Annotated in this window: 43 protein-coding genes and 3 pseudogenes (1 of these 46 cut by a window edge); 22 read left to right on the top strand and 24 right to left on the bottom strand. The window is 70.8% G+C overall.

Going from position 1 to position 43,445, the window contains the following annotated elements:
* From ACFYSC_RS14250 to ACFYSC_RS14270, 5 genes are all read right to left on the bottom strand, one after another.
* Positions 1-869, bottom strand: partial view of an asparaginase gene (locus ACFYSC_RS14250; protein ID WP_389961134.1) — the 5' portion only. 112 nt of this gene lie to the left of the window's left edge; 869 of the gene's 981 nt are visible here — the first part of the coding sequence; its start codon is at positions 867-869; the stop codon falls past the left edge of the window.
* A 67-nt stretch (positions 870-936) separates the two neighbouring features.
* Entirely contained in the window at positions 937-1,761 is an 825-nt protein-coding gene (locus tag ACFYSC_RS14255) for an amino acid ABC transporter permease (RefSeq protein WP_389961038.1), read from the bottom strand.
* The gene (locus ACFYSC_RS14260; protein ID WP_389961040.1) at positions 1,758-2,402 is read right to left on the bottom strand and encodes an amino acid ABC transporter permease; all 645 of its coding nucleotides are present in this window, start codon (positions 2,400-2,402) and stop codon (positions 1,758-1,760) included. Before ACFYSC_RS14260 ends, ACFYSC_RS14255 begins: the two co-directional genes overlap by 4 nt.
* Positions 2,402-3,319, bottom strand: coding sequence for a glutamate ABC transporter substrate-binding protein (locus ACFYSC_RS14265; protein ID WP_389961042.1), 918 nt, complete (start codon positions 3,317-3,319; stop codon positions 2,402-2,404). Before ACFYSC_RS14265 ends, ACFYSC_RS14260 begins: the two co-directional genes overlap by 1 nt.
* 21 nt (positions 3,320-3,340) lie before the next feature.
* Positions 3,341-4,069 carry an amino acid ABC transporter ATP-binding protein gene (locus ACFYSC_RS14270; protein ID WP_362936105.1) on the bottom strand — a complete coding sequence of 243 codons (729 nt, stop codon included), beginning with the start codon at positions 4,067-4,069 and terminating at the stop codon, positions 3,341-3,343.
* Positions 4,070-4,173: 104 nt separating this feature from the next.
* Between ACFYSC_RS14270 and ACFYSC_RS14275 the strand changes: the two genes are divergently transcribed.
* A complete protein-coding gene (locus ACFYSC_RS14275; protein ID WP_389961044.1) occupies positions 4,174-5,316 on the top strand; it encodes an ROK family protein in 1,143 nt (380 codons plus the stop codon).
* Between the two features lie 297 nt (positions 5,317-5,613).
* Positions 5,614-6,153 carry a hypothetical protein gene (locus ACFYSC_RS14280; protein WP_389961046.1) on the top strand — a complete coding sequence of 180 codons (540 nt, stop codon included), beginning with the start codon at positions 5,614-5,616 and terminating at the stop codon, positions 6,151-6,153.
* 93 nt (positions 6,154-6,246) lie between these two features.
* Here ACFYSC_RS14280 and ACFYSC_RS14285 read toward each other — a convergent pair whose 3' ends face one another.
* The gene (locus tag ACFYSC_RS14285; protein WP_389961048.1) at positions 6,247-7,245 is read right to left on the bottom strand and encodes an aldo/keto reductase; all 999 of its coding nucleotides are present in this window, start codon (positions 7,243-7,245) and stop codon (positions 6,247-6,249) included.
* A gap of 193 nt (positions 7,246-7,438) precedes the next feature.
* Positions 7,439-8,038: a hypothetical protein gene (locus ACFYSC_RS14290; protein WP_389961050.1), complete on the bottom strand. Its 600-nt coding sequence runs from the start codon at positions 8,036-8,038 to the stop codon at positions 7,439-7,441.
* A gap of 189 nt (positions 8,039-8,227) precedes the next feature.
* Between ACFYSC_RS14290 and ACFYSC_RS14295 the strand changes: the two genes are divergently transcribed.
* The 4 genes from ACFYSC_RS14295 to ACFYSC_RS14310 all read left to right on the top strand — a co-directional run bounded on the left by ACFYSC_RS14295 (position 8,228) and on the right by ACFYSC_RS14310 (position 11,086).
* Complete coding sequence (locus tag ACFYSC_RS14295; protein ID WP_389961052.1) at positions 8,228-8,746, top strand: flavoprotein; 519 nt, start codon at positions 8,228-8,230, stop codon at positions 8,744-8,746.
* Positions 8,747-8,750: 4 nt separating this feature from the next.
* Complete coding sequence (locus tag ACFYSC_RS14300) at positions 8,751-9,965, top strand: helix-turn-helix domain-containing protein (protein WP_389961054.1); 1,215 nt, start codon at positions 8,751-8,753, stop codon at positions 9,963-9,965.
* Between the two features lie 315 nt (positions 9,966-10,280).
* Positions 10,281-10,628: a hypothetical protein gene (locus tag ACFYSC_RS14305; protein WP_389961056.1), complete on the top strand. Its 348-nt coding sequence runs from the start codon at positions 10,281-10,283 to the stop codon at positions 10,626-10,628.
* On the top strand, positions 10,625-11,086 hold the full coding sequence (locus ACFYSC_RS14310; protein ID WP_389961058.1) for an ATP-binding protein: 462 nt from the start codon (positions 10,625-10,627) through the stop codon (positions 11,084-11,086). Before ACFYSC_RS14305 ends, ACFYSC_RS14310 begins: the two co-directional genes overlap by 4 nt.
* 164 nt (positions 11,087-11,250) lie before the next feature.
* Here ACFYSC_RS14310 and ACFYSC_RS14315 read toward each other — a convergent pair.
* A pseudogene (locus ACFYSC_RS14315) lies at positions 11,251-11,787 on the bottom strand (transposase family protein); the annotation flags it as partial.
* Between the two features lie 308 nt (positions 11,788-12,095).
* Here ACFYSC_RS14315 and ACFYSC_RS14320 point away from each other — a divergent pair.
* Positions 12,096-15,230, top strand: a complete 3,135-nt coding sequence (locus tag ACFYSC_RS14320; RefSeq protein WP_389961060.1) for a tetratricopeptide repeat protein — start codon at positions 12,096-12,098, stop codon at positions 15,228-15,230.
* 705 nt (positions 15,231-15,935) lie between these two features.
* Here the strand turns inward: ACFYSC_RS14320 and ACFYSC_RS14325 are convergent.
* Positions 15,936-16,340: pseudogene (locus ACFYSC_RS14325) on the bottom strand (aldo/keto reductase); the annotation flags it as partial.
* A 161-nt stretch (positions 16,341-16,501) separates the two neighbouring features.
* Between ACFYSC_RS14325 and ACFYSC_RS14330 the strand changes: the two are divergent.
* Both ACFYSC_RS14330 and ACFYSC_RS14335 read left to right on the top strand, forming a co-directional pair.
* Positions 16,502-16,960, top strand: a complete 459-nt coding sequence (locus ACFYSC_RS14330; protein ID WP_389961063.1) for a MarR family winged helix-turn-helix transcriptional regulator — start codon at positions 16,502-16,504, stop codon at positions 16,958-16,960.
* The gene (locus tag ACFYSC_RS14335; protein WP_389961065.1) at positions 16,957-18,390 is read left to right on the top strand and encodes an MFS transporter; all 1,434 of its coding nucleotides are present in this window, start codon (positions 16,957-16,959) and stop codon (positions 18,388-18,390) included. The genes ACFYSC_RS14330 and ACFYSC_RS14335 overlap by 4 nt, the downstream gene beginning before the upstream one ends.
* 1 nt (position 18,391) lies before the next feature.
* Here ACFYSC_RS14335 and ACFYSC_RS14340 read toward each other — a convergent pair whose 3' ends face one another.
* Positions 18,392-18,658 carry a transposase gene (locus ACFYSC_RS14340; protein ID WP_389961067.1) on the bottom strand — a complete coding sequence of 89 codons (267 nt, stop codon included), beginning with the start codon at positions 18,656-18,658 and terminating at the stop codon, positions 18,392-18,394.
* Positions 18,659-18,855: 197 nt separating this feature from the next.
* Here ACFYSC_RS14340 and ACFYSC_RS14345 point away from each other — a divergent pair, with 197 nt between their 5' ends.
* Positions 18,856-20,319: an RICIN domain-containing protein gene (locus ACFYSC_RS14345; RefSeq protein WP_389961069.1), complete on the top strand. Its 1,464-nt coding sequence runs from the start codon at positions 18,856-18,858 to the stop codon at positions 20,317-20,319.
* 144 nt (positions 20,320-20,463) lie between these two features.
* On the opposite strand, the gene ACFYSC_RS14350 is transcribed toward ACFYSC_RS14345, so the two are convergent.
* The 3 genes from ACFYSC_RS14350 to ACFYSC_RS14360 form a co-directional block, all read right to left on the bottom strand.
* Complete coding sequence (locus ACFYSC_RS14350; protein WP_389961071.1) at positions 20,464-20,973, bottom strand: GNAT family N-acetyltransferase; 510 nt, start codon at positions 20,971-20,973, stop codon at positions 20,464-20,466.
* A 73-nt stretch (positions 20,974-21,046) separates the two neighbouring features.
* Positions 21,047-21,748: a methyltransferase domain-containing protein gene (locus ACFYSC_RS14355; RefSeq protein ID WP_389961073.1), complete on the bottom strand. Its 702-nt coding sequence runs from the start codon at positions 21,746-21,748 to the stop codon at positions 21,047-21,049.
* Entirely contained in the window at positions 21,745-22,764 is a 1,020-nt protein-coding gene (locus tag ACFYSC_RS14360) for a Glu/Leu/Phe/Val dehydrogenase dimerization domain-containing protein (protein ID WP_389961075.1), read from the bottom strand. Before ACFYSC_RS14360 ends, ACFYSC_RS14355 begins: the two co-directional genes overlap by 4 nt.
* A 111-nt stretch (positions 22,765-22,875) precedes the next feature.
* Here ACFYSC_RS14360 and ACFYSC_RS14365 point away from each other — a divergent pair, with 111 nt between their 5' ends.
* The 4 genes from ACFYSC_RS14365 to ACFYSC_RS14380 all read left to right on the top strand — a co-directional run bounded on the left by ACFYSC_RS14365 (position 22,876) and on the right by ACFYSC_RS14380 (position 24,852).
* Positions 22,876-23,340 carry an Lrp/AsnC family transcriptional regulator gene (locus tag ACFYSC_RS14365; RefSeq protein ID WP_389961077.1) on the top strand — a complete coding sequence of 155 codons (465 nt, stop codon included), beginning with the start codon at positions 22,876-22,878 and terminating at the stop codon, positions 23,338-23,340.
* Positions 23,341-23,417: 77 nt separating this feature from the next.
* Positions 23,418-23,756, top strand: coding sequence for an ArsR/SmtB family transcription factor (locus tag ACFYSC_RS14370; RefSeq protein WP_389961079.1), 339 nt, complete (start codon positions 23,418-23,420; stop codon positions 23,754-23,756).
* Complete coding sequence (locus ACFYSC_RS14375) at positions 23,753-24,229, top strand: SRPBCC domain-containing protein (protein WP_389961081.1); 477 nt, start codon at positions 23,753-23,755, stop codon at positions 24,227-24,229. The genes ACFYSC_RS14370 and ACFYSC_RS14375 overlap by 4 nt, the downstream gene beginning before the upstream one ends.
* Positions 24,226-24,852, top strand: a complete 627-nt coding sequence (locus ACFYSC_RS14380) for a dihydrofolate reductase family protein (protein WP_389961083.1) — start codon at positions 24,226-24,228, stop codon at positions 24,850-24,852. The genes ACFYSC_RS14375 and ACFYSC_RS14380 overlap by 4 nt, the downstream gene beginning before the upstream one ends.
* Positions 24,853-24,956: 104 nt before the next feature.
* Here ACFYSC_RS14380 and ACFYSC_RS14385 read toward each other — a convergent pair whose 3' ends face one another.
* The 3 genes from ACFYSC_RS14385 to ACFYSC_RS14395 form a co-directional block, all read right to left on the bottom strand.
* Positions 24,957-26,165, bottom strand: a complete 1,209-nt coding sequence (locus tag ACFYSC_RS14385) for a VWA-like domain-containing protein (RefSeq protein WP_389961085.1) — start codon at positions 26,163-26,165, stop codon at positions 24,957-24,959.
* On the bottom strand, positions 26,165-27,373 hold the full coding sequence (locus ACFYSC_RS14390; RefSeq protein WP_389961087.1) for an AAA family ATPase: 1,209 nt from the start codon (positions 27,371-27,373) through the stop codon (positions 26,165-26,167). The genes ACFYSC_RS14385 and ACFYSC_RS14390 overlap by 1 nt, the downstream gene beginning before the upstream one ends.
* A 153-nt stretch (positions 27,374-27,526) precedes the next feature.
* Entirely contained in the window at positions 27,527-28,813 is a 1,287-nt protein-coding gene (locus tag ACFYSC_RS14395) for a hypothetical protein (RefSeq protein ID WP_389961089.1), read from the bottom strand.
* 159 nt (positions 28,814-28,972) lie between these two features.
* Between ACFYSC_RS14395 and cutA the strand changes: the two genes are divergently transcribed.
* The gene (gene cutA, locus ACFYSC_RS14400; protein ID WP_389961091.1) at positions 28,973-29,308 is read left to right on the top strand and encodes a divalent-cation tolerance protein CutA; all 336 of its coding nucleotides are present in this window, start codon (positions 28,973-28,975) and stop codon (positions 29,306-29,308) included.
* Positions 29,309-29,515: 207 nt separating this feature from the next.
* Here the strand turns inward: cutA and ACFYSC_RS14405 are convergent, their stop codons facing one another.
* On the bottom strand, positions 29,516-30,523 hold the full coding sequence (locus ACFYSC_RS14405) for an NAD(P)/FAD-dependent oxidoreductase (protein WP_389961093.1): 1,008 nt from the start codon (positions 30,521-30,523) through the stop codon (positions 29,516-29,518).
* A 103-nt stretch (positions 30,524-30,626) separates the two neighbouring features.
* Between ACFYSC_RS14405 and ACFYSC_RS14410 the strand changes: the two genes are divergently transcribed.
* Together ACFYSC_RS14410 and ACFYSC_RS14415 are read left to right on the top strand one after the other, a co-directional pair.
* Positions 30,627-31,217 (top strand): helix-turn-helix domain-containing protein, encoded by a 591-nt coding sequence (locus ACFYSC_RS14410; protein WP_389961095.1) that lies wholly within the window; start codon positions 30,627-30,629, stop codon positions 31,215-31,217.
* A gap of 128 nt (positions 31,218-31,345) precedes the next feature.
* Entirely contained in the window at positions 31,346-32,212 is an 867-nt protein-coding gene (locus ACFYSC_RS14415) for a class I SAM-dependent methyltransferase (RefSeq protein WP_389961097.1), read from the top strand.
* A gap of 63 nt (positions 32,213-32,275) precedes the next feature.
* Here ACFYSC_RS14415 and helR read toward each other — a convergent pair whose 3' ends face one another.
* A complete protein-coding gene (gene helR, locus ACFYSC_RS14420) occupies positions 32,276-34,423 on the bottom strand; it encodes an RNA polymerase recycling motor ATPase HelR (RefSeq protein ID WP_389961099.1) in 2,148 nt (715 codons plus the stop codon).
* A 441-nt stretch (positions 34,424-34,864) separates the two neighbouring features.
* Between helR and macS the strand changes: the two genes are divergently transcribed.
* Both macS and ACFYSC_RS14430 read left to right on the top strand, forming a co-directional pair.
* On the top strand, positions 34,865-35,986 hold the full coding sequence (gene macS / locus ACFYSC_RS14425; protein WP_389961101.1) for a MacS family sensor histidine kinase: 1,122 nt from the start codon (positions 34,865-34,867) through the stop codon (positions 35,984-35,986).
* 102 nt (positions 35,987-36,088) lie between these two features.
* Positions 36,089-36,739 carry a response regulator gene (locus ACFYSC_RS14430; protein ID WP_389961103.1) on the top strand — a complete coding sequence of 217 codons (651 nt, stop codon included), beginning with the start codon at positions 36,089-36,091 and terminating at the stop codon, positions 36,737-36,739.
* A gap of 102 nt (positions 36,740-36,841) precedes the next feature.
* Here the strand turns inward: ACFYSC_RS14430 and ACFYSC_RS14435 are convergent, their stop codons facing one another.
* From ACFYSC_RS14435 to ACFYSC_RS14445, 3 genes are all read right to left on the bottom strand, one after another.
* A complete protein-coding gene (locus ACFYSC_RS14435) occupies positions 36,842-37,132 on the bottom strand; it encodes a YiaA/YiaB family inner membrane protein (protein ID WP_362936232.1) in 291 nt (96 codons plus the stop codon).
* A 92-nt stretch (positions 37,133-37,224) separates the two neighbouring features.
* Positions 37,225-37,983 (bottom strand): MerR family transcriptional regulator, encoded by a 759-nt coding sequence (locus ACFYSC_RS14440; RefSeq protein WP_389961105.1) that lies wholly within the window; start codon positions 37,981-37,983, stop codon positions 37,225-37,227.
* A gap of 50 nt (positions 37,984-38,033) precedes the next feature.
* Positions 38,034-38,918 carry a DUF2268 domain-containing protein gene (locus tag ACFYSC_RS14445; RefSeq protein ID WP_389961107.1) on the bottom strand — a complete coding sequence of 295 codons (885 nt, stop codon included), beginning with the start codon at positions 38,916-38,918 and terminating at the stop codon, positions 38,034-38,036.
* Between the two features lie 257 nt (positions 38,919-39,175).
* Between ACFYSC_RS14445 and ACFYSC_RS14450 the strand changes: the two genes are divergently transcribed.
* Complete coding sequence (locus ACFYSC_RS14450) at positions 39,176-40,435, top strand: MFS transporter (RefSeq protein WP_389961109.1); 1,260 nt, start codon at positions 39,176-39,178, stop codon at positions 40,433-40,435.
* Here ACFYSC_RS14450 and ACFYSC_RS14455 read toward each other — a convergent pair.
* Both ACFYSC_RS14455 and ACFYSC_RS14460 read right to left on the bottom strand, forming a co-directional pair.
* Positions 40,404-40,994 carry a dihydrofolate reductase family protein gene (locus tag ACFYSC_RS14455; RefSeq protein WP_389961111.1) on the bottom strand — a complete coding sequence of 197 codons (591 nt, stop codon included), beginning with the start codon at positions 40,992-40,994 and terminating at the stop codon, positions 40,404-40,406. The two genes, ACFYSC_RS14450 and ACFYSC_RS14455, sit on opposite strands and share 32 nt — an antisense overlap.
* Positions 40,995-41,171: 177 nt before the next feature.
* Positions 41,172-41,720, bottom strand: a complete 549-nt coding sequence (locus ACFYSC_RS14460; protein WP_389961113.1) for a GNAT family N-acetyltransferase — start codon at positions 41,718-41,720, stop codon at positions 41,172-41,174.
* 174 nt (positions 41,721-41,894) lie between these two features.
* Here ACFYSC_RS14460 and ACFYSC_RS14465 point away from each other — a divergent pair, with 174 nt between their 5' ends.
* Together ACFYSC_RS14465 and ACFYSC_RS14470 are read left to right on the top strand one after the other, a co-directional pair.
* On the top strand, positions 41,895-42,335 hold the full coding sequence (locus tag ACFYSC_RS14465) for a hypothetical protein (protein WP_389961115.1): 441 nt from the start codon (positions 41,895-41,897) through the stop codon (positions 42,333-42,335).
* A pseudogene (locus ACFYSC_RS14470) lies at positions 42,325-42,549 on the top strand (DUF6247 family protein); the annotation flags it as partial. The gene ACFYSC_RS14465 and the pseudogene ACFYSC_RS14470, both read left to right, overlap by 11 nt.
* Before the next feature lie 38 nt (positions 42,550-42,587).
* Here the strand turns inward: ACFYSC_RS14470 and ACFYSC_RS14475 are convergent.
* Positions 42,588-43,445: sugar phosphate isomerase/epimerase family protein (locus ACFYSC_RS14475; protein WP_389961117.1), on the bottom strand; the 858-nt coding region annotated here is incomplete at its 5' end.

Raw genomic sequence — 43,445 nt, forward strand, 5'->3', positions numbered from 1 at the left:
GCCAGCGCGATCGCCGTGGTGGCCCGCGGGCTGCCGTCGATGACCTTGACCGCCGCCGCGTGCCCGTCGCCGAGCGCGGCCACCAGCACCCCCTCGGCCCCGCCCTTGACCATCGCGCCCGGCAGCGCCCGCATCAGCGTCGTGTTGACGTGGCCTGTGCCGCCGACGTACTCGGGGTGCTCGCGCATCGCGTCGGCGACCGCGCGCGGGGCCGTGCCCTCCGGAGCGGTCACCATGGCCCGCGCGGCGCGGGCCAGCCCGGTCAGCGACAGCCCGAACAGCGGGGCGCCGCACCCGTCCACGGCGACGTGGGCGGTCTCCTCGCCCGACAGCTCCTCGGCCGCCTCGCGGACCCGCCGCTGCAGCGGATGGCCCGCGTCGAGGTAGGAGGCGGTGTCCCAGCCGGAGGCCACCGCCGCCATGAGCATCGCGGCGTGCTTGCCCGAGCAGTTCATCCGCTCGCGGGAGGGCCCCTGCCCGGCCTTGATCATCGCGTGCCGGGCGGCCTCGTCCTCCGGCCAGTCGGCAGGGCAGCCCAGGGCGTCGAACCCGAGCCCGGCCCCGCCGAGCATCTCGGCGACCAACCGCACGTGCGCGTCCTGTCCGGTGTGGCTGCCGGCGGCGATGGCCAGGCTCGGACCGGCGAGCGCGGCGCCCGACAGCAGGCAGCCCAGCGCCTGGAACGGCTTGGCCGACGAGCGCGGCAGCACCGGCGCGTCCGGCCGGCCCAGGGAGACGGCGATCTCGCCGCCGGGCCCCAGGGCCACCGCGCTGCCGTAGTGGACGCTCTCCACGAACCCCGAGCGCACCACCTCGGCGAGCGCGGCGAAACCGGACCGCCCGACCGGGAGCGGGTCCCCGGCGGACACGGCGGGGGCGGCGGCGCGTGGGTCCCCGGCGGGCGCGGACCCGGTCCGGGACGGGTCTGCGGCGACTTCACACACGGGCGAATCTCCTTCGGGGCGGGCGGACGCCCGGCCGGCGGGCCTCCAGGACGCGGGCGAGTTTGGACAGCGACGCGTTGACCACGAGATAGATCAGCGCGACGACGATGTAGGTCTGGATCAGCAGGCCGTTGTAGGTCGCCAGGACCTTGCCGCTGTAGAGCAGCTCGGCGTAGCTGACGACGAAGCCGAGCGAGGTGTCCTTCAGCAGGCCGACCGACTGGCTGACGATCGACGGCAGCACGCGCCGGGCCGCCTGCGGCAGCACGATCATCCGCATGGTCTGGCCCGGGGTCAGCCCGACCGCCAGGCCCGCCTCACCCTGACCACGCTCGACCGACAGGATCCCGGCCCGGAAGATCTCGGCGAACGCCGCCGCGTTCGACACCGCCAGCGGCACCGTGAGCTTCCAGAACAGCGGCAGGTCCAGCCCGTAGCGGGGCAGCGCGAACAGCACGACGTAGACCAGCAGCAGCGCCGGGATCGTCCGTACCGCCTCCACGTACGCGGCGGCGGGCAGGCGGACCCAGCGGCGCCGCGACAGCCGGCCCAGCGCCAGCGCCAGCCCGGCGGCCATCGCCAGCGCCGCCGAGACGACCGCCGCCAGCGCCGTGGACCACAGTCCCGTCAGCAGGTAGCGCCACATCGGCCAGGTCGCGTACGGCTGCCAGCGCGCCGCGTCGAGTTGCCCGTTGGCCGCGAACTGCCGTACGGCCAGCGCCAGCAGGGTGAGCACCGCGACGGCCCCCGCCACGGTCGCGATCCGGATCCGGCGGCGCGCGCGGGGACCGGGCTCGTCGAACAGCAGGTTGCTCATCGGACCATCCCCAGCCGCCGTTCGAGCCGTCCGGTGACGAACCCGGCGCAGGCGGCGATCAGCGCGTAGGCCAGGCCCGCCCCGACGAAGATCGGGATGGGCTGGGCCTCCGCGAGGTTCACCCGGTTGGCGGCGGCGGTCAGGTCCACCACGCCGACCGCCGCGGCGAGCGAGGTGTTCATCGTCAGCGCGATGAAGACGTTGCCGATCGGCTGGATCACGGTGCGCAGCGCCTGCGGCAGCACCACGTGGCGCAGCGACTGGCCGAAGGTCAGCCCCAGCGCGCGGGCCGCCTCGCCCTGCCCGCCGGCGACCGCGTTGACCCCCGAGCGCAGCGCCTCGGCGATGTAGGCGGCCTCGTACAGGGCGATCACCACGACCGCGGTCGTCAGCAGGCCGGCCTTGATCCCGATCTCCGGGAGCCCGAAGACGGCGAGCACCAGCAGGACCAACAGGGGCAGGTTCTGGAAGGTCTCCACGTACGCCGTGCCGATCGCGCGCAGCACCCCGACCGGGCTGACCCGCATCGCGGTGATCACGAGCCCGACCACCGCGGCGCCGGCGAACGACGCCGCGGTGAGCTGGAGGGTGACCAGCAGTCCCGCCCAGAACTCGGGCAGGTGGTCGAGGACGGCCGACATCAGGAGCCCGGCACCGAGCCGATCTGCGGGGGAGCCGGAGCCTCGCCCTGCACGACCGTGCCGAGGGAGTTCTTCCAGATCCGCTGCCACAGCCCGGAACCCTGGGTCTTGGTCAGCCAGTCGTTGACGAACTTCTTGAACCGGTCGTCGCCGTGCTTGAGGCCGATGCCGTACGGGTCGCTGGTGAACGGCTTGCCGACGACCTGGATGGACGGGTCCTTCTGCGCGTCGGCCACCAGCAGCGTCTCGTCCTGGACGTAGGCGACGCCGCGGTCCTGCTTGAGCGCCTGCACGCACTCGGGGTCGCTGCCGAACGTGACGATCTTCGCCTGCGGCGCGGCCTTCTTGATCGCGGGGATGGCGGGGGTGTTGGCGCCGGCGATGACGGTCTTGCCGTTGAGGTCCTCCGGCTTGGCGATGCCGGCCGTACCCTTCTTCACCGCGATGCTCAGACCCGAGGAGTAGTACGGCCCGGCGAAGGCGACCTGCTCGGCCCGCTCCGGCGTGATCGTGTAGGTCTGGAAGACCACGTCGACGGTGCCGTTGGCCAGCAGCGCCTCCCGGGTCTCCGACGCCGAGTTGACGATCTTCACCTTGGGCTCGCCGATGATGTACTTGGCCAGCGCCTTGCCCATGTCGGCGTCGAAGCCCTCGACCTCGCCGCTCACCGGGTTCTGCTGCGACAGCAGCGGCGCGTCCAGCGACCCGCCGACGATCAGCTCACCCCGCTTCTTGATCTTCTCCATCGTGGAGCCGGGGAGGATGTCGGCCGCCGCCGCGACCGGCGCGTCGGCGAGCAGGCCGGGAGCCTTGGGCTCGCCCGGCACCGCCGGGGCGGCCGAGTCGGTGCCCGAACAGGCCGAAAGACCGATCATCGACACGGCGGCGACAGCGGCCACCCGCTTGAGGGAGACCATCGGGCCCACCATCCTTTGCGATCAGTGCGTGAGTACCTTGGCCAGGAAGTCCCTGGCCCGGTCCGTCTTGGGGGCTTCGAAGAAGGCGTTCGGCTCACCGGTCTCGACGATCCGGCCGCCGTCCATGAACACCACCCGGTCGGCCGCCCGGCGGGCGAAGCCCATCTCGTGGGTGACGACGACCATGGTCATGCCGTCGGCGGCGAGGCCGACCATCACGTCCAGGACCTCGCCGACCATCTCCGGGTCGAGCGCCGAGGTGGGCTCGTCGAAGAGCATCACCTTGGGGCGCATGGCCAGCGCCCGCGCGATCGCCGCGCGCTGCTGCTGGCCGCCCGACAGCTGCGCGGGCAGCTTGCCGGCCTGCTCGGCGATGCCGACGCGCGCCAGCAGCTCCCGGCCGGTCCGCTCGGCCTCGGCGCGGGCGGCGCCGCGCACCTTCATCGGCGCGAGCATCACGTTCTCCAGCACGGTCTTGTGCTGGAAGAGGTTGAAGGACTGGAAGACCATGCCCACGTCGGCCCGGAGCCTGGCCAGCTCGCGGCCCTCGACCGGGGCGGGGACGCCCTCGATGAGGATCTCGCCCGAGCCCGCGCTCTCCAGCCGGTTGAGGCAGCGGCACAGCGTGGACTTGCCGGACCCCGAGGGTCCGATCACCACGACGACCTCGCCCCGAGCCACCTCAAGGTCGACGTCGTGCAGCACATGGTGGTCGCCGAACCATTTGTTCAGCCCTTTGACCTGGATCATCGCCAACTTCCTTCGAAATCGAAGACAAGGCGGAACGTAATGGATGATTCTGGTGGAAGTCAACACGTTGCCGTAGTAAGTCAGGCCGTGGTATTCCTTCTGCCATGACAGGCAAAGAGAGGTTGCCCGTGCGGGGCGCCCAGGGCGACCTCCTGCGCCTCGTCGCCACAGGCCAGGCCGAGTCGCGCGCCGAACTGGCCCGCCTCTCCGGGCTCGCGCCCTCCAGCGTCTCCCTGCGCGTCGAGGAGCTGCTCGACGCCGCCCTCCTCGTCGAGGAGGGCGCGGGCACCTCACGCGGCGGGCGGCGGCCCCGGCGGCTGCGCGTCAGCCCCACCGCCGGCCTGCTCGCCGTCGCCGACCTCGGCACCCACCACGCCCGCCTGGCCCTGCTCGACCTCAGCGGCGTCCCCCTCGTCGTCGAGGAACGCCCCTGCGACATCGCCCTGGGCCCGGAGGCCACCCTCGACTGGATGGCCGCCGCCTTCGACGACCTGCTGCGCTCCCACGCCCCGCCCGGCGTCCCGCTGCGCGGGGTCGGCACCGGCATCCCCGGCCCCGTCGACCCGGCCACCGGCCGCGTCGTCTCCCCCTCCCGCATGCCCGGCTGGAACGCCTTCCCCGTCGCCGACCACCTCGCCGCCCGCTACGACCTGCCCGTCCTCGTCGAGAACGACGCCAACCTCATGGCCGTCGGCGAGGCCCGCGCCTGGCCCGGCTGCGACAACCTCATGGTCCTCAAGGCCGGCAGCGGCATAGGGTGCGGCCTGATCGTCGAGGGCCGCCTGCACCGGGGCAGGGGAGCGGCCGGCGACATCAGCCACGTCCGGGTCCGCGCCGACTCCTCGGCCATGTGCTCCTGCGGCCACCCCGACTGCCTGGAGGCCTACGCCAGCGGCGCCGCGCTGATGGGCGCCCTCGCCGACCAGGGCTTCGCCGTACACCGGCCCGCCGACGTCGCGGACCTCGTCGCCGACGGCGTACCCGAGGCCACCGCCCTGGTCAGGAACGCCGGCCGCCTCATCGGCGAGGTGCTCACCGTCCTGGTCAACTTCATCAACCCCGACGCCATCGTGGTCGGCGGCAGCCTGTCCGGCGCCGAGCCGCTCATCTCGGCGGTCCGCGCCGCCGTCTACGAACGGTGCCTGCCGCTGGCCACCCGCGACCTGGAGATCGCCGTCACCCGCACCGGCCCCGACGCCGCGCTGCTCGGCGCGGGCTCACTGCTCCTGGACGCCGTCCTCGCCTGACCCCGCTCCCCACCGTCCGGCGCGCCGTTCCTCGTCCGTGGCCGCGAAGCGGCGGTCGCGGTGCCACCCGCCAGGGTCCGCGACGGTGATGCGCCGTTCCTCGTGCGGAGCCGCGAAGTCGCGGTCGCGGTGCCACCACCGGGTTCCGCGACGGTGAGATGGGTCACGCCGGCGGGCGCGGCCGATCTTCCGTTGTTACGCTGACCGCAGCGGATACGGCCTTTCCCGCTTCTCCTGCGGAAGACGTGAGACGCCGGGCGATCCGCCTCCGCCGCTGCCCGAGGAGGTGTCCGGCCGATGGCCCTGCCCACCCACTGGGGCGTCCGCCCGGAGGAGACCGCGCGCTCCTACCCCTGCGACGACCGCGTCCCCGCCCCCGGCGGCACGTGGTTCCGCGCGGTCTCGGTCCAGGCCCCGCCCGACGTCGTCTACCGCTGGCTCTGCCAGATGCGCGTCGCCCCCTACAGCTACGACCTCCTCGACAACCTCGGCCGCAGGAGCCCCCGCACCCTCACCCCGGGCGCGGAGGACCTGACGGCCGGCCAGCGGGTCATGACCATCTTCGAGCTGGTCTCCTTCACCCCCGGCCGGGACATGACCCTGCGGATGCTCCCCGGCCCCGGCCGCCGGCTCTTCGGCGACCTCGCCCTCACCTACGACGTCCGTACGGACGACACCGGCGCGACCCGCCTGGTGGTCAAGGCCCTGCTCGGCGCCGAACGAGGAGCGCTGAACGAGGCACGCCGCCGCGCCCTGGCCTGGGGGGACCTGCTCATGATGCGCAAACAGCTCCTGACCTTCCGGACCCTGGCGGAACACCAGGCCGCCACCGGCTGAACCCACCGCGGCGACGGCCGTACGGCGGGCCGACCCCGGCGGCCGTCAGAAGGCGGCCGCCAGAGGACCACGGCCGTCATGGGGCGACGGTCGTCACAGGGCGACGGCGCGCGGGCGGTACGGCTCCGTCAGGAAGCCGATCTCCTTGTCCGTGAGATCCACCTCCACCGCCGCCACGGCGTCGTCCACATGCCCGGCCCTGGTCGCGCCGATGATCGGAGCGGCCACCCCGGGCTGCTTGAGCAGCCACGACAGCGCCACGCTCGCCGGGGCGACACCGCGCTCCCGGGCCACCTCGGCGACCCGGTCGAGGATCCGGGAGTCGTTCTCGGCGTCGCCGTAGAGGGCGCCGATGCGCGGGTCGCTCCCGGCGCGCGCGGTGCCCTCCTCCTGCTGCCTGCCCGCGCGGGCGAGCAGGCCCCGGGCCAGCGGGCTCCACGGGATCATCCCCACACCCTGGTCGAGACAGAGCGGCACCATTTCCCGCTCCTCTTCCCTGTAGAGAAGATTGTAGTGATTCTGCATCGCTGCGAATTTTGTCCAGCCGTTGGTCTCGGCGACGTGCTGGGCCTTGGCGAACTGCCAGGCGCTCATGCTGGAGGCACCGAGGTAGCGGGCCTTGCCGGCGCGGACGACGTCGTGCAGGGCCTGCATGGTCTCGGCGATCGGGGTGTCGGGGTCCCAGCGGTGGATCTGGTAGAGGTCCACGTGGTCGGTGTCCAGGCGGCGCAGTGAGGCGTCGATGGCCGACATGATGTGCTTGCGCGACAGGCCCCGGTCGTTGGCGGCGCCGCCCTTCTTGGAACCCGGGCCGACGGGGAAGAAGACCTTGGTGGCCAGCACGTAGTCGTCCCGGTCGGTGAAGATCTTCGACAGCAGGCGGCCGGTGACCTCCTCGCTGCTGCCTTGAGAGTAGGTGTCGGCGGTGTCGAAGAACGTCACCCCCGCCTCGGCCGCCTTACGCACGATCGGCTCGGCCGCCTCCTCGTTCAGGATCCACTCACTGCCCCGGGCCGGGTCGCCGTAGCTCATCATGCCCAGGCAGATCCGCGACACCTTCAACCCGGTGGACCCCAGGCGCGTGTACTCCATGGTGAAACCTCCCGTAAATCCCCTACGCCAGCCCACCCTACGACCGGCATTCCGGGCGGAGATCACGGGGGAGGGGGCTGTCGAGTCCTCCGCTCGGATCTCATGGAGTGCATCCGACGAAGGCCGGCAGCCCTGAGTCCGCGCGTCCTTTCAACCGCTGTTCATCCTGCTACGCCGAGTTCTGAAGCGCCCGTCACAGGTAGTCCCGCCAGAAGGGCACGGTGGCTTGCGGACTCCAGTCCTCCCGAAACTCGGGCGGTGACTCCTCGAACTCATGGCCGATGTAGTCGAGCAGGTCAGAGCCGTAATAAATGATGTCCCCACCTCGCATCGACAGAACCGGGTGTCCGGAAGTGCCGTGGCCCGCCGGTAGGAACCGGTGCGCGTACACCGGAACCATCCTGGGCACCTCGGCCAGTTGCGATCGGGCCGTCGCTACAGCTGCTTCAGTCGTGTCAGGCCGCTCGCCCCAGCCTTCGCGCCAATGACCATGCTCGACGTCCCACAACAGGCAATCGATGGGCCAGTCGAGCTGCTTACGCAGCTCATCGGGGTCTCCGTTGCGCCAGTCCGGCCAGGGCTTCTCCCAGGTCTGTCCTTCTTCGTACGGCTGGCTCACGGGCAGACCGGTGGCGAGGAAGGCCCGATGGTCGTCGGCGAACGTGAAGCCGTACCGGCTCTCGATGCGGTCGAACTCCGCGTCCGTCAACCCAGGAGCGATCTCGCAGCACTCCAGTTCCGCCAGGCGGTGGGCGGCCATCACGCCCAGTCGGGCACCATCTCTATTGATCACCTCGGCACCGTAACGCCCCGGACGGCCACCAGGAACGGACAGGAACCGGCATGAGCCGGCGTCTACCGGAAGCCGGCCAGTGTGCTAGCACCCCTGCGACTGCCAGAACGCCTAGATTTCACGACGTCTCACCCGGCCGTGATGGCCGCCCGGCTCTGATTAGGATCACGCGGTATGGAGACGTGCGGAGTGCTGTACGTGGTCGCGTGTGCCGCTCCGGCGGCGGCCGACCTCGCTCGCCTGGTAGTGCTCGCTCAGGCGGACGGCTGGCAGGTACACGTGGTCACCACGCCCATGGGTACCCGCTTCGTCGATGCCGACGAGTTGGAGCGGCTGACCGGGGATCGAGTGCGCAGCACATACCGTATGCCGGGCGAGCCGAAAGGGCTGCCACCAGCTGACGCGGTGGTGGTGGCTCCGGCGACGTTCAACACCATCAACAAGTGGGCCGGTGGGCTGGCGGACACCTTCGCGGTCGGCCTGCTGTGCGAGGTGACGGGGTTCGGCGTTCCCATCGTCGCCGTCCCTCTACTGAAAGACGCACTGGCACGGCATCTCGCCTTCGGCCGGAGCGTGGAGACGCTGCGAGAGATGGGCGTCCGGGTGCTGTTCGATCCCGATGCGCCGTCACATGCCCGCATGCCATCCTGGGAACAGATCATTCAGGAACTGCGCAGCGTTGTCGGGGGACGACACTCACAGGGGTGATGGTGTGGATGCCCGCAAGGACATCGGTCAGCGGATCGCTCGGGCACGCCGTCGCCGTGGCCTGTCACAGGCCGTCCTCGCGGGACTGATCGGTCGTTCGGAGAGCTGGCTGAGTCAGGTCGAGCGCGGGCAACGCAAGGTGGACAGCCACAGCGTGATCAACGCCTTGGGCGAGATCCTGGGCTTGGCCGCCGAAGACCTCACCACCGCGAAAACGGACACCACGATGCATTACCAGGCAGCGTCCGCCATCCGTCACGCCATGATGAGTTACGACGGCCTGTCCTCACTGATCGACCCACGGCAGGTGGAAGGCTCACCGGAGAGCTTCGTCTGGCTGCGTCACGAGATCCGCCGGGTGAACCGGCTCTACCAAGCGACCCAGTATGACGAGGTGGGCAGACGCCTGCCAGGGCTCATCGTGGCGACCGAACTCGGCAGCCGTCATGCCCCGACGCACCGGCGCCGGACCTACCAGACACTTCGGTCGCTGACCTACCACTGCGCCACGACCACGCTGCGGCGCGTCGGAGAACCCGACCTCGCCTGGCTGGCCGCTGACCGATCGCTGGCCGCAGCCGAAGAGGCCGAACGACCGTTGCTGGCCGCCGTGAGCGCCTATCGTCTCGGCTACGTGTTCGTCCGTCTCCACGAGCCGGACGCGGCGCTTGGGCTCGTGCTCCGCGCGGCAGACGCTCTACACCGATCCGTCCGACACGGTGACCCCCGATCACTATCGATGCTCGGCGCGCTGTACCTGGTCGCGGTCACAGCCGCCGCTGCCCAGCATGACCGGACGGCCGTAAGCGCTTTTCTCACCCAGGCTCGCCGGGTTGCCGAACGCCTCGGCGAGGATCGCAACGACTTCTGGAGCGCTTTCGGGCTGACCAACGTCACCATTCACGAGGTGTCCGCAGCGGTGGAGTCGGGAGACGCACGGCAGGCCATCGCGAAGGCGGAAACACTCGACGTCGGGGTCATGGCCCCGGGCCTGGTCGGGCGTCGCGCACAGGTCCACCTGGATCTTGCGCGGGCATACGCCACTCAGCGCAAGGACGCCGCGTCGGTGAACATGCTCCTTCTGGCCGAACAGCTCTCTCCTGAACTCGTCCGCTATGGCGGGCGCACCCGTGAACTGCTGACTCAGCTCCTCAAGCGCGAGCACCGGGCCAGCACACCGCAACTCCGGGGCCTGGCCACGCGAGCGGGCATCGCCTGATGCGGTGACGCACCGACCCGCACAAAAGTGCGGGTTCCTTACCCTCACTGCGGTACGGGTCCGGCCCCTGGCACGAATCTACGGTTCTTCCTGGCGTGCAGCCGCCGCCCGTAACAGGCCACCGCCAGGAGGGAAGTCCGGGTTATGCCAGCGTCACGCGCGCACGGCGCGAAACGTCGCACCCCGTTATCCCTGATCTTGCGGAAGCCGGGCCAGGCGCATCGTCCGCGAGGTTGACGAGGGCAGTAACGGCGGACCTGCCGGAACGACGCCATCGTCCGGCAGGTCCTTGACCGCACTCTGGAGGTGCGATCCGTGGATCACTCTAAAGCCATGCCGCCGGGTGAGGCGACACCGGCTGACCAGGCGCAACCGGCCTCCCTCACGCGGCGGCCCGCCCTGGGGACGGTGCAGCAAGACCGGTACATCCATCTCGTCCGGCTGGCGTGGGACCTGCGCGCCTTGGGCGTGGCGACGCTGCTTGAGCTTCCGCTGATCGAGGAGCCGTTCCTGACGGCGCAGGGGACGCGGCGGCCTCTTCGGGTGATCGCCCGCAGGCTGGGCCAGGACTGGATCTGCCAGTGGGGCCGGGGCCGTAATCAGTGGATCGACGCCCTTGACCAGGGGGCGGCGCAGACGATTCGTAAGGCGGTGGCGCGGTGAGCCGGGAAGCCGTCTATGAGGCGTTCGAGGCGATGCTGCTGCGCTGGAACGGGCTGCGGTTCCTCGACCATCGGGACTTCTACGGCGTGCCGCAGTCGGCGGCGGACGCGCGTCACTGGGTGCGGCAGGTGCTGAGTGCGCACATCACGGCCTCGGCGGAAGCTCTGGAGACGGTGGAGCTGCTGGTGAGTGAGGTCGTCACGAACGCGATCCTGCACAGCGACTCGGGACACCCTGACGAGATCATCACGGTCGGCGTCGGCCTGGGGGACGGCCTGGTCCATGTCGAGGTGATCGACAAGGGTTCAGCGGTCAACGTCCCCGCGATGCGGCCTGCCGACAGTGACAGTCTCGGCGGGCGGGGCTTGGCGTGGGTGGACTTCCTGTCCAGCGGATGGGGAACCGACTACGACCCGGAGATAGGCCGCGCGGTCTGGGTGCAGCTCACCTATCGCTGATTTTTTGAAAGCTGGGGCGGCGGTGCGGCCTTCCCCCATAGATAGTCGTGCCGCCGCACCCGATCAGCGATGACCATGAACCACGTGGCCTCGCTATTCGATGGCAACCCGACCCGGAGCGCAGTGCCGCCAGGCGCGGCTTGACTCTTACGCCCATCGGATGTCTTGTCGGCGAGGGTGAGGGCGCCGGCCTGCTCCAGTGCGCGCAGGATGCCCCAGATCCGGGCGGCGCTCAGGTCATGGACTGAGCCCGGCAGCGCACCGGAGGTCCAGATGATCGTTCCGTCCGGGGAGGCGATGACCTGGATGTTCATGCCATGGCCCCGGTGCTTGGCCGAGTAGTACGGCCGGTCGGCCTTGACCCGGTCGGTGCAGACGAGCCTGCCGTCCAGCACCAGGTAGTGCAGTCCGTCCCGCCTGGCCGTGCGCAGTGCCCGGTCGAGCCTCGGCGAGCGGGCTGACAGCAGGCGCACCGTCTCTTGCACGTACCGCCAGGCGGTGGCCACCGAGACGCCGAAGCCGGCGGCGAGCTCGGTGAACGTCTCGCTTTTGCGCAGGTGGACCAGCATGAGCAGGGCCTGCTGGCCGGGGGTGAGCCGCCGCCAAGGGGTGCCGATCGTGGTGCGGTGCCGCCGGATGACTCCGGCCACGTAGTTCAGCGTTGAGCGCGACAAATCGACCGCGGCACGGTAGAACAGCACCCGGAGCTCCTGGTTGTGACGGACGTGATTGTGGTGATCAACCCGTCTACCAGGGGCTTCTCTATGTCATCAGGCGAACGCTGCACCCGCGATCATGCTGTGACCCGCTGCCCATCCCACCGAGGATGAAAAAGGCTCACTGAGTGCGGCGGTGCATCGGGTTAGAGGGGAGGCCCTACGGGCGAGCCATCACGGCAAGATGGCCCCGACCGAAACGCTGCATGACCTGGAAAAACAGCATGTACGGTAGCTGATCCTTCCTCCCTGAAAGCTATGCCTCGACCGGCGTTTCGTGGTGGAATCGTCTTATGTCCTTTCAGGATCGCCTGCGCAAAGCTCAGCAGTCGGAGTTCATCGGGCGTGGTGGAGAGTTAGCCCTGTTCTGCCAGAACTTGGAGTACCCGCCTGATCATGACCTGCGCAGTCCTCTCTTTTCTGTACACGGAGCGGGCGGCATGGGGAAGACCTTTCTACTAGGCAGGCTGAGCGATGCAGCTAGGGACCGCAGGTGGCTAACTGCGATGGTTGGCGACTCAAGCTTCGAAGTTGTGGAGGCAATGTCCTCGATCGCAACTCAGCTAGAACAGCAGGGCGCAAAGCTCGGCCGTTTCACGAAGCTGTACGAGGCTTACGACAAGCGCAGACGTTCACCAGAGGGCGGCGGAGCACGGACCTTTGTCAAGTTGGCCACAGAGATGACCAAAGGCACCGTGGATACATTGTTGCCGGTCGCTGCCCCGCTCACCAAGGCAATCGACGGCCAGCAGGTAGCCGAGACCCTCGTGCGGGAAGATTTGCGCCTCGTTGAGGCTCCAGTGGACGTGCTTACTCCAGCCTTTTTGAAGGGGTTGTGCGAGGTCGACCGGCCTCTTGCGCTGTTCTTCGACACCTACGAACGGACGGGACAGTACCTGGACGAGTGGCTTCGATCGATTTTCGAGGGCAGGTACGGTGACGCGCCGCTTGACTTAGTGATCACCGTCGCTGGACGGGAGCCTCTCGATCCACACTTGTGGTCGCCCTACCTAGGCGTGCTGACCGACATGCCGCTGGCTGCCTTCACTGAGGTAGAGGTGCGGCAGTTCCTCTGGCACGGAGCCGTGCGCGACGAGACAGTGATCGCTGAGATCAACAAAATCTCCCGAGGCTTACCTCTAGCCGTCGCAACGCTGGCGAAGCAACGCCCGAGCAGCCCCGATTCGGTCAAGGACACCTCACAGAGCCTGGTTCGCCGCTTTCTACAGTGGGTGGACGACCCGGCGCGCGAGGATCTTGCGCTACTGGCTGCACTACCTCGCAAACTGGATCAGGATCTTGTGCAGGTGCTGGTGGGCGGTGATGCAACCGAACTCTACCGGTGGCTGCATGGGCAGAGCTTCGTGACCAGAGACGGCGGTGTCTGCACTTATCACGAGGTCGTAAGAGAACCGATGCTGCGGTTGAGTAGGAAAATGTCACCCCAGCGGTGGAGTGATACGCATAGCAAGCTCACCAAAGCTTATAAGGAGCGCCGCGAAGGGCTCGGCCTGACCCCTAGACATGGCTGGGAGGATGCGGAATGGCGCAACTACCTGGCGGAAGAGTGCTATCACCGATTGTGTGCCGATCCAAGAGGTGAGCTTGGCGTAGTCCTCGGTCATGCAGTACGTGCCGCAGCAGAGGGAGTGGCGGTCGCGCGTCGATGGGCCGAGGTGATAGCGGAAGCAGGAACGGATAGCGACACGACGGTGATGCTGGAGTTGGGGCGGCAGTTACGTGATGCCCTAGCCACTGACGAAGGACTGGGCGCCTACCTCGATGTGCTCATCCACAGCCCAAACCTGCCTACCGACAAGTTGCACGAGGCATATTACCGCCGCGGCTGGGTGGAACATGAAGCCGGACGCTCAGAAGCCGCTGTCACCTTCTATAACAGGTCGATTACTCTCAATCCCGATTATGAGCTAGCCATCGCCTGGCGTGGCGAGGTTTACCGGCGATTGGAGCGGTATCAGGAAGCATTGCTCGATTTCGACAGGGCACTAGAGCTGAAGCCTGACGACGCCTGGGATTGGCTCGGACGAGCAAGGACGCTAGCCGCGCTAGGGCAACTTGAGGAGGCCGTGGCAGACGTCACTCGCGCGGTCGAACTTAAACCCGATGATTTTTGGTATATCACGCATCGCGGCATTATGCACAAAGAACAGAAGTGCTATGAAGCTGCTCTAGATGACTTTACTACCGCCATCACGCTGGAGCCCAAGAATACATGGCAATTGATTCTTCGCATGCATACCTATCAGGGTCTCGGTAGGTATGATGAGGCGCTAGCTGATGCAAATCAAGCAGTGCAGTTGGCTCCTGAAGAATTCCGGATCCTTAGTGATCGCTCAGACATCCTCTATGACATGGGAAGATATGAGGAAGCGCTAGACGATCTCGCAACCGTCCTAAAAAGCACGCCTGACGACCCCTGGGCGCATTGGAAGCGAGGCTGGTCTCTACGAATGCTCTTGCGTATGGACGCCGCCGTCGATGCTTTCCAGCAAGCCGCGAACCTGGCATCGAATCCTGCGGCTGGCTTGGTGGGGTCAGGTAGAACCAGGCTCAAGCAAGGCCGCTATGCCGAAGCCTTGGCCGACTTCGCCGCAGCAGTAGCTGCCGACTATTCCGCTGACACTCTTGGCGCGCGAGGCGAAGCTTACAGGATGCTCGGCAGGTTCAATGAAGCAATAGCTGATTTCACTGCCGCTATCGCGTTGAGTCCGGATGATCCATGGACTTTGGGACACAGGGCTGTAACTTATCGCGCAGCGGGGCAGCGACAGGAAGCAGTCGACGACCTTACCCGGGCATTGGAGTTAGCGCCGCATGACGATTCCTTTGCTGTAGAACGGTTCATGACCTGTGGAATCACACTCGCTGAAGGGCAGGACTACCAGTGGGTGGCCGACCTTGACGCGACCGAACGTGACGCACATGAGGGAGTTCGGACAGCTAGGACGTGGATGGTGGAAGCTGGCCTTATTGAAGCAGAACGCATCCCATTCAGGTGGGACGATAATGGCATATATCAGCGGCGCGGAACCGAAAACAGCCAACGTCCGACCGGAGTGTCTTTCGCGAGCGGGCGCATCATCTGCTATCCGATGACGGGTGAGTCGGTCGCATGTCCCGCGTGCGGGTTCCGTGCGTGGCTGCGGAAAGACGGACTAGCAACTCCCGAGTGGGACAAGTTCGTGACGCCTATATATGAATGGATGACGGGCGGTTCGATTCAACGCCTCTGTGAGGCATGCGGGGCAATGGCCCATCTGAGCGACTGGAATATCTCGGGGCCATGGGCATTCGTCCACGTGGCGCTCAAATTTTGGAACTGGCCGTCGCTCACTCAGGAGTTCCTTAACGCACTATCGAACAGGCTCGGTGGGCACCGATTGAAGCTGATAACCGGACGGAGATGACCGTCAAGCCCTACGGGATTCTGATCGGGCTCGGTGGAGGCGATGTTGAGCACGGCCAGTTCCCGAGCAGACGAGACAGATCCATCGTTAGGCGGTCGTCACCTCGTCGGGCAGGCGTAGCCATGCCGGGCCGGGCGCCTGGGGTCAAGCCGTCGCTCCGTGTACATGCCTCCCGGTGACCTTCCGCATCGGCTGGTTGCCCTGCCCGCACTTGACGGCTTATCCCAGGTGGCCGGTCTGGCATCCCTTCGAGGTGGCCGGCGAGGAAATGGCGGCCTTCCACCTGCACCGCCCAGGTCATCTCCGAGTAGGGCTGGGATGCAGGGGTTGGAGCCCCTTGTGGCTTTCCCTTCGGAGCGAGTCAGCGAGCTAGACCGCATTGTGCTGGCCGCGGTGCTCCTCGGTTCTCTGGCGTCTGTCTTGGTGGCGAGGAGCGCGTGGGCGGTGCCGGCTGAAGAGCCGTAGCCCGGCCGGCTGGCCGACCAGCGCGCGACGCGGGCCGCCGTAGGCGGGCCGCTTTAATTGTGTAGTGAGAGTCCTCGCCGGATCGGCCCTTGCGTGACGGCCCTCGGTCTTCGGCGAGTGGGTGAGGCGGTGTGCCCGGGAGCGGATCGGCAGCTCAACAGGGGCTTCGTCGCCGTAGAGGTCGGTGGGGGAGCGGGGTCAGGCGGCCAGGGTGGACTTCCCGCATGAGGTGAACCGCTTGTTGTAGTGATTTTGCATCGCTGCGAATTTTGTCCAGCCGTTGGTCTCGGCGACGTGCTGGGCCTTGGCGAACTGCCAGGCGCTCATGCTGGAGGCGCCGAGATAGAGGGCCTTGCCGGCGCGGACCACGTCGTGCAGGGCCTGCATGGTCTCCTCGATCGGGGTGTCGGGGTCCCAGCGGTGGATCTGGTAGAGGTCCACGTGGTCGGTGCCCAGGCGGCGCAGTGAGGCGTCGATGGCCGACATGATGTGCTTGCGCGACAGGCCCCGGTCGTTGACGCCCCGGCCGACGGGGAAGAAGACCTTGGTGGCCAGCACGGAGTCGTCCCGGTCGGTGAAGATCTTCGACAGCAGGCGGCCGGTGACCTCCTCACTGCTGCCCCGGGAGCAGGCGTCGGCGGTCTCGTCCGGCTCGGCGGCCGCGACCGATCGTGGGTCCGTCGGCTACGCCAGGTTCCGGCTGGACCAGTCAGGCCTGGGGCCGGTGCTCTGAGAGCGTCGCAGAAGGGCGGAGTCCGCCAAAGCATTTACATAAACTATGAATATAAAACTGTTATGCTTCGCGCATGAGTCGTCAAGACACCGCTCCTGGCGCGTCCGCCGCCATCGGGGCGGCCCTCTACGGCCTGGCCACCAGGGCCGCGAGACGCCTGCCCCGGGACATGAGCCTGACGTCCGCCGCCACCCTGGCCACCCTGGACCGGACCGGACCGCGACGCATCACCGATCTGGCCGCGGTCGAGGGCGTCACCCAGCCCGCGATGACCGCCCTGATCCGGGTGATGGAGGAGTCCGGCCTGGTCGAGCGGCGGGGTGACGCGTCCGACAAGCGGGTCACGCTGGTGTGTCTGACCGAGGCCGGCGCCTCCTACGTCCGGACGCGGCGCCAGGCGGGCGTCCACGCGTTCGAGCGGTTGATCGGCGAACTCACCGGCGAGGAGGTCGAGGCGCTGGTGGCGGCCCTTCCGGCGCTGAAGCATCTGGCAGAGCTCGAAAGCCAGGACCACGAAGGGCCGAAGCAGTGACCGGGCGGCCGGTCGGCGGGGTCGAGGCGAAGGCGTTCCCGGCGGCGCGTTCCGAGGCGCGGCTGCTGGTCCCCGCCCTGGTGTTCATCGCTCTGGTCGTGGCGGCGGTCGCCAGCCTCGGGACGCCGCTCATCACCAGCGTGGCGACCTCGTTCCGCGTCTCGCTCGGCAGCGCGCAGTGGACGCTGACCGTCGCGCTGCTCAGCGGCGCCGTCGCCACGCCGGTCCTGGGCCGGCTCGGAGCCGGCCCGCACCGGCGGGCCGCGATCCTCGCCACGCTGGCGGTCGTCGTCGCCGGCAGCGCGCTCACCGTGCTGCCGCTGCCGTTCGCGTGGCTGCTGGCCGGCAGGGCGGCCCAGGGCGTCGGGCTCGGGCTGACGGCGCTGATGATGGGCGTGGCCCGGGACCACCTCCCCGAGGAGCGCGGCGCAGCCGTGATCGCCCTGATCTCGGTGGTCTCGATCATCGGGGCCGGGGTCGGCTACCCGCTGGCCGCACTGCTCGCCGAGCTCGGCGGGGTACGGGCCGCCTACGGCCTCGGCCTGGTCGTCACCGTCGCCGCCCTCCTGACCGCGTGGCGCTCCATGCCCGAAGCCCCCGAGGGCCGCTCCGCCCGCGTGGACGTGGCAGGCGCGGTCGTCCTGGCCGCTGCGCTGCTCCTGGTGCTGTTCCTCGCCGGCGAACGGAATCTGTGGAGCCGGCACCTCGCCGTGGCGGCGGGCCTCGCCGTCGTCGCGGTGGTGCTGCTCTGTGTCTGGGTCGTCATCGAGCTGCGCAGCACGACGCCCCTGGTCGATGTGCGGGCGGTGCGACACCCGGCGGTCGCCGGGGCGAACCTCGCCATGTTCGTCGGCGGGATCGGCATGTACCTCCTGCTCACGCTCATCACCCGGTACGCGCAGACGCCGCACGGCGCCGGCTACGGCTTCGGGCTGACGACCTTCGTCGCCGGGCTGGTCCTCATCCCGTTCTCGGTGCTGGGGTTCGTCGCCGGCAAGCTCACGCCGAGGGTCCGGACGCGGATCGCCGACCCCCTGCTCCTGGCCGGCAGCGCCGTCGTGGTCGGCGGTGGGTTCGCCCTGTTCGCGGCGGCCCGGTCGGACCTGGCCGAACTGTTCGCGGCGATGGGCGTGCTCGGCTTCGGCGTCGGCGGTTTCTCGGCCGCGATGCCCGGCGTCATCCTGGCCGTCACCCCCAAGAGCGAGACGTCGAGCGCCATGAGCTTCAACTACGTCGTCCGCAGCGTCGGGTACTCCCTGGGCAGCGCCGTCGGCGGCCTGATCCTCGCCGCGGGCACCGGCCCCGGCCACCTCTTCCCCGACGACGGCGCCTACACCACCGCGGCGCTGGTCGGCATCGGCGCCATGGCGATCACGACGCTGACCAGCCTCGCTCTCGCCCGCCGACGCCCGTCCGAGGCCGGCCCGTAAGTCAGATGCATTCGTCGGTGAGCGCGAGGAAGCGCAGGCCGTGGCGCTTGTGCTTCCCCGAATGGTTCTTGCGGTCGTCCTTGCCGGTGCGGTGGGTGGGGATGAGGGTGCCGTCGATCAGCACGGCCTCCCCGCCGCGCCTGGAGGCCTTGACCAGGGCGCGGTCCAGGCGCGGTGGAGTCGCATCGGCAGGACCGGGCGTCAGAACGACCGGGAAGTCTGCCTGAAACTTACAGCGGTGTCCGTCGCGGACCAGCGGTTCGAGCACGTCGTCTCCCTTTCCGTTGACGCGCTCCCGCCTCCTTCCTAGCGTGAGGCCCTCCGCCGCGTTCGTTTGTTAGCGCTAACAATCAGGCGCAGGCGAAAGTCCGGCCCGGCGGTTCAGGTCTAGTGATGGGACGTTCCATGACACTGAGCATCGCGTCCGATGGTCACTCATCAGGGTCATCGCGAAGCATCCGGTCGTTGCACGGGTTGCTGGTCGCCCTCGTGGTGACCGCGCTCACCGCAGTGGCGGCCCTCGTCCCCGCGTCGTCGGCCAAGGCCGCCACCAACCAGTTCCGAGGCATGAACTGGGCCGTGCTGGGTGACAACTTCAGCACCGGCACGCTCGTCGTGCAGGGTCTGAGCCGGTCCGACAGCAACGCGACGGTGCGGGCCAAGGCCAACGCCCTCTACGACAACATGGAATACGTCATGGGGGTCAACACCGTCCGGTTGCCCATCAACACCCACACCGTGGCCGACACGACCTGGTGGAACTCCTACCGCGGCGCCATCGACGCCGCCGCCGACCGTGGATTCAAGGTCATCCTGGCCTACTGGGAGGACGGCGCGGCCTCCGGCGGCAGGATCACGAACCTCGCCGCGTGGAACGCGATGTGGTCCAGCGTGATCAACACCTACGGCTCGAACGGCAACGTCTACTTCGAGCCGATGAACGAGCCGCACGGCTACACCTCGGCGGAATGGCGCAACGTCGCGGCGAACTGGCTCAGCGCTCACCCCTCGGCGGTGCCCGGCCGGGTGCTCATCGGCGGCACCGGCTTCAGCCAGGACCTGCGGGACATCTGCAACGACAGCCGCTTCAACTCGACGCTGCTGTCCTTCCACTACTACGCCTTCTTCTACGGCGCGATGACCTACGACGCCTTCCGGAGCCACATCCAGACGCTTCTGGGCAACTGCGCCTCCCGCGCGGTCGTGACCGAGTACGGTGCGCCGATGGTCACCGGCCTCAACTACGGCGACGCGAACAGCACCGACAACTTCGTGCGCTACCTCCGCGCCGTGGCGCAGGTCATGCGTGACAACCAGATGGGCGGCACCTACTGGCCCGCCCTCGGCGGCAAGATAACCGCGGGTCTCGGCTACGACCACTACTCGATGTACGCCCTGGGCGGCAGCGGCACCAACCTCACCCTGGCCATCCGCAACCAGTCCGGCGCCGACCGGGTCCGCTACGGCTGGGGCGACACCGTCCGCGACTCCACCCCTTCGCCGCAGCCGGAGACGTTCTACAAGATCGACGCGCGCCACAGCGGCAAGACCATGGACGTCCAGCAGGCGCGCACCGACAACGGTGCGCGCGTCGACCAGTACGCCTACGGCGGCAACCCGTGGCAGCAGTGGCGGTTCCAGGACGCCGGTGGCGGCTACTGGCGCATCGTCAGCCGCCACAGCGGGAAGTGCCTCGACGTGGTGGGCGCTTCGACCGCCGACGGCGCCGAGCTCATCCAGTACACCTGCGGCACCGGCGCCAACCAGCAGTTCCAGATGGTCGCAGGCGGCGGCTACTTCCAGCTCCAGGCACGGCACAGCGGCAAATGCGTGGACGTGCCGTCCGCGTCGACCGCGGACGGTGTGATCCTCAAGCAGTACTCGTGCAACGGCGGCACCAACCAGCAGTGGTCGCGCACGGCCGTCTGACGGTCGTCTCGACCGGGTGAGGAGAGTCCTCGCCGGGTCGGCCCTCGCGTGACGGCCGTCAGATCTTCGGTGAGCACCGGCACCCCGGGCGGAGAGCGCCGGGGTGCCGGCGCCCGCGGGCACGACGCTCAGGCGGTCGTCACGTCACAGCTCGGACGCGTAGATCCGCGTCGTCCGGCCCTGGTACGTCGCCTCACGTTCAAGGGCCAGCCCGATCTTCTCGGCGACGCGCTGCGAAGGAACGTTGTCCGGATTGATGATCGCGATGAGCCGGTCGAGCCCGAGGACGTCACGGGCGTGGTCGCGGCATGCCGCCGCGGCCTCGGTCGCGTAGCCGTTGCCGTGGAGCTCCGCCCGCAGGAGGTACCCGATCTCGGTGTGGACCGTACCTTCGACGTTCTGCAGGGTCAGGCCGCAGTTCCCGGCGAACTCACCGCTGCTTCGGAGCGTGACCAGCCAGAGGCCGTGACCGTGTTCCCGGTAACCGCGCTGGTTCCACTCGATCCAGCGCAGGGCCTCGTCCCGGCTCATCGGCTGCGGATAGTGGCGCATGACCTCGTCGTCGCCCAGGAGCGCGGCCATGTCGTCCAGATCGGCGGCGGTCATCTCCCGGAAGGCCAGACGCCGCGTCGGCCCGGGAATTCGACGGTCCAAGCTCTCACGACTCCTTCTGAGCGGTCCAACCGGCGGGCCGGTCGCATGCCCGCCGACGCGGGGGATACGGGGATCAAAGGATCCTACTGCCGGCGTCGCGTTCGGACGGGAGCCGCTTCACCAGGAGATAGGTCCGGTGGCTGGGGTGCTCGTGTCCGGGGTGTGGCGCCCGGTCGAGCCGTGCGGTGAGGGTGAGGCCCGCCTGGGCGAGGGCCGCCGTCTCGGCGACCGGGTCGAGGAACCGGAAGGTGAGATCGACGGGGTGGTCCCACCATTCGGTGAGGTGGCTGGCCTGTCCGGGGCGGGTGTTGTCGTCGCCGGTGTGGAAGGCGAGAAGGGCATGCCCCGCGGGGCGCAGCACCCGGGCGAACTCCGTGTAGGCGGCGGCCCGTTCGGACGGGTTCAGGTGGATCACGGCGTACCAGCACAGGATGCCGCTCACCGTCCGCGAGCGGATCGGCAGCGCGGTCATGTCCGCCGCGGTGAACGGCAGGGCGGTGGCGCGGTGCGCGACGGCGCACATGGCGGGCGACAGGTCGGCTCCGAAGGTACGGGCTCCACGGCGGGCCAGGTGGGCCGTCGCCTGGCCCGGGCCGCAGCCGACGTCCACGACCGGCCCGTCCGAGGTCAGTTCGGCGAAGGCGTCCAGCAGGGCGCGGTCGAGGGGCTTGCCCTCGAGCTCGTCGCCGATCTCGGCGGCGTACCGTTCGGCCACCGTGTCGTAGCTGCGGCGGGTCACGGCGGACGCCGCCGCACGGGGGCGCGGCGCCGTCATGCCCGGCTCCGGGCCAGGTCCCATGCCGCCTGCGCCGGGGTGCGGCCATGGCGCTCGGCGGTGTCCAGCAGGTCGCCGACGGTGTCCTCGATGGCGTCGACCCGCGCGCGGGCTTCCTCCGCGCTGACGTGGTGGAGTTCGGTGCTGACGGCGTTGATGACCCCGCCCGCGCCGGCGACGAAGTCCGGCACCCAGATGATGCCCCGCCGGTGCAGCAGGTCGGCGACATCCGGAGTGGCGAGCTGGTTGTTCGCCGGTCCCACCACGGCACGGCAGCGGAGCTCGGTCGCGGTCCGCCCGGTCAGGACGGAACCGAGGGCCGCGGGGACCAGTATGTCCACGTCCGCGGAGAGGATGTCGTCGGGAGCCCGCCAGGCGGCCCCGAGTTCGTCACCGAGTCTCCGCTTGTCCGGGTCGATGTCGGTCACCGTCAGCACCGCTCCCTCGGCGGCCAGCAGACGCGCGAGGCCGGCGCCGACACGGCCCAGGCCGACGACGGCGATGCCGCGGCCGTTCAGTTCCGGGGAGCCGTACAGCCGCCGGCTGACGGCCCGTAGCGCGGCGAGCGCCCCCAGCGCGGTGTGCGGTGACGAATCGCCGCTGCCGCCCAGATGGGCCGGACGGCAGAACACGTGCGGGGTGGTCTCCCCGATCACCGCCATGTCGTCGGGGCCGGTCCCGACGTCCGGGCCGGTGGCGTACACGCCGCCCAGCGAGTCGATGACGTCCGCCACGTCGCGCAGCACGTCGCGGCGCTCGCCTTCCCCGAGTTCCCTTCCCTCCGGCAGGGCCACGACGGTCTTTCCGCCGCCGCAGGGCAGCCCGGCCACGGCGAACTTCGATGTCATCGCCGCCGACAGGCGAAGGGCGTCGGTCAGGCCGTCCCGCCAGTCGGGGTAGTGCCAGAGGCGGAGGCCGCCGGCCGCCGGGCCGAGCGTCGTCGAGTGGACGGCCACGATCACCGGCAGCCGGGAGCGCCGGCCGGTGCGGATCGCGACCTGCTCATGATCGAACATGGGTTCATCAGTCCTTCATTCGCCGTGTTGGATGGCACCATGCTGGACGAATGGCTAACGATTCGGGAGGTTGATCGAACGTTTGGCTGAAATAAACTATGGTGGCCGACCATGGATGAACTTGATTCGGAGATCGTGCGGCTTCTCCAGACAGATGCGCGGCAGTCCAACCGCGAACTCGCCCGGCAGTTGGGCATCGCCCCCTCGACCTGCCTGGAGCGGGTCCGGGCGCTCCACCGCCGGGGCGTCATCCGCGGCTACCACGCCGACATCGATCTCGTCGCCCTCAACCGCGGCGTTCAGGCGCTCGTCTCGGTTCAGGTGCGCCCCCTCAGCCGTGCCGTCATCGACGCCTTCAAGGATTTCGCCAGCGGCCTGCCGGAAGTCCTCCACACCTTCGTGCTCTCCGGGGGCGACGACTTCCTGCTGCACGTCGCCGTACAGGACCTCGACCACCTGCACGCCTTCCTCATGGACCGGCTCAGCAAGCGCGGCGAGATCATCGGCTTCCGCACCTCGGTCATCTTCCGGCAGGTGAGCAACAGCGCCCCCGCACGGCTTCCCGCGTCCGGCTAGGGACGGCTCCTCCGGCTGACGGCCCGGTCGATACTTAGCTCTTGCGCTAACCATGGTGCCCTGCAATGCTTAGCCGCATGGCACAGTATTCGGCGCAGCTGGACGGCGTGTTCATCGCCCTCGCCGACCCGACCCGGCGCGCCGTCGTCCGGCGCCTCGGCCGCGGGCCCACGAGCGTCGGCGACCTCGCCCGCGAGTTCCCCATGACCCTTCCCTCGTTCATGAAGCACGTGCGGACCCTTGAGTCGAACGGGCTCATCCGCACGGTCAAGTCGGGCCGGGTGCGCACCTGCACGCTCAACCGGGAACGGCTCGCCCTCCTGGACGACTGGCTCGCGGAGCAGCGCCGGATCTGGGAGCTGCGCACCGACCGCCTCGAACAGTTCGTCACCGATCCCGAGGAGAACACCCAGTGAACCCCGACCTCGACCTCGCCCTGGAGCGGGTCATCCGCGCCCCGCGCGCCACCGTGTGGGCCGCCTGGACCGACCCGTCCCGGCTTGAGCGGTGGTGGGTGCCGGCTCCGTCCCGCTGCCGCGTGGACCGCCTGGACCTGTGGCCGGGAGGCGCGTTCGTGACGCGGATGAGCAACGACGGGTCGGAGTTCGTCCCGCATCTGGACGCGTGTTTCCTCGCCGTCGACGAACTCGAACGGCTCGTGTTCACCACCGCCATCGACAGCAGCTGGCGTCCCGCGAACGCCGGCCCGATCACGATGACCGCCACGATCACGCTGGCCGACCATCCGGACGGCACGGACTACCGGGCGATCGTCCGGCACGGCGATCCGGAGACCCGCGCCCACCACGAGAAGGCCGGCTTCGCCGAGGGCTGGGGTACGGTCGCCGGCCAACTGGCCGCCTTCACCGAAGGGACGGCCACGCGATGAAGATCACCATCACCCGGTTCGTCACACTCGACGGCGTCAGCCAGGGGCCGGGCTCGCCGGACGAGGACACCACCGACGGGTTCACCCGCGGCGGCTGGCTCGTGCCCCACATCGACGCGGCGTTCGTCCGGCGCACCTCCGACTGGCTCGACCTCGCCGACGGCCTGCTGCTCGGCCGGCGCACCTACGAGGCGTTCGCCCGCGACTGGCCGGAGATCAGAGACCCGGCCGACCCCTTCACCGGGCGGATGAACACGCTGCCCAAGTACGTCGTGTCGAACACCCTCGCCGAGGGGACCTGGCACCCCGCGACCGTGCTCAGGGGCGACCCGGTCCGGGCCGTCGCCGAGTTGAAGGCGCGGCCGGGGCGGGAGCTCCAGATCCACGGCAGTGCCCGCCTGGGCGACACGCTGCTGTCGGCGGGCCTGATCGACACGCTCCGCCTCGTGGTCGCGCCCACGGTGCTCTGGACCGGACGGCGCTTCTCGGCCGGGCCGGGCGCCGCGTCCGGTCTCCGCCTGGTCCGCCACGACGCCACGCCCGCCGGTCTGCTGTTCCTCGAATACACGACCACGGGAGAAGCGCCACGGGGCGAGTACGAGGGGGTCGCCGCCTTCGTCTGACGGAACGCCGGGGCCCGGGTGGCCCGGAGGCGCCGGCCGACATGACAGGCTCCGGCCGCCGACGCCGCGGCGGATGAGGAGGGATGAGGAGGAAGGCCCTCCGCCTAGCCGATGTCGACCACCCGCGCCCACGAGGGCGGCCTGTCCGGCACGTGGACGGGATCGCTCTCGTCCGGCGGCCCGACCCGGGAGAACAGCCCCACCACCATGCGGCACGCGGGCCGTTCCCGCGGCCACGGGGTCTGTCCGTCGGTCAGGACCACGACGACGTCCGGCCGCGGGCTCGTCCGCAGCGCCCTGGCGATGCCCGCACGCAGGTCCGTGCCGCCGCCGCCCACCAGCGTCATCCCCTCGGCCCGGCACAGCGGCCGCACGACCCGGGCCGCCGCGTCGCAGGACAGCACGCCGACCAGGTCGCGCCGGCCGCCCACGGCGCGGACGATCGCGGAGACCTCCAGCAACGCGCTCCCCAGTTCGGCGTCGCTGACCGACCCGGAGGTGTCGATGACCACACTGACCCGCAGCGGCCTGCGCCGCAGGCTCGGCAGGACGACGCCGGGCAGGCCGGCCGAGCGCCGCGACGGCCTGCCGTAGGTGTGGTCCTCACCCACGCCGGGTCCCGACACCGCCGAGCGGATGGCCGTGCCGAGCAGTTCCCGCCATGGCTGCGGCGGGTGGAACGCCTCCTCCGCCCACCGCCGCCACCCCTTCGGCGCGTTCCCCGGACGGGCGTTGATGCCCTGCGCCACCCGGAACCGGACCGCCTCCCGCTCGTGGTCGCCGAGCCCGTCCGCGCCCTCCGGCCCGAGATCCCACTCCCGGTCGAGCCCGTCGGCGCCGCTGCCGCAGTCCAGCCAGACCAGACCCTGCGTGTACGGCCCGAGCCGGAACATGCGCAGGTAGTCCTCCATGAGCTCGCCTTCGGGCAGCCCCAGCGTCTTCGGCCGGACTGCGTCCTCGGGCCAGGCCAGGCCGTCGCCGTACACGTCGTCGTTGATCTCCATGTCGGCGGCGATGTTCATCCGCAGCCGCTCTCCCCGCCCCGTCAGCTCCCGTTGCCGGGCGACCCGGTCGCTGCGGCCGTGGTGGTCGCGCAGCAGGTGGGAGACCTCGTGCACCCACACGCCCGCGAGCTCCTCGACGGGGGTCCGCGCGACGAACGCCGGGGAGACGTAACACCGCCAGTGCCGGTCCACGGCCATCGTGGGCACCGACCGCGACTCCACCGGGTGCAGCGCGAACAGCGCCGTCGCCAGATAGGGCCGGGCCCTCGCGGCGTACAACCGGGCGGTGAAGAGCTTCTCGAGGTCCATCAGCCCGCCACCCGCGCCGCGACCTCGTCCGCCTTCCTGCCCAGGGAGACCACCCCGGCGAGCCTCTCGATCGCGGCCGGGACCTCCCAGTCCGCGCGGCGCAGCGCGGCGAGCGTGGAGGCGGGCACGACCACCAGGTCCGGGGCGCCGGTCTCCACCGCCCGCACCAGCAGCGCCCACGCGGCGTCCCACCGCTCCTTGTCCGGCCGCTTCCGCACGGCCGCGACCACTCCGTCGAGTACGGCCTGGCGCAGGTCGCCCCGCCGGGGCAGCTCGGCCGCCGCCGGGTCGGCCAGCAGCGTCTCGGGGTCGGGAAGGTCCATCCGATCCATGGCGGCGAGCAGTTCCAGTCCGGGCCCGTCTCCCACCGTGCCCCTGACCAGCATGGACAGCACGTCCTTGGACGCGTCGGCCGCGGTGGCGAAGGCGGTCAGGAACAACGCCATCTCCCAGCTGCGAGGCGAGGGCCACGGGCCGCCCCGGTGCGCCTCGTTGCCCGGCAGCCGGTGCACGAGGTCGGGACGCGCGGTGAGGAGCCCGCACACCGCGCGCCGGGCGAACGCCACCGCCCCGGGCAGCCGCTCCGGGTCGAGCCACGGCAGGCTCGCGCGCGGCCAGGTCCCGCCGAGGCCGCGTACGACGACATCGTGGTCGTGACGCCACTGCAGGTGGACGAACCGGTTGGCGAGCGGCGGGCTCAGCTCCCAGCCGTCGGCGGCGGAGGAACGCGGGTTGGCGGCCGCCACGATCCGGACACCCGCCGGGAGCCGCAGAGCCCCGACCTGCCGTTCCAGAACCAGGCGGAGCAGGGCGGCCTGTACGGCGGGCGGCGCCGTGGACAGCTCGTCCAGGAAGAGCAGACCCCGGCCGGCGTGAGCCAGGCGCACGGCCCAGTCCGGCGGCGCCATCGGGACGCCCTGCACGGCGGGGTCGTCACCGACCACCGGCAGGCCGGAGAAGTCGGACGGCTCGTGCACGCTGGCGATCACCGTGGTGAGCGGCAGGCCGAGCGTCTCGGCGAGTTGCTGCAGCGCCGCGGTCTTGCCGATCCCCGGCTCCCCCCACAGCAGGACGGGCAGGTCGGCCGCCACCGCCAGGGTCAGGGCGTCCAGCTGCGTGTCGGCACGCGGCTCCGTGGTGGTGTCGCGGAGCAGGGACAGCAGGTCGCCGGCGACGTCGAGGCGCGAGGCGTGAACAGAAGAAAGCATGATGAATCACCTTTGAGGTCTGAGAAACGAGATCTGGAAACGGGGTCTGGAAACGAGATCTGGAAACGGGGTCTGAGAAACGGAGGCTGAGAAACGAGGTCCCGGAAACGAGGTCCCGGAAAGGAGGTCCCGGAAAAGAGGTCCGGGAAGGTGTCAGCGGAACGTGGCGTGGCGCGGGCGCGCACGGCCCTCGGGGGAGCGGCGGTCCGGTCGCCCGGCCGGTCCCGGCCCCGGTTCGAGCCCGGCGCGGAACAGCCCGTGGTCGATCCGCCGCCGCGCCGCCTCCTCCAGTACGTCGCGCAGCGCGCCCTCGGGCAGCCGCGCACCGGGTCCGAGGAGACCGTCGACGGTGGCCTGGGCTCCGGCGGCGTCGCCGTGCTCCAGCCGCGCGCGGACGTCGAGGAGGCACTCCGGGGAGCGGTGCGCCTCCTCGATCAGCCGCAGACAGGGCAGCGGGGTGCCGGTCAGCTCGGCCAGCAGCCTCTCGCGCCGGATCTCGGCCGCGTCGTGGTCCAGGGCGACCAGGACGCCGTCCACGAGCGCGATCCGGTGCCGGGCGCCACGGCACTCGACCGTCCGCGGCCCGTTCCGGTCGCGGTGACCGGGCGGCGCGGCGTCCGGTGAACGGCCGGGTACGAGCGCCGCCGCGACGAGCGGGTGCAGCCCGCCGGCCCCGATCAGCCCGGCACGCAGCAACGCCAGGTCGGGCAGCACCCAGGTCGCCGCGTCGGGCAGGATCGGCGGCGCTGGTCCTTCGCCGTCGTCCCGGGACGCGTCCACGTCGAGGAGCACCTGACGCCGCCCGCCGACCCGGACGGCGACCGTACCCCCGTCCCACCCTTCGGCGCGGAGCAGCAGCCGGGCCTCGTCCGGCCACCGGTCGACGGCCCAGCCCCGCGAGTGCGGCGCCGTCTCGGAACGGATGCGCAGCTCACCGGCCCGGCGCGCGTCCCACAGGTGGCGATGCAGGTCGAGACGGAAGCGTCGACTCGGACGGGGGTGGGGATGCGGATGATGTCCGGGCCGGGAACCGTCCCAGAGCGCCAGGCTGATCCGCTGTCCGGCGTCCGCCCAGGCCGGCGGGGTCCTGGCCACGAGGTGAAGCGTGTCGTCCCCGTTGTGGTACCGGGCCAGCGAGACGGTCAGGCCCGGACGCAACAGGCCGTCGGGGGCGATCCTCGGCATGTGCCAGCGCAGCAGGTCGGGTGCCAGGTGGCGGAGGTCGGTCCGGAGACGGGCGGCCGGTTCCCGGCCGTGGAGGCGCGCCGTACGGCGCAGGTCGAGATCGACGTCCACGTGCGCCGCGGCGCACGCCGCCGACCAGTCGCCGACGCTGCGGCGGGCGGTCGCCGACTCGATCATGGGGGGCGGCACGGCGAACTCGCGCACGCGCAGCCAGAGGGAAAGGCGGGGATCCTCGTTCGAGGTCGAGTGCGGCATCAGCACTCACCTTGCGCGAACGGGGCCCCCAATCTGATGTATGAGGTGGTCATCGTGATCAGCGTAGCGTCTTCCGGCCCGCGCGAGAAGAGCGCCCGCGGGGCGCGCGGACGCCCTGTGCCCGCCTTCCGGGGAGGACGTCGCGCGTAGGCTGGCCGTATGACGTCTGCCTTCGAGGTGCATGTGACGGCCGGCACGCGCGAGGAGGCGGAGAGGATCTGCGCCGCCGCGGTGAACGACCGCGTCGCGGCGTGCGCGCAGATCATCGGGCCGATCACCTCCCTCTACCGGTGGGAGGGGAGAGTGGAGCGGAGCGAGGAGTTCCTGATCCTTCTGAAGACCGGCGGGGACCGTCTGGACGAGCTCGTCTCCCTCGTCAAGGGCGCGCACTCCTACGAGACACCGGAGATCGTCGCCGTCCCCATCGAAGGCGGGCTGCCGGACTACCTGAACTGGATCGCGAGAGAGACGGCGGATCGACCCCAGGTGGATTGACCACGGGCGTCGTCGACGGTGGCCCCGGTGCCTCGGGGGATGCCGTGCAGCTTGTCGTCGATGGATTCGCGGTAGCCGGCGGACACGAGTGCGCCGAGCGGGGCGACGCCGAGTGCGGTGCCGAATTCGCGGGTGACGTCGTTGAGGGCGGAAGCGGCGCCCTGCTTCTCGCGCGGCAGGGAGGGCAGGGAGGCGTCGCGCCGTGTGTCAGAGGGCGGGAGTTTCGCCCTGGGCCGCGGCGAGGGCCGCGTCGGTGTCCGTCGTGGCCAGCAGGCGGTTGATGTGGGCGCCGGCCAGGGCACCGGCCGCTGCGGAAGCGCCGACCTGGGCGGCGAGGTCGGTGGCGTTGCCGGCCACCCACACGCCCGGCACCTCGGTGGTGCCGGCCGTACCGGAGACGAAGCGGCGGCCCATGTTGTCGGGCAGGTCCTCTACCGGCAGCTTCAGACCGTCCAGTCCCTCGACGCGGGCTTCCATCCGGGTGGCGACCGCGAGGACGCGGCGGGCCACGACCTGGCCGTCGGTCAGGCGCACGCCGGCGAGGGTGCCGTCCTCGTCGTCGACGACCTCCTGGACCGGGGTGTCGACGATGCGGATGTCGCGGGCGGCGAAGCGGGCGCGGGTGGCCTCATCCAGGTCACCGCCCTGGGTGAAATAGGTCAGGTCCTCGGTCAGCTGCCGGAACAGGAGTGCGTGGCCGATGGAGGCCGGGCCGGTCGCCAGGATGCCGATGGGCTCGTCGCGGACCTCCCAGCCGTGGCAGTACGGGCAGTGCACCACACCGTGGCCCCAGTGCTCGGCGAGGCCGGGGATCTCGGGCAGTACGTCCTTGAGGCCGGTGGCCACCAGGACCCGGCGCGCGGCCACGATGTGACCGTCGGCCAGGGTGACGGTGAACCGCAGGTCTCCGTCCGTCGACGGGGCGGCGGGCTCGGCCGAGGCCACCTCACCGAGGACGACGCGCCCTCCGTACCGGCGCACCTGCTCCCGGCCCCGTCGAAGGATCTCGGGGGGCGGGGTGCCGTCCAGAACGATGAAGCCGTGCATGGCCTTGGCCGGCGCGTTGCGCGGGGAACCGCTGTCGATCACGACGACCGAGCGGCGGGAGCGGGCGAGCATCAGCGCACCGTTCAGCCCCGCGGCACCTCCGCCGATCACCACCACGTCGACGGTCCCATCGGGGAGTGCGTCACCCGCGTACGGAGAAGTCGTCACAGCCATGGCATCCTGCCTTTCCTCGTGCACCGGTCCCAGACGGTGCGGACCATCTACACGCGACGCTAAACCCGGCATGCTGCCAAGGCATACAATGTTGCCTATGACGCAAGAAGATGGGGATCTGGACGGCCTCGTACGCAAACGCATCCGCGCCCTGCGGGTGGCGCAGGGCTGGTCTCTGGAGGAGTTGGCCTCCCGCTCCCACCTCAGCCAGTCCTCACTGAGCCGCATCGAGAACGGCCAGCGCCGCCTCGCACTGGATCAGCTGGTCACCCTCGCCCGCGCCCTGGACACCACGCTGGATCAGCTCGTGGAGACCGCCGCCGACGACGTCATCACCAGCCCGACGATCGACAGCGCGCACGGCCGGATGCACTGGGCCGTCAAGGCCGACCCCGGGGTGAGCGTGGTGCGCCAGCGCATGACCGAACCGCCCCCCGAGAACCAGGCGCGCATGCGTGCGCACCCGGGGCGCGAATGGCTCGTCGTGCTGTCCGGCACCGCGATCCTCATGCTCGGCCACCGCCGCTTCCGCCTCGAGACCAACCAGGCCGCCGAATTCCCCACGATGATGCCGCACGCGATCGGCGCCGAGGGCGGGCCCTGCGAGATCCTGGGCATCTTCGACCGCGACGCCCGCCGCGGCCACCAGAGCGACGGCGGCGACGATGTCCAGGGCGCTCCCGAATGATCGCGCGGGCCGCGCGACGGCCCCCACGGCGGTGACCTCTTGCGCGTCGGGCAGCACCCCCGACCACTATCTTGCGTAAATGGGGACGCTTCGTGCCACAGGCGCATATCCGTCTTAGTGTGAAGAACATGAACCACGCACACACGCCCACCCCCCACCACGGCGCGTCCCACGGCCACCACGAGCAGACGGAGGGCCAGGCGGAGATCCTCGACCTGGACGCCGAAGTACTCGCCGAGCACACCGCCTCCATCACCGCATGGCTGCCGCTGCAGAGCGACCCACACCACATCGTGGACCTGGGCTGCGGCACGGGCGCGGGCACCTTCGCCCTCCTCGACCGCTTCCCCGACGCGCACGTCACCGCCGTCGACACCTCCGCCGAACACCTTCAGCGCCTGCGCACCAAGGCGTGCGCCCTCGGCGTCCAGGAGCGTGTACGCACCGTGCAAGCCGACCTCGACGAAGCCGCCTGGCCCGACCTCGGCTCACCGGACCTGGTCTGGGCATCGGCCTCGATGCACCACATGGCCCACCCTGACCGCGCACTGCGCGCCGTCCACGACACGCTCGCGCCCGGCGGCCTGTTCGCCGTCGTCGAACTGGCCGGCCACCCCCGCTTCCTGCCCGCGGACGCCCCCGCGGAACGGCCCGGCCTGGAAGAGCGCGTCCACGCCGCAGCCGACCGCCTCCAATCCGAACACATGCCCCACCGCGGTGCCGACTGGGGTCCGATGCTGACCGCCGCCGGATTCACCATCGAAGGCGAACGCACCATCGTCGTGAACCTCGACGGCACCCGCAGCGAAGCGATCGGCCGCTACGCCACCGGTGTCCTTCAGCGCATCCGCAGCGTCATCGCGGACAGACTCTCCTCCGAGGACCTCACCGCGCTCGACCGACTCCTCGACACCGGCAGCCCGCACAGCATCCTGCGCCGCGACGACCTGACGGTGCGCACCGAGCGCACCGTCTGGGCCGTCCGCCGTAATTGACCACGGATGGTTCCTCCGGCCATCGTCCCTCCGATGGCGCGACGACGACCGGCCGGGCCGAGGTCAAGGGCTGGTGAGGATGACGAGGCGCTGGGTCGCGCGGGTCATCGCGACGTAGCGGTCGACCGCCCCCTCGACGCCCTCGCCGAACCTCTCCGGGTCGACGAGGACGACCAGGTCGAACTCCAGGCCCTTCGCCAGCTCCGGGGTCAGCGACCGCACCCGGGACGTCGCCCGGAACGCCGGGTCGCCGATGACGCAGGCGATGCCGTCGGCGTGCTCGGCGAGCCAGGCGTCGAGGACCGCGTCCAGCTCCGAGGCGGGTCCGTGGACGACGGGGACGCCGCCGCTGCGGATGGAGGTCGGCACGTTGGCGTCCGGGAGCGCGGCCCGGATGACCGGCTCGGCCTCCGCCATGATCTCCTCCGGCGTCCGGTAGTTGACGGTCAGGGAGGCCAGGCTGATCCGGTCGAGCCCGACCCTCTCCAGGCGTTCCCGCCACGACTCGGTGAACCCGTGCCTGGCCTGGGCGCGGTCGCCGACGATGGTGAAGCTCCGTGACGGGCAGCGCAGCAGCAGCATCTGCCACTCGGCGTCGGTGAGCTCCTGGGCCTCGTCCACGACGACGTGCGCGAACGGGCCGGCGAGCAGGTCCGGATCGGCTCCGGGCAGCGCGGCCTCGTCGACCAGGGCGTTCTGCAGGTCCTGCCCGCGCAGCATCGACATCGTGAGCATCTCGGAGTCGTCGGACTCGATCAGATCGTCGACGACCCGGTCCATGCGCTCGCGCTGGGCGGCGACGGCGGCGTCGCGCCGGCGCCTGCGCAGTGACGTCTCCGGGTCGCCGAGCCGCTGCCGTGCCGCGTCCAGGAGCGGCAGGTCGGACACCGTCCACGCCTGGGCGTCCTCACGCTGGAGCCTGCGGATGTCCTCGGGGCTGAGCCAGGGCGCGCACAGCCGCAGGTAGGCGGGCACCGTCCACAGGTCTCCGACGAGGTCGGCCGCGTCGATCAGCGGCCACGCGCGGTTGAAGACGGTGAGCAGCTCCCTGTCCTGGTTCAGGGCCCGGCGGACGAGGTCGGCCGAGACGTCGTCGTCATGCCTGTCCACCAGGATCGTGAGCAGCTCCTCCCAGATCACGTCGCGCGCCTCGTTGTGCGGGGTGCCGGGATCCGGCGCGCCGAACGCCTCGGCCCAGTCCTCGGCCCTGAGCCGGATGTCGGCCCAGGGGGTCGTGACCGTCATCCCCTTGGCGGGCGGGTTCTCGTAGAACCGTACGGCCGGCTCGATCGCCCTCACCAGGTCCGCGGACGACTTCAGGCGGGCCGCCTCCGGGTCGGCCTCGGCCACCGCCGTGGCCCCCTCGGCGACGAGGTCCCGCAGCGTGCACGTCTGCACGCCCTCCTCCCCGAGGCTGGGCAGCACATCGGCGACGTAGGCCAGGTACGGCTGGTGCGGGCCGACGAACAGCACGCCGCCCCGGTCGTGACCGAGACGGGGATCGGAGTAGAGGAGGTAGGCGGAGCGGTGCAGCGCGACGACGGTCTTGCCCGTGCCCGGACCGCCGTCGACGATGAGGGCGCCGCGCGATCCCGCGCGGATGATGGCGTCCTGGTCGGCCTGGATGGTGCCGAGCACGTCCCGCATCCGCGCCGACCGGTCGGTGCCCAGGCTGGCGATGAAGGCGGACTGGTCGTCGAGCGCGGCGTGCCCTTCGAGCCCGTCCGGGGTGAACACCTCCTCCCAGTAGTCGCTGACCCGGCCGCGGGTCCAGCGGTACCTGCGGCGGCTCGCCAGGCCCATCGGGTTGGCGTGGGTGGCTCCGAAGAACGGCTCGGCGGCGGGGGAGCGCCAGTCGAGCAGCAGCCGGCGGCCCGCCCGGTCGGTGAGACCGAGCCGCCCGACGTACACGGGCTCGGCGTCGTCCGCGCCGACCATGCGCCCGAGGCACAGGTCCAGGCCGAAGCGGCGCAGCAGGCGCAGGCGGCCGGACAGGCGGTGGATCTCCAGGTCCCGTTCCAGCGCCTCCCTGCCCTCGCCGCCGGGCGCCCTGCGCGTGGCGTCGAGGCGGCCGGACAGGTCGGCGATCGTCTGCTCCAGGCTCTCGGCGATGGCCGCGAAGTGCTTCTCGTCGGCGCCGATCAGCTCCGGGCCGGCCTTGGGGGCGAGGTGGCCGGGAAGGTCGAACGCGCTGGTGGCCGGCGGTCTCATGCGTCTGCTCCGATCCGGTGGTCATCGTGCCGGGTTTCCCGCAACCGCGCCGCCAGTCCCACCAGTGGCTCGACGTCCCCGCGCGACCCGTACGCCGACGACAACACACGCATTCCGTGTCCCCCGTTTCCGCAGTTCCCGGCCCCCGGTCGGCGACCAGGGCCCGGCCTCGGCGGACGATTCTGCGGCATGACCGGGGTCTTGTGGCAAGCCCCCGGGTGCGCTATACGTTAGGAGTGGCGGGGAGCACGTGTTCCCCCTCCCTCTCGTCCCCTCGCCTCCGCGATGGGCGGACGACCTCCTCATGACCCGTGAACCGGCCGTGTACGGCGACGCCACCGGCCCGGACGGGCGATCCCGGCGGGCGACCCCCCATCCGCGGCGGTGGGACATCATGAGCGGACCACCGCGAACAACGCCGGCCACCTCTCATGGGGAGACATGGGGATCGAGGGATCGTTCTGGCGCGCCATCGCGGTCTACCGCGTCGCGTCCCTGGGCTACGCCGCGCTTCTGCTGGCGAGCGCCGGAGGCTACCGGCATCCCGTCGCGGCCTGGTCCGTCATCGGCCTGATGGCCGTCTGGACCGCCGTCACCACCGTCGCGTACTCGACCAGGAGGAGCCGCCCCCTGCTGGTGGCGGACGTCGTGGTCACCCTCGGCTGCATGCTGGCCTCGCCGTACGTGCAGGGGACCGGCGCCGGACCGGCGGGCGTGCTGCCGATCACGGCGACCTGGGTCGCCGGACCCGTACTCGCCTGGGCCGTGTACGGCGGGCGGCGGGCCGGCGCGCTCACCGCGGTCGTGCTGGCGCTGGGCGACCTGTGGCTGCGCGGCCTGGGCGCGGCCGACGTCTCCGTCCCCGTCAACGGAGCCGTGCTGCTGGTCCTCGCCGGGACCGTCCTCGGCCACGTGACCCGGCTCACCCGGCAGGCGGAGGAACGGCTGCAACGGGCCGCCGAGATGGAGGCCGCGGGCCGGGAACGCGAACGGCTCGCCCGCGGCATCCACGACTCCGTCCTCCAGGTGCTGGCGCTGGTGCAGCGCCGCGGGCTGGAGATCGGCGGGGAGGCGGCCGAGCTGGGACGGCTGGCGGGGGAGCAGGAGGCGGCGCTGCGCGAGATGGTCCGCGGCGGCCCGGACCCGGCCGGGCGGGACGGCTCGGGCCTCGTGGACGTGGGGGCCGGTCTGCGCCGGTACACCACGAGGACGGTCACCGTGTCGGCGCCCGCGACCCCGCTGCTCCTCCCCGCCGGTCAGGCCCGCGAGGTCGTCGCGGCCGTGGGCGCGGCGCTCGACAACGTCCGCAGGCACTGCGGCGGCGACGCGCGGGCCTGGGTCCTCGCCGAGGACGACGGCGTCTCGGTGACCGTCACGGTGCGCGACGAGGGTCCCGGCATCCCCCCGGGCCGCCTCTCCGAGGCGGAGGCGGAAGGCCGGCTCGGCGTCGCGCAGTCCATCCGGGGCCGGATCACCGGCATCGGCGGCACCGTCGCCGTCACGTCGGCGCCCGGCCAGGGAACCGAGATCGAGATGGCCGTCCCCGCCTCCGCCCCCGGGTAGGCGCGCACATCCCGGGCGCCCGCGCACGCCGGGCCCCGCCGCGCGGCCTCGCACCACGGGCGACGCGCGCACCGGCGCCGCGGGCCGGTCTACAGTTGCGGCATGGCCGGCGCTCCGCGGGTAATGGTGGTAGATGATCATCCGATGTGGCGGGACGCGGTCGCCCGCGACCTGGAGGACGCCCGGTACGAAGTGGTGGCGACCACGGGGGAGGGCCGCCAGGCGCTCCGCGTGGCCGTCGCCGTACGGCCCGACGTGGTGGTCCTCGACCTGAGGCTTCCCGACCTGCCCGGGGTGGAGGTCGCCAGAGGATTGGCCGCGTCCGACCACCCGCCCCGCGTGCTGGTGCTGTCGGCGAGCGGCGAGCACGAGGACGTGCTGGAGGCGGTCAAGGCCGGAGCCTCCGGCTACCTGGTCAAGTCCGCGAGCCGCGAGGAGTTCCTCGACGCCGTCCGGCGCACGGCCGAGGGGGAACCGGTCTTCACCCCCGGCCTGGCCGGCCTGGTGCTCGGCGAGTACCGCCGCCTGGCGACGCGCGGACCCGCGGGCGACGAGCCGCGCCTCACCGACCGGGAGACCGAGGTGCTGCGCCTCGTCGCCAAGGGCCTGTCCTACCGGCAGATCGCCGAACGGCTGGTGATCAGCCACCGCACCGTGCAGAACCACGTGCAGAACACCCTCAACAAGCTCCAGCTCCACAACCGGGTCGATCTCGTCCGCTACGCGATCGAACGGGGACTCGACGAGGCGTAGGGCGGGCCCGGCGGGCCGGGCCGAGGCGAAACGGCGCGAGGCGCGGCGCGGCCGCCGGGACGGCTCAGGTCCGCCGGGGTGACCCGGAGCCGGCGGGGCGGCTCACAGGGCGTCGACCTTGTAGGGGTCGTGCTCGGAGAGCAGCTTGTCGAGGCGCGCCTGGTCGACGCGGCTCGACATGCTGTCGAACTCCTGCCGGTCGCGCACGCACTTGGCCAGGACGAAGGCCGACGTCACCGTGTACAGCACGGACACCGCGAGGAAGGCGCGGACCCACGAGCTGACCGGCAGGTAGAAGACGCCGAGCGTCGTGCTGCCGAGCGCCACACCGAAGGAGATGACGCACTGCGCGAAGTAGGCGGAGGTCATGACGGGCTGGATTGGCTTGGTCATGCCCCCAGGGTCCGGCACCGGCCGGGCGCGCGCCTGAGTACGCCTACCCATTTCCGCCTGAGCACGCGAACCCAGGCGATGCGCCGGACGGGTCACATCCGGGTCCGCGTGTGCGCGTGCAACGCGTCGCGGACGAACCTCGCCCCGGCGGCGTCGCCGTACATGCCTGCGAAGCGGGGGTCGTCGACGTACATGTCCCCCAGGCAGTTCACCATCTCGATCGAGCGCTCCCGGTCGCCCTCCGCCGTGGGGGTGCCCGGGATCCGGCTCAGCCACCGGACATGCCGGGCGGCCAGAGACTGAGCGTGTTCCGACGCCGGAGAGACCCCGGCCCTCACCGCGGCGACCCACGCGGCGACGAGGTCCTCGGCGGCCTGCTTCCAGGCCCGCTGCTGGTCGAGGGTCTTGCCATGCCACCAGTCGTTGCTCACCCGGAACACGCGCTCGCCCCAGCGCGAGACCACCTCGTCCTTGTGGCGGTCGTTGAACCCCGCCAACATGACGTCCATCTGCGGTTCCGCCCCCGCCCGCAAAGCTTCGAGGGTGTGACGCGCGGACCGGATCTGCCGTTCGATGCGGTCCCGCTCCTCCTCCAGCGCGGCGATGTGCGCGCGGATCCCGTCGCACGTGTCCACCTCGTCCGCCAGGACCTCGGCGATGGCCGGCAGGCCCATGCCGAGCCGGCGCATGAACAGGATCCGCTGCAGCCGGGCGACCGCGACCGGGTCGTAGTAGCGGTACCCGTTCGCGCCGATCCGGGACGGGGCCAGGAGACCGACGCGGTCGTAGTGGCGCAGGGTGCGGCTGGTGACGCCGGCCCTCGCCGCGAGTTCCTGGATCGTCCACTCCATCGTCCCAGTGTCACCCACCGTCTCCCGCCGTCACCGTCCGCCGCCCGCTGTCACCCGCGACGGAGCGTGGCGGCGATGATCTCCGAGCTGTCGGCGTGCAGGGCCTGCGCCGCCGTCTGCCCGGTCGCCGCCAGGTAGGTGTCGACCAGCCGGTTGCCCGCGGCGTATCCGGCGCCCATCGGCAGTCCCACCGGGGTGACACCGAGGTGCTCGGCGCCGGGGTCGCCGTGCACCCAGGCGGTGAAGTTGTGCATGCCCGTCACGTCGAGCCCGGTGAGGACCTTGGCGAAGACCTCGTCGTCGTGCAGGTGCGGCACGCCGATGCGGGTGGGGCCGAGCTCGTCCCCGTAGAGCTGGCGGGCGAAGGCGTCGGCCAGACCCTCGCCGACGATGTGCTCGCCGACCGTGACGGTCATCGGGTCCCACACCACCCCGCCCGGACTCCATCGCAGGTTGTGGTTGAGTTCGTGCACGACGGTGGCCTCCAGCCGCTCCATGTTCTCGGGGAAGGGCCAGAGCGTGATGGCGATGTTGCCCGAGATGCCGCCGAACCCGGTCAATCCCAGGCAGGGACCCATGAAGTGCTTGTCAGCCGGATCACCGAGGACGAACAGCACGGTGATGTCCGGGGCCTCCAGCCCCGGCGTCGCCTCCAGCAGTACGGCCAGAGCGTCGTCGAGCGCGCGTTGCATCCGCTCCCAGGCCCCGGCCGCCGCCAGGGTTTCGAGCGCGTCGAGGCAACGCTCCTCGTCGCGGTCGATGGGGAACCCGGACGATTGGAAGTGCGCCGCGGCCAGGTCGAGCTCGCCGGGGTGGTAGCGGTACATGCCCCTGTTGGCCTCCAGCATCGAACGCAGCAGGCCGGCGCGTTTCGCGATCGGGGCCAGGAGGATCCGCTTCATGGCGGAGTAGGTGTCAAGAACGGTGATCGACATGGCCGCGATGCTAGAAGTTGACGCAGCGTCAAGGTCAAACCGGCGGTTCCCCTCGCCGAGGCGCGACCGGCGAAGGCGTCGCGGGCGTCTTCCATCCGGATGGCCGCCCGGGGCGCCACCCTCTCCGCGGGTGGCGTACCGGCCGGTCCCGTCGCCGGGCGTCTCCACGGAGAAAACCGATTGCTCCGGCGTGACCGGCCACCTAGGATCCCGATCTTGATCTGTGAGAACCGGCCCCACGACGGAAGAGGTCGCCGATGCCGGAACGCCGAATCCCGGCGGCCCTCCTCGTGCTGCTCGGCGGCACCTTCGTCTCCACCCTCGGCGACGGGGTCGCGACGCTCTCCCTGGTGCTGGAGGCCGCCAGCACGGGGCCGTCCTGGTGGGTGACGGAGGTCTACTTCGCCGAACTCGTTCCCCCGCTGGTGCTCGCCCCGTTCCTCGGCGCCCTCGTCGACCGGGTGAACGCCAAACACGCCTGGCTGACGGCGGTGCTCGTCCAGGGAGTGTTCTTCGCCGCGGCGGCGCTTCTTCCCGTCTTCCACGCCCGGGTCATCCTGGTCGCGCTGGCCAACGTCTTCGCCGTGATCTCTTCGTCGGCGGGTTTCAAGCTTCTCCCCTCGATCGCCGGTACGGCGGGCGTCGGGAAGGCCAACAGCTGGCTCACCGCGGTGATGTCGCTCTCCTCCCTGGCCGGCCCCGGCCTCGGCGGCCTTCTCTTCACCGCCTTCGGCAACACCTGGCTCCTGGCGTTCAACGCGGTGAGCTTCGTGATCGTCTCCTTCGTCATCCAGGGCGTGGTCCCCGGCGGCCGGGACCAGCGCGTGTCGCTGAGCACCGGCCTGTTCGCGGGCGCGCTCGACGGGCTGAGGGCCATGTGGCGATCACCGGTGGTCCGGCCGCTCCTGCCGATCCTCGCCGCCGTCATCTTCGCCACGTCCATCGAGGGCGTCGCGGGCGTCTTCTACCTCCGCCAGGTCACCAGCAGCGACGTGCTCTACGGGTTCCTCCTGTCCGCCTGGTCCCTGGGCTCGCTGCCCGGGTCGCTGATCGGAGCCTGGCGGAGGGTCAGCTCATACCCCCTGACCATGGTCCTGGGCGGCGCGGCGCTGATGGGAGCCGCGCTGCTGGCGGAGGGGCTCGTCCCGGTGGCAGCGGTCATCGCCGTCGCCTTCGTCCTCGGCGGTTTCGGCAACGGCGCGCACAACGTGGGCGTCCGCAACGTCATCCACCATCACATCCCTCCGGACATGCACGGGCGGGCCTGGGCGTACTTCCGTGTGCTGGTCAACACCTGCGTCGCCCTCGGCTACCTGCTCGGCACCCCCGGAGTCGTCCTGGACGCCCGGTCCTCCATTCTCGCCTCGGGCTCACTGACGCTCCTCGCCACCGTCTACGCCGTCTGGCGTCTGGGGCGTACGGGGATCCTCCGGGGAGGCGGGGCGCCTGCCGCGGAACCGGGGAGTGCGGACCGCTTCCGTGCGGTCAGTCCCCGGCGGGCCGGTAGACGGCGATGATCACGCCGGTGCCGGTCGTCGCGGACTCGACCAGCCGGAACGCGGAGAGGTCCGGGCCCGAGCCGGGGAACAGCCGGCGGCCCGATCCCAGCGTCAGCGGGTGGATCAGCAGGACGAGCTCGTCGACGAGGCCGCGCGGCATCAGCGACCTGACCAGCGCCCCGCTGCCGAACACCACCAGGTTCTCCTCCGTCTCCTCCCGGAGGACGGCCACGGCGTCCGCGGCGTCCCCCTTGAGCAGGGTGGAGTTCCGCCAGGGCAGCGGCTCGGCCAGCGTGGTCGAGGCCACGTACTTCCGGACCCTGTCGAGGGCCTCGGTGAACGGGTTCGGTGCCTGCCGGGGCCAGTATTCCGCGAAGCGCTCGTACGTCGTCCGGCCGGCCAGCAGGGACCACGCGTCCGACATGCGCGCTCCCATCACCTCCTGCATGGCCGGGTCGTGGCGCGAAGCCGCCCAGCCGCCGTGCCGGAAACCGTCGCGGGGGTCCTCCTCGGGGTGTCCCGGCGCCTGCATCACACCGTCGAGCGTCAGATGCTCGATCACGATGACCTCGCCCATGTTCCGTGCCTTCCGTGGTCGTCCGCCGGGAGTGGTCCCGGCTCTCACCCACTACACGAACGGCGGGCCGCCGGATCGACGGCGCGGGGCTCCCCGGGGGGAATCCGTTCCGTCCCGGGGGATTCCGCCGGTGCCGTCACCGGCTGGGACATGTTCTCACCGGCGGCGCCGTGTGGCTCAGACCTCCGGGAGGGAGGAGTCCGGCGTCCAGGGGTCCGGTGCCGTGACGGACCAGCGTTCATGGTCGCGCCAGGCCCCGTCGATGTAGAGGTAGGCGGGAGACAGCCCTTCGTAGCGGAAGCCCAGGCGCCGCGCCAGGGCCAGGGACGCCTCGTTCGCCGGCTGGATGTTGGCCTCCAGCCGGTGGAGCCGCAGGTCGGTGAAGGCGTGCCGCAGGACGGCGGTGAGCCCCTCGGTCATGTATCCCCGACCGGCCGACGGGGCGAAGGCCGCGTAGCCGAGGGACGCGCCCTGGTAGCGGCCCCGGATGATCGAGTTGATGTTGACCATACCGGCGGCCGCGCCGCTCTCCCGGACCCGGATCAGGAAACCCAGGTTGACGCCGTCGTCGAAGCGGCGCATCCAGGTCCGGAACTCCTCCGCGGTCGCGGGCAGCCGCATCCACGGCCGGTGCAGCCCGGCGCTGGCCCGAACGAGCGAGCAGAACTCGTCCTGGTCGGAGAGGGTGAGCGGGCGCAGTTCGACCCGTGATGGCATTTCGGACATGGACCAACGCTAGGGCCTGCCGCGAGCGGCCGTACCGCCCGGATGATCCGTCCGAGGCGATCTGACCGCCGCGAGCGCGAGTACGCCTCAGAAGGCGCACAGCCAGCCGGTGGCCGCGCTCACCGTCACCGTGTACTCGCCCGCGTCCCCTTCCGGAGGGCGGGAGACGAAGAGTTGGTCGCGGAGGTGGTCGCCCTCCGGTACTACCGGGCGGTGCGCGACGGGAGCCGGGACCGGCTCGCCTCGGACGTGGCCGGGCGGATCCTGGCCGACGAGCTGCGCCACGTGCCGTTCCACCGCGATCGGCTGCGCGAGTCGTTCCGGCCCCTGCCGGGGGCGGTCCGGGTGGCCGCGCGCCTGACCTGGTGGACGCTGATGCTGGGCGCGTGCGCCGTCGTCGTCTGGGACCACGGGCCGGCCCTGCGCCGCCTCGGGGTGACGAGGACGGCCTTCGCCGCCGACGTCACCGGCCTGTTCGCCACTGTGGTCGGCCAGGTCTTCCACCTGAACGGGCTTGACGGTCACGTCGGGGCGGTGAGGACCGCGCCGAACCGGCACACCGATCCGGTGGCACACGGACGGCCGCCTGTCCAAATTCGGTGTCATGACCGCTGAGCCGCTTCCCGATTTCGGGTATGACCCGACGGAGATCCTGCGTGTTCCGCCGGAGAAGTGGCACGAACAGTTCCTCGACGAGTATCACAGGGCCTTGGACGCGGCCTATGAAGTGTGGCGTCTCAGTCAACTTCAAGAGCTTCTTCACGTCTGGCGGCTGCACGCGATCGCGGTCTCCAGCCCCGATTTCGATCGAGCCGAGCGGGCGGTTCGCGAAGGAAGGTGGGAGGGGCACGGCACGGCGTGGCGGGGTCAGTGGTCCGGGGGCGGGGAGAAGCGGCGGGTCCAGGACGCGGCTCCGGCGATCACGGTCTCCACGGGGGCGATGTGCGGGAACCACGTCCGTTCCCACTCCAGCGACACCCAGCCGTCGTATCCCCGCTCGCGCAGCAGCCTTCCCGCCTCCTCCAGCGGGACCGTCCCCTCGCCCAGCGGCATCGGCGTCAGGTCGGGGGCGGCGTCCTTGATCTGGACGTAGGCCAGATGATCACCGAGGGAGGCGAGGGTGGCCGCCGGGTCCTCGCCGTGCCGCCAGGGGTGGAGCAGGTCCCAGATCGCCCCGGTGGCCTCCGGCTCCCCGGCCGCCTCCAGCAGCCGCGCCACGGCCGCGCCGGTGGGCAGCGCGTCGTGCGTCTCCACCAGCACCCGCACGCCCAGCCGCCGCGCCTCGGGCGCGACAGCCCGGAGCCGCCGTGTCCCGGCCGCCGTGTCCTCCCCTTCGGGGAACACCCGTACGGCGGGGGCCCCGAGGTCGGCGGCGAGGAGCAGGTCGGCCGCCAGCGCCTCGACCACCGGCCCGTCGTCCCCGGGCGCGCATACGCCGGTGTACCCGGCCAGGGCGGAGATCTCCAGCCCGGCGGCGGCCAGCGCGGCCCGCACCCCGGGCCGGTCCGCGGGCCGGCCCCCGCGCCGATCCTCGGGCCGGTCCGCGCCCTGACCTCCGGGTCCGCCCTCCGGCCGGTCCCCGGGCCGGGCGGGGGGGGGGCCCCGCCCCCCCCCCCCCCCGGGGCGGCCGGCGGGGGCGCCGGGGGGGGGGGGGCGCCGCCGGCCCCCCCCCGCGCCCCCCCGGGCCCCCCCCCGCGCCTTCGCCCCGGGCCCGCGCGCGGCCGG

It is taken from the genome of Streptosporangium sp. NPDC004379 (assembly GCF_042873875.1).
Taxonomy (GTDB): domain Bacteria; phylum Actinomycetota; class Actinomycetes; order Streptosporangiales; family Streptosporangiaceae; genus Streptosporangium.

What these genes read in the sequence shown, in the direction of transcription:
- ACFYSC_RS14255 (WP_389961038.1), bottom strand. Translation starts at nt 1,761, where the DNA reads ATGAGCAACCTGCTGTTCGACGAGCCCGGTCCCCGCGCGCGCCGCCGG.
- ACFYSC_RS14260 (WP_389961040.1), bottom strand. Translation starts at nt 2,402, where the DNA reads ATGTCGGCCGTCCTCGACCACCTGCCCGAGTTCTGGGCGGGACTGCTG.
- ACFYSC_RS14265 (WP_389961042.1), bottom strand. Translation starts at nt 3,319, where the DNA reads ATGGTCTCCCTCAAGCGGGTGGCCGCTGTCGCCGCCGTGTCGATGATC.
- ACFYSC_RS14270 (WP_362936105.1), bottom strand. Translation starts at nt 4,069, where the DNA reads ATGATCCAGGTCAAAGGGCTGAACAAATGGTTCGGCGACCACCATGTG.
- ACFYSC_RS14275 (WP_389961044.1), top strand. Translation starts at nt 4,174, where the DNA reads ATGACAGGCAAAGAGAGGTTGCCCGTGCGGGGCGCCCAGGGCGACCTC.
- ACFYSC_RS14280 (WP_389961046.1), top strand. Translation starts at nt 5,614, where the DNA reads ATGGCCCTGCCCACCCACTGGGGCGTCCGCCCGGAGGAGACCGCGCGC.
- ACFYSC_RS14285 (WP_389961048.1), bottom strand. Translation starts at nt 7,245, where the DNA reads ATGGAGTACACGCGCCTGGGGTCCACCGGGTTGAAGGTGTCGCGGATC.
- ACFYSC_RS14320 (WP_389961060.1), top strand. Translation starts at nt 12,096, where the DNA reads ATGTCCTTTCAGGATCGCCTGCGCAAAGCTCAGCAGTCGGAGTTCATC.
- ACFYSC_RS14330 (WP_389961063.1), top strand. Translation starts at nt 16,502, where the DNA reads ATGAGTCGTCAAGACACCGCTCCTGGCGCGTCCGCCGCCATCGGGGCG.
- ACFYSC_RS14355 (WP_389961073.1), bottom strand. Translation starts at nt 21,748, where the DNA reads ATGACGGCGCCGCGCCCCCGTGCGGCGGCGTCCGCCGTGACCCGCCGC.
- ACFYSC_RS14360 (WP_389961075.1), bottom strand. Translation starts at nt 22,764, where the DNA reads ATGTTCGATCATGAGCAGGTCGCGATCCGCACCGGCCGGCGCTCCCGG.
- ACFYSC_RS14365 (WP_389961077.1), top strand. Translation starts at nt 22,876, where the DNA reads ATGGATGAACTTGATTCGGAGATCGTGCGGCTTCTCCAGACAGATGCG.
- ACFYSC_RS14370 (WP_389961079.1), top strand. Translation starts at nt 23,418, where the DNA reads ATGGCACAGTATTCGGCGCAGCTGGACGGCGTGTTCATCGCCCTCGCC.
- ACFYSC_RS14380 (WP_389961083.1), top strand. Translation starts at nt 24,226, where the DNA reads ATGAAGATCACCATCACCCGGTTCGTCACACTCGACGGCGTCAGCCAG.
- ACFYSC_RS14385 (WP_389961085.1), bottom strand. Translation starts at nt 26,165, where the DNA reads ATGGACCTCGAGAAGCTCTTCACCGCCCGGTTGTACGCCGCGAGGGCC.
- ACFYSC_RS14390 (WP_389961087.1), bottom strand. Translation starts at nt 27,373, where the DNA reads ATGCTTTCTTCTGTTCACGCCTCGCGCCTCGACGTCGCCGGCGACCTG.
- ACFYSC_RS14395 (WP_389961089.1), bottom strand. Translation starts at nt 28,813, where the DNA reads ATGCCGCACTCGACCTCGAACGAGGATCCCCGCCTTTCCCTCTGGCTG.
- cutA (WP_389961091.1), top strand. Translation starts at nt 28,973, where the DNA reads ATGACGTCTGCCTTCGAGGTGCATGTGACGGCCGGCACGCGCGAGGAG.
- ACFYSC_RS14410 (WP_389961095.1), top strand. Translation starts at nt 30,627, where the DNA reads ATGACGCAAGAAGATGGGGATCTGGACGGCCTCGTACGCAAACGCATC.
- ACFYSC_RS14415 (WP_389961097.1), top strand. Translation starts at nt 31,346, where the DNA reads ATGAACCACGCACACACGCCCACCCCCCACCACGGCGCGTCCCACGGC.
- helR (WP_389961099.1), bottom strand. Translation starts at nt 34,423, where the DNA reads ATGAGACCGCCGGCCACCAGCGCGTTCGACCTTCCCGGCCACCTCGCC.
- macS (WP_389961101.1), top strand. Translation starts at nt 34,865, where the DNA reads ATGGGGATCGAGGGATCGTTCTGGCGCGCCATCGCGGTCTACCGCGTC.
- ACFYSC_RS14430 (WP_389961103.1), top strand. Translation starts at nt 36,089, where the DNA reads ATGGCCGGCGCTCCGCGGGTAATGGTGGTAGATGATCATCCGATGTGG.
- ACFYSC_RS14435 (WP_362936232.1), bottom strand. Translation starts at nt 37,132, where the DNA reads ATGACCAAGCCAATCCAGCCCGTCATGACCTCCGCCTACTTCGCGCAG.
- ACFYSC_RS14440 (WP_389961105.1), bottom strand. Translation starts at nt 37,983, where the DNA reads ATGGAGTGGACGATCCAGGAACTCGCGGCGAGGGCCGGCGTCACCAGC.
- ACFYSC_RS14445 (WP_389961107.1), bottom strand. Translation starts at nt 38,918, where the DNA reads ATGTCGATCACCGTTCTTGACACCTACTCCGCCATGAAGCGGATCCTC.
- ACFYSC_RS14450 (WP_389961109.1), top strand. Translation starts at nt 39,176, where the DNA reads ATGCCGGAACGCCGAATCCCGGCGGCCCTCCTCGTGCTGCTCGGCGGC.
- ACFYSC_RS14455 (WP_389961111.1), bottom strand. Translation starts at nt 40,994, where the DNA reads ATGGGCGAGGTCATCGTGATCGAGCATCTGACGCTCGACGGTGTGATG.
- ACFYSC_RS14460 (WP_389961113.1), bottom strand. Translation starts at nt 41,720, where the DNA reads ATGTCCGAAATGCCATCACGGGTCGAACTGCGCCCGCTCACCCTCTCC.